The sequence below is a fragment of the Sphingomonas sp. UYP23 genome (genome assembly GCF_054059235.1).
On the sequence record NZ_JBSSBX010000001.1, the window covers coordinates 60,107 to 114,384 of the forward strand.

At 64.7% G+C, this 54,278-nt stretch carries 60 protein-coding genes, 1 tRNA gene, 1 pseudogene and 1 other annotated feature (2 of these 63 running past the window's edge); of the genes and pseudogenes, 34 read left to right on the forward strand and 28 right to left on the reverse strand.

What is annotated here, in order from left to right:
* The 18 genes from ACVWYO_RS00365 to ACVWYO_RS00450 all read left to right on the forward strand — a co-directional run.
* A protein-coding gene (locus tag ACVWYO_RS00365) for a phage baseplate assembly protein domain-containing protein (protein WP_457348169.1) crosses the window boundary here: on the forward strand, nucleotides 1-396 show its 3' portion. 183 nt of this gene lie to the left of the window's left edge; the window shows 396 of its 579 coding nt (coding positions 184-579); its start codon lies off the left edge, out of view; the stop codon is at nucleotides 394-396.
* A gap of 4 nt (nucleotides 397-400) precedes the next feature.
* Nucleotides 401-937: a phage GP46 family protein gene (locus ACVWYO_RS00370; protein ID WP_457348171.1), complete on the forward strand. Its 537-nt coding sequence runs from the start codon at nucleotides 401-403 to the stop codon at nucleotides 935-937.
* Nucleotides 937-2,106, forward strand: a complete 1,170-nt coding sequence (locus tag ACVWYO_RS00375; RefSeq protein WP_457348173.1) for a baseplate J/gp47 family protein — start codon at nucleotides 937-939, stop codon at nucleotides 2,104-2,106. Before ACVWYO_RS00370 ends, ACVWYO_RS00375 begins: the two co-directional genes overlap by 1 nt.
* Nucleotides 2,106-2,708 (forward strand): YmfQ family protein, encoded by a 603-nt coding sequence (locus tag ACVWYO_RS00380; protein ID WP_457348175.1) that lies wholly within the window; start codon nucleotides 2,106-2,108, stop codon nucleotides 2,706-2,708. Before ACVWYO_RS00375 ends, ACVWYO_RS00380 begins: the two co-directional genes overlap by 1 nt.
* A gap of 13 nt (nucleotides 2,709-2,721) precedes the next feature.
* A complete protein-coding gene (locus ACVWYO_RS00385; RefSeq protein WP_457348177.1) occupies nucleotides 2,722-3,279 on the forward strand; it encodes a gp53-like domain-containing protein in 558 nt (185 codons plus the stop codon).
* A gap of 148 nt (nucleotides 3,280-3,427) precedes the next feature.
* Nucleotides 3,428-3,895: a hypothetical protein gene (locus tag ACVWYO_RS00390; protein ID WP_457348179.1), complete on the forward strand. Its 468-nt coding sequence runs from the start codon at nucleotides 3,428-3,430 to the stop codon at nucleotides 3,893-3,895.
* 16 nt (nucleotides 3,896-3,911) lie between these two features.
* Nucleotides 3,912-6,281, forward strand: a complete 2,370-nt coding sequence (locus ACVWYO_RS00395) for a hypothetical protein (RefSeq protein WP_457348180.1) — start codon at nucleotides 3,912-3,914, stop codon at nucleotides 6,279-6,281.
* Between the two features lie 37 nt (nucleotides 6,282-6,318).
* Complete coding sequence (locus ACVWYO_RS00400; protein ID WP_457348181.1) at nucleotides 6,319-6,858, forward strand: hypothetical protein; 540 nt, start codon at nucleotides 6,319-6,321, stop codon at nucleotides 6,856-6,858.
* 17 nt (nucleotides 6,859-6,875) lie between these two features.
* On the forward strand, nucleotides 6,876-7,232 hold the full coding sequence (locus ACVWYO_RS00405; protein ID WP_457348183.1) for a hypothetical protein: 357 nt from the start codon (nucleotides 6,876-6,878) through the stop codon (nucleotides 7,230-7,232).
* Nucleotides 7,229-7,729, forward strand: coding sequence for a hypothetical protein (locus tag ACVWYO_RS00410; protein WP_457348184.1), 501 nt, complete (start codon nucleotides 7,229-7,231; stop codon nucleotides 7,727-7,729). Before ACVWYO_RS00405 ends, ACVWYO_RS00410 begins: the two co-directional genes overlap by 4 nt.
* A 19-nt stretch (nucleotides 7,730-7,748) precedes the next feature.
* Nucleotides 7,749-8,285: a lysozyme gene (locus ACVWYO_RS00415; protein WP_457348185.1), complete on the forward strand. Its 537-nt coding sequence runs from the start codon at nucleotides 7,749-7,751 to the stop codon at nucleotides 8,283-8,285.
* Nucleotides 8,282-8,596: a hypothetical protein gene (locus tag ACVWYO_RS00420; protein ID WP_457348186.1), complete on the forward strand. Its 315-nt coding sequence runs from the start codon at nucleotides 8,282-8,284 to the stop codon at nucleotides 8,594-8,596. Before ACVWYO_RS00415 ends, ACVWYO_RS00420 begins: the two co-directional genes overlap by 4 nt.
* 23 nt (nucleotides 8,597-8,619) lie before the next feature.
* Nucleotides 8,620-9,045: a hypothetical protein gene (locus tag ACVWYO_RS00425; RefSeq protein WP_457348188.1), complete on the forward strand. Its 426-nt coding sequence runs from the start codon at nucleotides 8,620-8,622 to the stop codon at nucleotides 9,043-9,045.
* The gene (locus tag ACVWYO_RS00430) at nucleotides 9,045-9,371 is read left to right on the forward strand and encodes a hypothetical protein (protein ID WP_457348189.1); all 327 of its coding nucleotides are present in this window, start codon (nucleotides 9,045-9,047) and stop codon (nucleotides 9,369-9,371) included. The genes ACVWYO_RS00425 and ACVWYO_RS00430 overlap by 1 nt, the downstream gene beginning before the upstream one ends.
* 43 nt (nucleotides 9,372-9,414) lie before the next feature.
* On the forward strand, nucleotides 9,415-11,004 hold the full coding sequence (locus ACVWYO_RS00435; RefSeq protein WP_457348191.1) for a hypothetical protein: 1,590 nt from the start codon (nucleotides 9,415-9,417) through the stop codon (nucleotides 11,002-11,004).
* Nucleotides 11,004-12,554, forward strand: coding sequence for a hypothetical protein (locus ACVWYO_RS00440; RefSeq protein WP_457348193.1), 1,551 nt, complete (start codon nucleotides 11,004-11,006; stop codon nucleotides 12,552-12,554). Before ACVWYO_RS00435 ends, ACVWYO_RS00440 begins: the two co-directional genes overlap by 1 nt.
* A 14-nt stretch (nucleotides 12,555-12,568) precedes the next feature.
* A complete protein-coding gene (locus ACVWYO_RS00445; RefSeq protein WP_457348194.1) occupies nucleotides 12,569-13,105 on the forward strand; it encodes a hypothetical protein in 537 nt (178 codons plus the stop codon).
* A gap of 121 nt (nucleotides 13,106-13,226) precedes the next feature.
* Nucleotides 13,227-13,523, forward strand: coding sequence for a hypothetical protein (locus ACVWYO_RS00450; protein WP_457348196.1), 297 nt, complete (start codon nucleotides 13,227-13,229; stop codon nucleotides 13,521-13,523).
* On the opposite strand, the gene ACVWYO_RS00455 is transcribed toward ACVWYO_RS00450, so the two are convergent.
* On the reverse strand, nucleotides 13,520-13,675 hold the full coding sequence (locus tag ACVWYO_RS00455) for a hypothetical protein (RefSeq protein ID WP_457348197.1): 156 nt from the start codon (nucleotides 13,673-13,675) through the stop codon (nucleotides 13,520-13,522). The two genes, ACVWYO_RS00450 and ACVWYO_RS00455, sit on opposite strands and share 4 nt — an antisense overlap.
* Nucleotides 13,676-13,725: 50 nt before the next feature.
* On the opposite strand from ACVWYO_RS00455, the gene ACVWYO_RS00460 reads away from it, so the two are divergent.
* The 3 genes from ACVWYO_RS00460 (at nucleotide 13,726) to ACVWYO_RS00470 (ending at nucleotide 15,600) form a co-directional block, all read left to right on the forward strand.
* Nucleotides 13,726-13,887: a hypothetical protein gene (locus ACVWYO_RS00460; protein ID WP_457348199.1), complete on the forward strand. Its 162-nt coding sequence runs from the start codon at nucleotides 13,726-13,728 to the stop codon at nucleotides 13,885-13,887.
* Between the two features lie 572 nt (nucleotides 13,888-14,459).
* Complete coding sequence (locus ACVWYO_RS00465) at nucleotides 14,460-14,786, forward strand: hypothetical protein (protein ID WP_457348201.1); 327 nt, start codon at nucleotides 14,460-14,462, stop codon at nucleotides 14,784-14,786.
* 4 nt (nucleotides 14,787-14,790) lie between these two features.
* Entirely contained in the window at nucleotides 14,791-15,600 is an 810-nt protein-coding gene (locus tag ACVWYO_RS00470; protein ID WP_457348203.1) for an Arm DNA-binding domain-containing protein, read from the forward strand.
* 228 nt (nucleotides 15,601-15,828) lie between these two features.
* On the opposite strand, the gene ACVWYO_RS00475 is transcribed toward ACVWYO_RS00470, so the two are convergent.
* Nucleotides 15,829-16,143, reverse strand: a complete 315-nt coding sequence (locus tag ACVWYO_RS00475; RefSeq protein ID WP_457348205.1) for a hypothetical protein — start codon at nucleotides 16,141-16,143, stop codon at nucleotides 15,829-15,831.
* Between the two features lie 38 nt (nucleotides 16,144-16,181).
* Here ACVWYO_RS00475 and ACVWYO_RS00480 point away from each other — a divergent pair, with 38 nt between their 5' ends.
* Nucleotides 16,182-17,387, forward strand: a complete 1,206-nt coding sequence (locus ACVWYO_RS00480) for a tyrosine-type recombinase/integrase (RefSeq protein ID WP_457348206.1) — start codon at nucleotides 16,182-16,184, stop codon at nucleotides 17,385-17,387.
* Here ACVWYO_RS00480 and ACVWYO_RS00485 read toward each other — a convergent pair.
* The 6 genes from ACVWYO_RS00485 to ACVWYO_RS00510 form a co-directional block, all read right to left on the reverse strand.
* Nucleotides 17,358-17,753 (reverse strand): hypothetical protein, encoded by a 396-nt coding sequence (locus ACVWYO_RS00485; protein WP_457348208.1) that lies wholly within the window; start codon nucleotides 17,751-17,753, stop codon nucleotides 17,358-17,360. The genes ACVWYO_RS00480 and ACVWYO_RS00485 overlap by 30 nt on opposite strands.
* Nucleotides 17,754-18,058: 305 nt before the next feature.
* Nucleotides 18,059-18,748, reverse strand: coding sequence for a hypothetical protein (locus ACVWYO_RS00490; RefSeq protein WP_457348210.1), 690 nt, complete (start codon nucleotides 18,746-18,748; stop codon nucleotides 18,059-18,061).
* A 13-nt stretch (nucleotides 18,749-18,761) separates the two neighbouring features.
* On the reverse strand, nucleotides 18,762-20,054 hold the full coding sequence (locus ACVWYO_RS00495; protein ID WP_457348212.1) for a tyrosine-type recombinase/integrase: 1,293 nt from the start codon (nucleotides 20,052-20,054) through the stop codon (nucleotides 18,762-18,764).
* Nucleotides 20,055-20,200: 146 nt separating this feature from the next.
* Nucleotides 20,201-20,275 (reverse strand) — tRNA-Asn (locus tag ACVWYO_RS00500).
* Between the two features lie 62 nt (nucleotides 20,276-20,337).
* Nucleotides 20,338-20,865, reverse strand: coding sequence for a DUF2141 domain-containing protein (locus ACVWYO_RS00505; protein WP_457348213.1), 528 nt, complete (start codon nucleotides 20,863-20,865; stop codon nucleotides 20,338-20,340).
* 32 nt (nucleotides 20,866-20,897) lie between these two features.
* The gene (locus ACVWYO_RS00510) at nucleotides 20,898-21,488 is read right to left on the reverse strand and encodes a hypothetical protein (protein ID WP_457348214.1); all 591 of its coding nucleotides are present in this window, start codon (nucleotides 21,486-21,488) and stop codon (nucleotides 20,898-20,900) included.
* Between the two features lie 295 nt (nucleotides 21,489-21,783).
* Here ACVWYO_RS00510 and ACVWYO_RS00515 point away from each other — a divergent pair, with 295 nt between their 5' ends.
* On the forward strand, nucleotides 21,784-22,413 hold the full coding sequence (locus tag ACVWYO_RS00515; protein WP_457348216.1) for a CC0125/CC1285 family lipoprotein: 630 nt from the start codon (nucleotides 21,784-21,786) through the stop codon (nucleotides 22,411-22,413).
* Nucleotides 22,414-22,536: 123 nt separating this feature from the next.
* Here the strand turns inward: ACVWYO_RS00515 and ACVWYO_RS00520 are convergent, their stop codons facing one another.
* The gene (locus tag ACVWYO_RS00520; RefSeq protein WP_457348217.1) at nucleotides 22,537-23,568 is read right to left on the reverse strand and encodes a TonB-dependent receptor domain-containing protein; all 1,032 of its coding nucleotides are present in this window, start codon (nucleotides 23,566-23,568) and stop codon (nucleotides 22,537-22,539) included.
* A gap of 50 nt (nucleotides 23,569-23,618) precedes the next feature.
* Between ACVWYO_RS00520 and ACVWYO_RS00525 the strand changes: the two genes are divergently transcribed.
* Nucleotides 23,619-24,551 carry an IS5 family transposase gene (locus ACVWYO_RS00525; RefSeq protein WP_457348219.1) on the forward strand — a complete coding sequence of 311 codons (933 nt, stop codon included), beginning with the start codon at nucleotides 23,619-23,621 and terminating at the stop codon, nucleotides 24,549-24,551.
* A gap of 5 nt (nucleotides 24,552-24,556) precedes the next feature.
* On the opposite strand, the gene ACVWYO_RS00530 is transcribed toward ACVWYO_RS00525, so the two are convergent.
* The 3 genes from ACVWYO_RS00530 to ACVWYO_RS00540 all read right to left on the reverse strand — a co-directional run bounded on the left by ACVWYO_RS00530 (nucleotide 24,557) and on the right by ACVWYO_RS00540 (nucleotide 29,102).
* Entirely contained in the window at nucleotides 24,557-26,788 is a 2,232-nt protein-coding gene (locus ACVWYO_RS00530; RefSeq protein WP_457348221.1) for a TonB-dependent receptor plug domain-containing protein, read from the reverse strand.
* A 202-nt stretch (nucleotides 26,789-26,990) separates the two neighbouring features.
* Entirely contained in the window at nucleotides 26,991-28,424 is a 1,434-nt protein-coding gene (ahcY, locus tag ACVWYO_RS00535; RefSeq protein WP_457348223.1) for an adenosylhomocysteinase, read from the reverse strand.
* Between the two features lie 105 nt (nucleotides 28,425-28,529).
* Complete coding sequence (locus tag ACVWYO_RS00540) at nucleotides 28,530-29,102, reverse strand: YqgE/AlgH family protein (protein WP_457354805.1); 573 nt, start codon at nucleotides 29,100-29,102, stop codon at nucleotides 28,530-28,532.
* A gap of 119 nt (nucleotides 29,103-29,221) precedes the next feature.
* On the opposite strand from ACVWYO_RS00540, the gene ACVWYO_RS00545 reads away from it, so the two are divergent.
* The 4 genes from ACVWYO_RS00545 (at nucleotide 29,222) to ACVWYO_RS00560 (ending at nucleotide 32,212) form a co-directional block, all read left to right on the forward strand.
* Complete coding sequence (locus tag ACVWYO_RS00545; RefSeq protein WP_457348224.1) at nucleotides 29,222-29,701, forward strand: redoxin family protein; 480 nt, start codon at nucleotides 29,222-29,224, stop codon at nucleotides 29,699-29,701.
* 109 nt (nucleotides 29,702-29,810) lie between these two features.
* Nucleotides 29,811-30,086, forward strand: coding sequence for a hypothetical protein (locus ACVWYO_RS00550; protein ID WP_457348226.1), 276 nt, complete (start codon nucleotides 29,811-29,813; stop codon nucleotides 30,084-30,086).
* Nucleotides 30,087-30,169: 83 nt separating this feature from the next.
* Nucleotides 30,170-31,624 carry an AMP nucleosidase gene (locus tag ACVWYO_RS00555; RefSeq protein ID WP_457348228.1) on the forward strand — a complete coding sequence of 485 codons (1,455 nt, stop codon included), beginning with the start codon at nucleotides 30,170-30,172 and terminating at the stop codon, nucleotides 31,622-31,624.
* Nucleotides 31,625-31,696: 72 nt separating this feature from the next.
* Nucleotides 31,697-32,212 carry a hypothetical protein gene (locus ACVWYO_RS00560; protein ID WP_457348230.1) on the forward strand — a complete coding sequence of 172 codons (516 nt, stop codon included), beginning with the start codon at nucleotides 31,697-31,699 and terminating at the stop codon, nucleotides 32,210-32,212.
* Between the two features lie 12 nt (nucleotides 32,213-32,224).
* On the opposite strand, the gene ACVWYO_RS00565 is transcribed toward ACVWYO_RS00560, so the two are convergent.
* From ACVWYO_RS00565 to ACVWYO_RS00605, 9 genes are all read right to left on the reverse strand, one after another.
* Nucleotides 32,225-32,941, reverse strand: coding sequence for an SIMPL domain-containing protein (locus tag ACVWYO_RS00565; RefSeq protein ID WP_457348232.1), 717 nt, complete (start codon nucleotides 32,939-32,941; stop codon nucleotides 32,225-32,227).
* The gene (locus ACVWYO_RS00570; protein WP_457348234.1) at nucleotides 32,935-34,773 is read right to left on the reverse strand and encodes a M2 family metallopeptidase; all 1,839 of its coding nucleotides are present in this window, start codon (nucleotides 34,771-34,773) and stop codon (nucleotides 32,935-32,937) included. Before ACVWYO_RS00570 ends, ACVWYO_RS00565 begins: the two co-directional genes overlap by 7 nt.
* A gap of 52 nt (nucleotides 34,774-34,825) precedes the next feature.
* Entirely contained in the window at nucleotides 34,826-35,587 is a 762-nt protein-coding gene (locus tag ACVWYO_RS00575; protein WP_457348235.1) for an alpha/beta fold hydrolase, read from the reverse strand.
* A complete protein-coding gene (locus ACVWYO_RS00580) occupies nucleotides 35,568-36,014 on the reverse strand; it encodes a GFA family protein (protein ID WP_457348237.1) in 447 nt (148 codons plus the stop codon). The genes ACVWYO_RS00575 and ACVWYO_RS00580 overlap by 20 nt, the downstream gene beginning before the upstream one ends.
* Complete coding sequence (locus ACVWYO_RS00585; RefSeq protein ID WP_457348239.1) at nucleotides 36,011-36,463, reverse strand: GFA family protein; 453 nt, start codon at nucleotides 36,461-36,463, stop codon at nucleotides 36,011-36,013. The genes ACVWYO_RS00580 and ACVWYO_RS00585 overlap by 4 nt, the downstream gene beginning before the upstream one ends.
* Nucleotides 36,464-36,681: 218 nt before the next feature.
* A complete protein-coding gene (locus ACVWYO_RS00590) occupies nucleotides 36,682-37,710 on the reverse strand; it encodes an aspartate-semialdehyde dehydrogenase (RefSeq protein WP_457348240.1) in 1,029 nt (342 codons plus the stop codon).
* Between the two features lie 61 nt (nucleotides 37,711-37,771).
* Nucleotides 37,772-38,488: an MgtC/SapB family protein gene (locus ACVWYO_RS00595; RefSeq protein ID WP_457348242.1), complete on the reverse strand. Its 717-nt coding sequence runs from the start codon at nucleotides 38,486-38,488 to the stop codon at nucleotides 37,772-37,774.
* Between the two features lie 173 nt (nucleotides 38,489-38,661).
* Nucleotides 38,662-40,890, reverse strand: a complete 2,229-nt coding sequence (locus ACVWYO_RS00600) for a DPP IV N-terminal domain-containing protein (RefSeq protein WP_457348244.1) — start codon at nucleotides 40,888-40,890, stop codon at nucleotides 38,662-38,664.
* A gap of 82 nt (nucleotides 40,891-40,972) precedes the next feature.
* The gene (locus ACVWYO_RS00605) at nucleotides 40,973-42,331 is read right to left on the reverse strand and encodes a DUF418 domain-containing protein (RefSeq protein ID WP_457348245.1); all 1,359 of its coding nucleotides are present in this window, start codon (nucleotides 42,329-42,331) and stop codon (nucleotides 40,973-40,975) included.
* A gap of 109 nt (nucleotides 42,332-42,440) precedes the next feature.
* Here ACVWYO_RS00605 and ACVWYO_RS00610 point away from each other — a divergent pair, with 109 nt between their 5' ends.
* The 3 genes from ACVWYO_RS00610 (at nucleotide 42,441) to ACVWYO_RS00620 (ending at nucleotide 45,682) form a co-directional block, all read left to right on the forward strand.
* Complete coding sequence (locus ACVWYO_RS00610; protein WP_457348247.1) at nucleotides 42,441-43,301, forward strand: alpha/beta hydrolase; 861 nt, start codon at nucleotides 42,441-42,443, stop codon at nucleotides 43,299-43,301.
* A gap of 34 nt (nucleotides 43,302-43,335) precedes the next feature.
* Complete coding sequence (locus ACVWYO_RS00615) at nucleotides 43,336-44,022, forward strand: pentapeptide repeat-containing protein (protein WP_457348248.1); 687 nt, start codon at nucleotides 43,336-43,338, stop codon at nucleotides 44,020-44,022.
* A 53-nt stretch (nucleotides 44,023-44,075) separates the two neighbouring features.
* Nucleotides 44,076-44,131: a sequence feature (sul1 is cis-regulatory element that is thought to sense ions involved in sulfur or methionine metabolism; They are found in Alphaproteobacteria), on the forward strand.
* A 72-nt stretch (nucleotides 44,132-44,203) separates the two neighbouring features.
* Entirely contained in the window at nucleotides 44,204-45,682 is a 1,479-nt protein-coding gene (locus tag ACVWYO_RS00620) for a SulP family inorganic anion transporter (protein ID WP_457348250.1), read from the forward strand.
* Nucleotides 45,683-45,754: 72 nt separating this feature from the next.
* On the opposite strand, the gene rplS is transcribed toward ACVWYO_RS00620, so the two are convergent.
* From rplS to ACVWYO_RS00640, 4 genes are read right to left on the reverse strand one after another with little or no spacing between them, the layout of a single operon-like run.
* Complete coding sequence (rplS, locus tag ACVWYO_RS00625) at nucleotides 45,755-46,147, reverse strand: 50S ribosomal protein L19 (RefSeq protein WP_457348252.1); 393 nt, start codon at nucleotides 46,145-46,147, stop codon at nucleotides 45,755-45,757.
* Between the two features lies 1 nt (nucleotide 46,148).
* Complete coding sequence (trmD, locus tag ACVWYO_RS00630) at nucleotides 46,149-46,880, reverse strand: tRNA (guanosine(37)-N1)-methyltransferase TrmD (protein ID WP_457348254.1); 732 nt, start codon at nucleotides 46,878-46,880, stop codon at nucleotides 46,149-46,151.
* Entirely contained in the window at nucleotides 46,877-47,269 is a 393-nt protein-coding gene (locus ACVWYO_RS00635; protein WP_457348255.1) for a PIN domain-containing protein, read from the reverse strand. The genes trmD and ACVWYO_RS00635 overlap by 4 nt, the downstream gene beginning before the upstream one ends.
* Nucleotides 47,248-47,535 carry an AbrB/MazE/SpoVT family DNA-binding domain-containing protein gene (locus ACVWYO_RS00640; protein WP_457348257.1) on the reverse strand — a complete coding sequence of 96 codons (288 nt, stop codon included), beginning with the start codon at nucleotides 47,533-47,535 and terminating at the stop codon, nucleotides 47,248-47,250. Before ACVWYO_RS00640 ends, ACVWYO_RS00635 begins: the two co-directional genes overlap by 22 nt.
* Nucleotides 47,536-47,622: 87 nt before the next feature.
* Here ACVWYO_RS00640 and ACVWYO_RS00645 point away from each other — a divergent pair, with 87 nt between their 5' ends.
* Complete coding sequence (locus ACVWYO_RS00645) at nucleotides 47,623-48,528, forward strand: NAD(P)/FAD-dependent oxidoreductase (protein WP_457348259.1); 906 nt, start codon at nucleotides 47,623-47,625, stop codon at nucleotides 48,526-48,528.
* Here ACVWYO_RS00645 and rimM read toward each other — a convergent pair.
* From rimM to ffh, 3 genes and pseudogenes are all read right to left on the reverse strand, one after another.
* Nucleotides 48,518-49,009 (reverse strand): ribosome maturation factor RimM, encoded by a 492-nt coding sequence (gene rimM, locus ACVWYO_RS00650; RefSeq protein ID WP_457348261.1) that lies wholly within the window; start codon nucleotides 49,007-49,009, stop codon nucleotides 48,518-48,520. The two genes, ACVWYO_RS00645 and rimM, sit on opposite strands and share 11 nt — an antisense overlap.
* 140 nt (nucleotides 49,010-49,149) lie before the next feature.
* Nucleotides 49,150-49,590: pseudogene (gene rpsP, locus ACVWYO_RS00655) on the reverse strand (30S ribosomal protein S16); the annotation flags it as partial.
* Nucleotides 49,591-49,632: 42 nt separating this feature from the next.
* The gene (gene ffh, locus ACVWYO_RS00660) at nucleotides 49,633-51,111 is read right to left on the reverse strand and encodes a signal recognition particle protein (protein ID WP_457348263.1); all 1,479 of its coding nucleotides are present in this window, start codon (nucleotides 51,109-51,111) and stop codon (nucleotides 49,633-49,635) included.
* A 227-nt stretch (nucleotides 51,112-51,338) separates the two neighbouring features.
* Between ffh and ACVWYO_RS00665 the strand changes: the two genes are divergently transcribed.
* On the forward strand, nucleotides 51,339-52,976 hold the full coding sequence (locus ACVWYO_RS00665) for a putative bifunctional diguanylate cyclase/phosphodiesterase (protein ID WP_457348265.1): 1,638 nt from the start codon (nucleotides 51,339-51,341) through the stop codon (nucleotides 52,974-52,976).
* 155 nt (nucleotides 52,977-53,131) lie between these two features.
* Nucleotides 53,132-54,278: the 5' portion of a tRNA (N(6)-L-threonylcarbamoyladenosine(37)-C(2))-methylthiotransferase MtaB gene (mtaB, locus tag ACVWYO_RS00670; RefSeq protein ID WP_457348267.1), read on the forward strand. The gene runs 146 nt beyond the window's last position; 1,147 of the gene's 1,293 nt are visible here — the first part of the coding sequence; it begins with the start codon at nucleotides 53,132-53,134; the stop codon falls past the right edge of the window.

Here is a 54,278-nt window from a genome sequence, read left to right on the forward strand (position 1 = left end):
ATGCTGACTGCGCTTGGTGGCGATCGCTCGCAGACGATCGCGATCGGCACCAACCACCAGAAGTCGCGGCCACTTGGCCTCGGTATGGGGGATTCGATGCTGTACCGCGCGCGCGCCGATGGCGCTTTGGGCGCCTCTGTCTCGATCAAGGACGGTGTGATCGAGATCGATGCCGATGGCGGCGCAGTCATGGTTCGGAACGCGACCACGGTGACTGTGGTCGCGAGCGAAAAGGTCCGCGTCGAGGCGCCAACGTTGGAATGCACGGGCGATATCGTCAGCCGCGCGGACGGTGCGCGCGTCAGTCTCAACACGCTGCGCGACAAATACGACGCCCACAAGCATCCCGTGACCGCGCTCGGAAGCCCGACCGGCACCAGCGATAGTCCGGCCTGATCGTATGGCCGACATTGCAACAATCTGGAGCCCCTCACTGGGGATCGGTGACTGGTATCTGCAGCTTGCCGAAGATGGCACAATTACGGACGATAACGGCCTCCCCCTGATCGACGGTGCGGGCCTCAGTCTGCACGACGGCCTGTTCAGCGGCGTCAACGATCTTGAGGCAGGCGATGACCTTTTTACGGCGGTCCTGATCAGCCTGTTCACCGACGCCCAGGCCGATATCGACGACGTCATTTCGGACGGCAGCAACGACCCGCGCGGCTGGTGGGGCGATCTTGGTGAAGACGTCCGGATCGGCAGCAAGATCTGGCTGCTTTCCCGGTCAAAGCAGACCGAAGAGGTTCGGGTTAAAGCCGAAACCTATCTCGCGGCAGCGCTTCAATGGCTGGTCGATGACCAGGTTGCCGCTTCGATCTCGGTTACCGCAACCTGGGAGCGCCCCAGTTTCCTAGGCGCGGTCATCAACATCACCAGAAACAGCGGGACGGTTCAGGCTGTGCGCGCTGACTGGGCATGGAAGGACGCGCGCTGATGCCCTTTTCGCGGCCTCCCCTCACCCAGCTTATCGACCAGGTGCTCGGCGACATCACCGTAGGGCTGAAGAGTTCTACCGGGTTGCTTCGCTTCTCCAACATGCGCGTGCTGGGCAAGGCGCTCGCGAAGGCCACCAGCGGCCTCTACGGCTATCTCGACTGGATCGCCAAGCAGGCGACGCCATTCACGGCGACCGGCGAGTTTCTGATCGCCTGGGGCGCGCTGAAAGGCCTTAGCATAAAGGCAGCCTCGTCGGCGGTAGGCACGATCAGCTTCTCCGGCACGAACGGCGCTACGATTCCGGCAGGGGCCGCTCTGACCCGGGCTGACGGCGTAGCCTTCATCACGAATGCTGCGGTCACGATCACGGCGGGTGCGGGCAACGTCGGTATCACGGCTGCCGTTGCTGGAAGTGCTGGGAACGCGGCCGCCGGCACAACGATGGCCCTCTCGCAAGCGATCTCCGGCGTGAACACGTCAGCCCCGACGTTGACTGGCACCTCGGGTGGGGCTGAGATCGAGGACATTGAGGCGTTTCGCACGCGCGTTCTGGCAAAGTACTCGTCTCCTCCTCAGGGTGGCGCGCAGCCGGACTATGTCGACTGGGCGACGTCAGTCAGTGCTGTCACGCGTGCGTGGGTACGTCGCAATGGCATGGGGCCCGGCACGGTCACCGTCTATTTCATGATGGACATCGCCGAGGCCGCGCATGGCGGGTTCCCGCAAGGCTCTGACGGCGTGGCTGCGCTCGAGACCCGCGATATCGCCGCAACCGGCGACCAACTGATCGTTGCCGATGCGCTCTATGCCGTTCAGCCCGTTACGGCTTTAGTTTATGCGGTCGCGCCTGGGCAGAATATCATCGGCCTGTCGATTTCGGGAATTGCGGGCGCTTCCACGGCGACGAAGGCCGCCGTGCGCGACGCGTTCGCAGCAGCGGTCAATCTGAACTCTAGCCCGGGTGGTGTTGTCTTGGCCGACGGCACCGCCGGCGGCATGACGCAGCTGTCAGTAATCGAGGCGGCGATCGCGGCTATCCCGGCAGCGGCCGGCTTCGTGATCACCACCGTGACGGCATCGAACGGCACAGTTACGCCAGGCGCGGCTGGAAATATCGCATCATCGCCCGGATACTTGGCGGTCGCCGGTTTGACGGTGTTCAGCTAATGGGCGCGCGCTTCTCGGCAGCGGACTATGCCGGAGCACTCACAAAACTGCTGCCGCGAGGAAGGGTTTGGCCCCGCGAAGCCGGTAGCACGCAGGCGCAGGTTGTCGCATGCTTTGCGCCGACGATGGAGCGTGTGGACGCTAGCGCCGTGCAGCTTCTCGCTGATGCGTTTCCGGGTACGACGATCAACCTGCTCGACGACTGGGAGGCTTCGTTGGGTCTGCCCGACCCTTGCCTCGGCAATAATCCAACGATGCTCCAGCGGCGGGCGCAAGTGGTGTCGCGCGTCTCCGATAGCGGCGGGCAGTCAGCCCAGCGCTTCATCGATCTTGCTGCCCAACTCGGATTCGTAATCGAGATCATCACGTTCGCGCCGTTCCGCACCGGCCGGTCGCGCGTCGGCGGACCGCTGAACAGCCCAGACTGGTCGTTCGCATGGCGGGTGAGGATAATTTCCGGCGAGACCGGGGCGTACAATGGCGCTTTCCGAGCCGGCCAGGGCCGGATGGGTGATCCTCTCGCTTCTACGGCGGCGGGTCTAAACACCCTCTTCTGCGAGCTGCGCAGGGTCGCGCCGGCACACACCATCCTTTTGCTCTGATCCGGAGATCCCGATGTACAGAATTGATGTGCCCTCGGCAGCGTCGACCCTCCCTATCCCGTCCGCTGCTGGAACTCCTGGATATTTCACGGATGGCGATGTGGTCTCCGGTCAGGAGGCGACGGTCCTGCCAGCCGATTTTATGAACATGCTCCAAGAAGAGTTTATGGCCGTCGTGATCGCGGCCGGGATTAATCCTTCAAAAGTAAATAATAGCCAAATTCTCGGTGCCCTGAGGGTGCTATTCTCAGCATCGTCGTCGTTCAGCAGCCTCCTGGCACCACGCGGTTATCAGCAGTTTCCCGGACCCGGTGCCGGCCAGCCCGGGTTGATCCTCCAGTGGGACCGCAACACCGCCTTCGCTGCGCAATCCCTCACCACGGTCACCTTCCCGATCGCGTTTCCCAATGCTGGTCTTGGCATGTTGACGTCGCTCGGCACCGCGCTTCCGTTGACCTCGAATGATGTCGGGTGTGGCGGCCAGATCTTGAGCTCCACGCAGGGCCAGATCGCCGTTCCGTCCAAAGCCGCAACCACGATCGGCGTCCAGTGGTGGGCGTTCGGGTGGTAGCCGATGCAGATCCCAGTGCAGCAGTCACCGTCTAGCCAAGGGGGGCATCATGCCAACGATCCCATCATATAGCACCCCCGACCGCCCTCTTCAGGCCGAGGATGTTCTGCTCGGCGATGTCGACGGAACTGTCAAAGTCCCGGTTCGCATGATCAGCGATGCGGTCCTCCTGACGATCACCCCATCGCTGCCGGGACTTGTCGGGTCGCTCCTGCCCGCCGCGTTGCTCGCAGCCGGCGTGCTTTTGAGTTCGGCGTTGCAGTCAGACGCCCAGGCGACCGAAGCGCTTCAGGCGGGCGCGTTCGTCAATATTTTCAGCAGCGGCGGATCGCTTCGTGTTCGCAACGCGATTGCGACAGATCCTTCGAAATCGGCCAACGGCTTCGTGCTCGCGCCATTTGCTTCCGGACAGGTCGCCGTCGTCAGCATGCTCGGTATCAATTCCGCCATCACGGTGGATGCAAGCGCGATCGCTGGGGTCTGGCTGAGTGAAACCGTCCCTGGCGGCTTCACGACGACCCAGCCAACGACCCCTGGCCATATCGTTCAATCGCTCGGCCAAGCGATGCCCGGCCTTGGCATCTTCTTCGGCATCAACCCCGCCTATGTGCAATAAACGCAAGGAAGCCGCCATGAAGCGTCTCGCCCGTCTCATCACATATGCGCCTGCTTTGGCTTTCTGGGCCATCACGCCCGCACTAGCCTCTGACCGCAGGCCGCTAACGATGGTCGGAGCTCAGCCGGGGCAGCTGCAGGCAGGCGACAAGGTCGTCGTCAATCCTTCGACCACAGCGGCGGCATCCATCAACCTCCCGCACGGCGTCGCGCCGACCGCGCCGGTGGACGGCGATTGCTGGACAACGATCTTTGGCATGTCGTGCCGCGTCAACGGCGTCACGATTGGCCCCTACGGGGGTACGGCAAATGCCAACACCTGGACCGGCAACGCGGATTTCCCGATCGCGTCGCCGAGCTTGGCGGCTGGTTCGTATCACATGTACCATTCGATGCTCATGGGCGGGATCGATCCGGCTGCGCTCTATGCCGCTGAACAGGGCGGGTTCGCATCGACGGATGCGCTGACCGTCGGGGTGAAAGCAGTCGGGGGCACAGTCCACCAGATCAATGCCATCGCGGCCTATGTAGACTCCTATCGCGGCACCAGAATTACGCCGGGCGGCGAAGTTGCCGTCTATGGTCATGCCAAGTGCCACGTCACCGGCTGCAACGTCTGGCCGATCAATACGCTGGGCGTCGACACGGCGGGGCAGACCGGGCAGGTTCTGACCAACGAATTCGATTTCAACATCAATGCGGCGGATACGACGGTCAACGGCATGGCCGTCACGCTGACTTCGTACATCGCGAACACGGCCGGCAAGAACGCCGTTACGGTCGGCGCAACCGGCCCTTCGAAGTGGGATAGCGCCTATATCACGAGCGATGGCGCCGCGAGCTATGCCCTTTATGCCGGCGCTAACGCGCTGACCAATAACTCCGGGTCGCAGACGATCGGCCTGAAAATGCGCAATAGCGCGGGCGTCCCTGGCGAGGCAGATATCCAGGCAGCTGCGAACGGCGACCTGCTGCTCAACCCTGGTGTGGCGAACGGTAACATCTCGCTGCGCAACAAGAGCGGGCCGGAATATGCCAGCTTCGCGTCAGGCGGGTCGATGCTGACCAACAGCTTGATCGTGAAGAACGCCGGCGGGACGTGGCTGCACCAGTTCGACGCCGGAACCACCGCTGCGAATGGGCTGATCTTTGCAGCGAATATCGCGGGCTTTGGTCCATCGATTTCCCCAATGGGCACCGATTCCAATATCGTGCTCAACCTTGCCGGCAAGGGCAACGGGCCCGTTGTGCTCGGCAGCACCTTGAACCTGACCGCCGCGAACTCGATGCGCGCGAGCTTCAACATTCCAGCGGGCGCGTCCCCGGCTGCGTCGGTCAATGGCGATGTCTGGGCGACATCCGCTGGCATTTTCACCAACCGGGCGGGCGTGGCGATCGGTCCCTTCGCGGGCACGGCGAATGCGAACACCTGGACGGCGCAACAATTCTTCGGTTCCGGCACGGCGTCGACCAACTGGCTGAAGACGTATGCCTATGGCGATAACGGCGCCGCTGTGGTCGGCCTCAACACGGGGTCTGGTGCCGGCGTTACGGGCGCCGCACGAACCTCGACGGCGGCACCTGGCGCGATTGGGCTTGGCGGCGTTTTCTTCGGCCTCGCCGATGGGACAAGCACCACGGCCAATAATGATGCCTGGGGCTCGTACCATGAATGCCGGGCTTACCCGAGTTCGACCGGGTTCTGCGAGGGCGCCGAGATCGATGCGACCAACTTCCGTGCGACGACGGCAGAGACGTTCCCCTACACGCCGTTCCAAGCCGGATCGGTCGGCGGGCTGCGCATTGCCAGCGGCGGCAACTGTGCTGCCTCCACGGGGCTGTGCTACAATCCCGCGACGGGTGCTTACGACCTTGAGGCGCGAGACTCCGACCATGCGCTCCTGGTCACGACCAATTCCAAGCGCTTCAAATATGCATTCGGGATCGGTTGCGGCGCGGTCGGCACGACGGATTGCGCCGGCAATGGTTCGGGCGATGCTTTCCGCCTCTATGGTGGCTTGAACTTCCGATGGTTCGCGCCGGGCAACACCTCGCTTTTCGCCCTTGGCGTAGCCCCAAGCACCTCCCTCGTCGGCGCGATGACCTGGTCGAACTCCGGTCTCGGCTTGCAGAACGCGGCGGGGGCGAACCTGCTGCAGTTCTACCCCGGCGCGACCGATGTGAACGGCATCACGATGCGTTCCGGCGCAGCCGGATCGTCGCCGACAATTGCGGCGCAGGGCACCGATACGAATGTCGGGCTTAACCTCGGGACCAAAGGTGCCGGCACGCTGACGGTCAACGGCGTAAGCGCTGTCTCCTGCGCCGCGGGGTCCGTCACTCTTGCCTCGCTGGTCGTAACCAACGGCCTCGTCACGCACTGCTGACCCCACACATTCCCGATCGGAACCTCAGGAGATCGATATGAAATTTTCCCCTGTCACCGGATGCTTTTATCCGGCAGATATCGCTTACCCCGAAGGCAAGATCCCGTCGGATGCGATCGAGACTACGCGCGAGCAGTTCCTGGCGTATTGCAACGCGCCAGCGGGATCGACGATCAGCGTCATCGACGGCACAATCGCAATCGCGCCGCCGGCGCCGCCGACGCTCGACGCGATCAAGGCCGCCAAGATCGCAGCGCTCACCGGAATCTATAACGACGCCGTCGCCAGCGACGTGACGCTCGAGACCGCCGACGGCGCGACCGCGAAGTTCTCGCGCGACGCCAAGGCCAAAGCGATGGTTGATCTCGCAGTCGAGCAAGGGGCCTTTGCTTGGACCGCAAACGTCTGGATCGACGCATCGAACGCCCCGGTGATGCCGTTCAGCTTCGGCGACATCCAGGCGCTGCAGGCCGCGCTCGCTGCGCCGACGTCGCCCAGTCTCGCAGATTTGATGGCGAAGGTCGCCGCGGTGCATGCAGCGGAGGATAGCGCCGCCGTCGATGACGCCACCTTCTGACACAGCGGGGTAGTGGCATGACCGACGCTCACCATCTCAATAACATCCTTCGGCTGCTTGTGCTGGTCGGCTGGTCATTCGTCGTCATGTGGACACCTGGCGCCAGCCGCGCGCTGTTCGGCGGCAAGCTAATCAAGGCCGGGCTGATGCTGACCGGCGTCGCAATCATCAGCTTTCAGCTGAACGTGATCTCGGGGTCGATCTCCCAGAGCATCGATTACTGGACTTCGATCAACCTCGCTGCCGTTGCAGTGGCGGCAGCGATCTTCATCGCCGTGCTGCTGCCTCGCGCGCCGCACCCCAACAATGGGGCGGTATCCCTAGCCTCTCTGGCGATCATCGCCGCATGCATCGTCGGAGGGAGCCTTGCGTGATCGACCCGAATCTTGCCGACGCACTCCGTTTTTGGAGCGTCATTGCCGTCGGCTCGCTGATCGGTCTGCTTGGCGCCTATTTCCGAGAACAGCACGAGGGCCGCTCGCCTGATCGGAAATGGGTCGACCAGCGGCTTGGGATCATGCCGTTCCTCATGTCGGCAGCATCAGCCGTCTCGGATTTGTTCAAGCTCTCCACGCAGATTGCCCTGTTCGTGTCGGCTTTGTTCTCGATGCTGGCGTACGACCTGGTACGCGTGATCGCGCTGCGAACGCTCAAGAAGGTCGCTGGCGAGGGTGAAGTCGATGGCATCAAGCTCCCGAGCGATGCCACGGTTGAAGTTCCGGCCAGCACCGGGAAGCCCGAGGTGCTGACAGTTCACGCAACGCCGCCGCCGCCCGTGCGCGCCGAACTGCGCAAGGCATTCCCAGCCAAGCCCGAGCACGATCGCGAGATCGACAGGCTGATCGACGAGCTCGGCGACACAGACGTCTAAATCACGATTGGAGCATGTTATGACGCAACCGCCTGATTGGGCGATCGCTGGCGCGCGCGCGTCGAAGAAGCCTGCCATTGGCGCACTCGCAGCATGCGTCAGTGTGGCATGCGCCGCGCTCTTGAGCCCGTTCGTATCTACCTGGGAGAGCGGCGGACAGCAGCACCTGACGCCGTATCGCGACATCGGTGGCGTGTGGACGCAGTGCGATGGCGAGACCCTTGGGGTGACTGCGACGTCGCCGACTGAAACGCCGGCAGGCTGTGCGGTCAAGCTGGATAAGCGCCTCGCGGGGTTCGCGCAGGCAGTCGCGATCCGGTCCCCTGCCCTGCGCGGCCACGACAACCAGTGGGCTGCGGTCACCAGCCTCACCTACAATATCGGGACGCAGGCATACGCCGGATCGACCGTCGCGAAGCGCCTCGACGCGCGCCAGTGGGCCGCCGCCTGCGACGCCATCCTGATGTGGGACAAGGTCGGCGGCAAGCGTGTCGCAGGGCTCGCCAACCGTCGCCGCGCCGAGCGCGCCCTTTGCATGAAGGATCTGCCGAAATGACCGAACAGAACACCTCGCCGCCGATCGTCGCCGAGCGCAGCCCCGCGCGCGACCAGGTTGAATCTGCAGTGCGCTCCGTGCTGCTCGTGATCAGCGTCGTCACGGCCATCGCTGGATTCGTGTCGAAGCACGATCTGACAGGCTTCGTCGTTTTCATGCAATCGAGCGACTTCCTCGCCGCACTCGCCGCACTCACGGGCGCTGCCACATTTGTGTGGGGCCAATGGAAGGCGCGTCATCGCTCGAAACAGCTCGCAGCGATCGCCGCAGATCCGCGCGTCCCCGACGCGGTCGCCACCATCAAATCGTGAGTTCAACCCAGAAGGAGAATACCATGTCGAAGCTCTTCATCGGCTTCCTGTCGGCCGCGCAGATGACCGCCCTGCACGCCGCGGGCCACACCCTCGAAACCGGGCCCGTCTCGGCCGGCCAGCACGCGGTTGCCATCATCAAGGCCAACCCGATCGGCGCGCTGATCTCGGCCGACATCGCCACGCTGCAGGATTCGACGCTGAGCGGCGCCGAAAAGGCGGCGAAGGTCGTCGCAAGCGCGGGTTCGCTGATCGAGACCCTCGTCACCGGTGGCACGGTCACCTTGGTCGCCTCGGTCGAAGATACCGCGCGCGAGGTTGTCCAAAGCCTTTATAATGACGGCTTGGGCGCGGTGGTTGCCGCTTTGTCCGCGCCGGGCGTCACGACGACGACGCTCATCTCGAACGGAGTGGTGGTCGGCACCGAAACTAACGCCGTCGCTGCCTAATGTCGGTTCGCAAGGGGAAGGCCTGGTCGGTCTTCCCCACGCAACAGCGCGACAGCACGCGCGCGGTGACACAGGTGATCGTGCGCCCGACCGACCCTGACACGCTGCGCTACACCAACGACCTGATCGCGCAGTCCGCGGCGATCGTCCCAGCATTCGCGCCCGACCCCGAGGTGGCGTTCTATCTTCCCGCTGATGGTCCACAGCCCGCACCCGACACCGGTCTCGAATGGGATGGCGGGCACGTCTGGTGGATGCAGAACGGCGCGCCGTGCCGGGTTCGCAAGATCGGCACCGATTTCTGGCCCGACGCGCCGCTCTGCTGAGCGACTGACCAAAAAACTAACTCTTCCCTCGAGGAATCCACGCATGAAGAAATTGCTTCTGGTCGTCGCGCTGGCAACCACCTGCCTTACGGCGCGCACCGTCAGCGCTCAGAGCACTGTGGTTTTGCCGCAGGTGAAGAATGCAGGTGGCGCCAACGTTCCATCTCAGGCTTCGGTCATCACCGGCTCCGATGGGCTTGAGAAGGGAACGCCAACCAACCCAATCTTCGTAACGGGTGGCGGCGGAGGAGGTGGTGGCGGCGGTGATGCCAGCGCATATTATCAGCAGCAGCAGATTACGCAGGAGACGCTGTACAACACCCGCCTTGGCGATATCACGGCGCCGGCGGCGGGCACGGTCAATGCTCGGCTCGGGCAGGTCGTCACGGCGCTGGGTTCGCCGTTCCAGGTAGGCGGATCGATCGGCAACACCTTCTTCGGTGCGCGCCTGCAGGATGCGACCGGCGCGGCATTCGGTACTGCTGGCAACCCGATCTACATCTCGGGAGGCGGTGGCGGCGGTGGCTCGACCGTCACTGCACCGGCGGGCGCGAGCAGCACGACCGCCGTCCCGGTCCAGAGCGTCACCGGCGGCGCGCTCGCGCTCGACGCGACGGCCAACGCGCTGTTCAAGGCCGGGCAGTCGATCGGCAACACCGCGTTCGGCATCAGCGGCACGTTGCCAGCGTTCGCCGCCGCGCCGACCGTCAATCTGGGAACGCTCGGCACCAAGACGTCCGCGAACAGCCTTTCGATCGTCATCGCGAGCGATGGCCCGGGGAGCTCGGCGGGAACGCCCCTCTATACGACGGCAACCGGCGGAAGCTCAGGCACCGTTGCACAGAGCTCGGCGACTTCCGGCCAGGCGGGCATGCTCGGTCAAGGTGCGGTCACGAGCGCGGCGCCGTCCTATACGACGGGCAATACGAACCCGTTCAGCCTGACGACCGCAGGAGCGCTGCGCGTTGACGGGTCCGGCACGACACAGCCGGTCAGCGGCACCGTCTCGATCAGCAATCTGCCCACGACGCAGGCGGTATCCAACGCCGGCACTTTCGCCGTGCAGGCATCGCAAGCGACCGCCGCGAACCTAAATGCAACGGTCGTCGGCACCGGGACCTTTGCGGCCCAGGTGACGTCTTCGGCGCTGCCGACCGGCGGCGCGACGAGCGCGCTGCAGACGACGGGCAACACTTCGCTCGGCACGATCGCCGGTGTGGTAGCGACGAGCGGCGCGACAGCACCCACGACGGCGCAGCAGATCAGCGGTGTCACGCCGAGCGGCACGGTCAAGCCGCTCGCGACTGGCGCGCTGGGTGGGCTTCTGCCGGGCCAGGGCGTGCCAACCTCGACCCGCACGACGCTGACCGCCAGCACGATCACCACGATCGATACCGCGCGCACCGGGCGCCTTGCGCTGACCGTCACCGTGGAAGCCGCGCTGACGGCCAACCTATTCCTCTGCGCTGGCGGCCAGTCCACGACCTGCAGCGCGACGGTCTATGACGGGCTGGTACCCTCCGGCGCGACCGCGGGCTCGGTCTATACCTTCGTCTTCGCGCCCAACACCGCGATCTACGCCTTCTCGACCGGCACGCCGATCGTCAACACGACCAGCTGGATCGGCCAGTGATGCTGCGCCGCCTCTTTCTCTGGCTCGCGCTATTCAGCGCATTCGCGTCAACCGGCGACGCACAGGTCTATCGTGTCGGGCGGGCGCCCGGCATGGGGCCGACGCTGCAACAGTTTGCTGCGGCATTGCCCGCGGTTGCGCGCAACTTCGTATCCAGCGTTTCGATCCCCGGACACCGGCAGTCGCCCCTCTCCAGCGATATCACGCAGAACAGCTGGACCGGTCATACCAACTATTCGGGCAAGAGCATATGCTCCTTTGAAATCGGCTGGATCGGTTCGGGGATCAACGGATCCAATGAATACGACCTGCCGAACAGCTTCACCGCCCAAGCTGTGGTCGAATATCCGATCGGCTCGGGCACGACCTATCTCGCGACGAGCAACGGCACGGACGGCGTAACGGTCAACCCCGGCGCGATCGCGACCGAGAAGGTCACCGTTGCGGGTTGTATCCCGAACGGCGCGGCCTTCCGGGTCAAAGCCTATTACGTTGCGCCATCGGGCGGGAAGCTGCCGACCAGCTTGCAGTTCTTCGGTTCCGCGGCCCCGGTGCCGATGAACACCGAGAGCGGCGCGGCTGTCACCGACAAGCGTTATACGACCGGCACGCCTTTCGACGGCACGTACTCCTACGGCCTGACGCCCGCGTTCATCCGCTCGACCGAAGCCAGCGGCATAAAGTCGTTCGGCCTGTTCGGCATGTCGCTGGTCGCCGGCCAAAACGACGATCAGCAGTACACCGCGCAGGATGGCTATTCGGGCGGGTACGCGCGGGGCATGGCGGGCTATCCGCTCGTCCAAGGCGCCTACCCGGGTACGCGCGTCGGCCTACAGGCGGGCAACTTCTCGCGGCGTGCCGCGCTGATCGCTGCCGCCGGCCTCACGCATGTCGTCGAGACCTACGACATCAACGACATCGTGCAGACGGCGGACTCGGCCGCGACCATCATCGCGAATGAGGATAGCGTCACTGCGCAGATCGCGGCGGCGGGCGCGAAGCCTATTGCCGCAACGATCTCGCCCTACGTGAACACGACGACCGACTATTTCCTGACCGTCGGTTCGACCCCGTCGTCCTCGGACTGGTCCGGCGCGGGTAACCGCCGCGGGCTCGTCAATGCCGCAATCCGCGCGAAGCATGGCTCGATCGCCGACTATATTGAGATCAATACACAGATCGAGGTCGCGCAAGATGATGGGCGGTTCGCCGACTATAGCTACAACCGCACGAACGGGCCGACGCCGCCCGCCGCAACGGTGGGTACCGGCTCGAGCACGACCGTGGTCGTTGGTAACTATTCGGGCGGGTCTGATGCGATCGTGTTTACCAGCGGTGCGCTCAACGGCACCTATGCACGCGTCTCGTCATACAGCGGCAGCAACATCACGCTGCAGACTGCCCTGCCCAGTGCGCCGGCATCTGGGGACACGTTCCGCGCGCTCCGCGGATACTATGACAAGACTTCCGGCGATGGCCTGCACTGGTCGCGGACTTATCACGCGATGGTCGCTGGAACGGTTGCGCTCAAGATGCCGCTGCTGAACTGACGGGAGGCCAACCGATGATCCGCATCCTGACTGCCGCTCTTGCCTTGTGCGCCCATGCTACCGCTCACGCGCAGGGGCTCTATATCCCCCCGAACGTCGTCGCCACCAATGCAGCGATCGCGGCGGCACAGGCCAAGGCAGACGCGGCGACCGCCGCGATTCCGCCGGTCTGCTCAAGCGCGCCGGCTGCCGACACGGTCGGCGGCACCGCGGGCGTTGGTCCACCCTGCACGCCGAAGGCGGACGCGGCCCGGTCGACACAGGTCATGCCCTCGCAGGCGACAACGGCCGCCGACGGCACGTTCTCGGGGTCGTGGCCGGGCACATTCCCCGCCGCACCGACCACCGCGTTCGCCAGCGCGAAAACGACGGCCGACCCGTACACCTGTCAGGTCGGCACATTCACCACGACGACCTATAGCGGGAAGTGCTGGAAGCAGACGCAGACGCTCACCCTGCCCGCGACTGCTACGGCGCTGCTCGCGCTACAGCTGACCACGGCGGCAGTTGCGCCGGCGGGGATCACGGTGATGGTGGTCGGCCGGCAATAGCGTGACCGATCCGAAATCAGATAGGCGCTCGGGGCTTCGTGCCTTGGGCGCCTTTTTCTGCGTTCCGAGTGTTCGTAGTTTGTTCTAGCCGAATCGCGCCCGCCTGTGCTTCACCGCGCGGATGGGCACGAAGGTACCGAAGCAGATCAGCGACTATCCCTCGTTCGGGCTGGACTTCGGCATCAGCTGCCAGGCGTGTGGGCGGATCGCGGTCTATAGGCCGGTCGACGTCGATGCGTTCTTCTCCGTGCGGTCGATCAGCACCAAGCTGCCGGTCGCGGTAGATGTGTTCACCTGCAAGTGCGGGTCGCGGGATGTGAAGCCAGTTGGAGTTGCGGTCGCGCGCCGCCCATCACCTCAAGACAGCTATGGGCGCATGCTGCACCCGATGTATATTCTGCGTCCGCCTAAGCCTTAGATGTCGAGCCCGCGCCGTTCGATCTCGCGGACGATAGCCTCGACGTCGGGGTTGCCCGGCTCCCCGTCCGTCTTCTGATACTCCGCAAGAAGCTCGGCGTCAGACACCTCTACGGGGTCGTCGTTTAATTCGGGCGGGTCGGGTTGGTTCATGGCGCGATCTTGCGCGGCTGGTGCGATTTGAGCAAGATCAGATGAGGGTGGTGTCGTACACGATCTCGGGCGGCACCACGCCGGCGCTTAATCATCTGATCAAGGTGAGCTGCCAGACAAGCAGCGGTGAGCTGATCGAGGTCATGATCACCGTCCCTGTTTCCAGCGGGCTTCGACCTTTTGAACGAGTGGCGCTGACGTTTAGTGTCTGAACCGCGTTTCCCGCGTTCAGCGATGATCATTGGACCTCTCGACGCATCACGGCGGTCATGACATAAACCGTCCGCTGCTCTGAGCTTAGCCGTTAGGAGTGGCCCGCGCGCGCGCGGTTAGGTCGCAGGCTCCGGTTCGCCGGGTGGCCTGCAGAATAGAAGACCCTTCGGGGAAACATGCAGGGCGCAGTTCCCTGTGATCCTGCGCGGCTAACCACCCGGTCCGGACCGGGACTGGCCGCGCAGGATCCCTTCACTCAGCTTGGTGAGCCGCGAAGCGCTGCTCCAAGACTTCGCGGACGAAGTTCGAACGTGAGCGGTCACCGCGCTCGCCGTCGATTTGATCGAGAACGGCCTGCGGCACTCGCACGCTAATGGCGGGATCGCGACCTGTCGCCGGCCTGCCTCTTTTTCGGTTTACCGTAATTGACGTCGTCATAATTACGGTTTACCCAAATCGCAACCCGGCGCAAGGCGCCAACCTCACGCCGGGTCTAACTCGAACCTCGGAGACACCCGTGGCCCAAGCTGACTCCGCGCGTAGCATACGCGCCACCCCGCCGCACGTCTGGTTGATCGACCGCGAGACCCGCCAGAAGGTCGACTGGTCGCGCTTTGTCATTCTCGATCTGGCCGAACGCTTTCGTGATCTCTCGCCCGACGAACTCGGCGGGGCGCTCGATCGCGCTGCCGACTATCTTTGCGCGGTGACGCGTGGGCTTCCGACCGGCACGCGAGAGAAGGAATGGACATTTGAGGCGTTCATTATCCTCCACCTCCTGCGCCGTTTTCACCGCCTCGCCTATCGCCAAATTGTGGAGGTGAAGCTTTTCGAGGCCGCGACGCTCCTCGCCACGGGTACAGAGTATTGCTTAGGGCTAATTCCACGGGGATACTGATGTCGTGATCACTGCCGGAAGCCGATACAATCGACTTGTCGCAATCGCGCCGGCGGTGATCGGCCGTGGTGTTCGCTGGCGCTTTCAATGCGATTGCGGGACAATCTGGGTCGGCTCATCAAACCGTGTAGCTTCTGGCGCGGTGACGAGCTGCGGCTGCAGACGCACCGCCGGTATCGGTGTGGCGGTTCCGACGCATGGTGATACCGGTACACGCCTTCACAGAATTTGGAAGGGGATGCGGCGGCGGTGCGAGACGCCAACCAGCTCGGGTTACGATCAATACGGGGCACGCGGCATTTTTGTTTGCGACGCCTGGAAAGAATACGTGGCTTTTGCGGCCTGGTCTCAAGCCAACGGATATCTGCCGACGCGGCAGATCGACCGCATTGACTCGTCCGGTCCATATAATCCCGAGAATTGTCGCTGGGTGGCAGCGAAGATCAACGCGTCCCGAAACAAACTCGGATCTGACGGCGCGTACCTGAAGCACCTCACTGGCATGTTGACCGAGCAGGTCGTCAAGGAAGCGACCGTTCGAACAAGCAGCTATAGGCTGCCTGACGGGGCTGGGCTGTACCTTTGGGTCAGCCGGGCTGGCGCCAAGGTGTGGCGGTATCGCTATCGCTTCAAAGACAGCGAGAAGCTGCTCGTCATCGGAAAGACATCTGAAATTACGTTGTCCGAAGCTCGCGAGTTGCACGCCATCGCGCGGAAAGCGCTCTTGGAGGGCAGTGATCCGGCGCAAATCAAACAAGCGTCCGCTTCTCGGCGGAGACGCGCTTCTAACGGCTGGCCCGCCAAGGGCGGGTAAGTACCCGCACCTGTGCGGGAACTTTCACGTTATAACCGCGCAAATCTGTCAGAGGGGCGGAGGGTGCCTCCGCCACCTTTGTGCTAAGCGAAGGCTCCCTCGGGCATACACAAAACAGCTTGTGTGATGTTGATGATCATTAACAGCGCACGATGGCAGCGGTTGCCTGCCCCTAACAGCTGCACCGACTGCCATCATGAAGAATGGCGTTTCTTATTTGCGAGTGGATCACTCGCCGTAAGGGTGAAGCGTCGCCCCTTTATAAGAGTCCGGCGAAGCTGACAGATCATCATGCAGGTCGCCGAGATTTGGCGGAGTCGCAGCAGATGCTCGAACGACCGCCCCGATGATTGCGCCTGTTTGCAGATGATAGGTCAAGTTGTGCGACACCATTTCAACGGTGAGATTGTTAGCCGTCGCCTTCGTCACCCTTATCGCGTCGTTCAATCCCGAGACGATCACATCCACACGTAGGTTCTCATCGAGCGCATCCATCACTTTTTGGATCACGCGCCGACCAGCCGCGGTAGCTTCTTCATTCATAATCTTTCTCCGCGAAAATCAAACTCGAGGTGCATTATATGCTTACAAACGCAGCGGTGAAAGCCGCGCGGCCAAAGCCGTGCGCATATAAAATCGCGGATGGCCAAGGTCTGTATCTGCACGTCGCGCCCACCGGCACAAAGTCTTTCCGCTTGCGGTTCCGTGACCAGGCCGGCCGCGAGCAGACGCTCACTTTCGGGGCAGTCTCGCTTATCGACGCCCGGGCCCAGCGCGACGCGGCGCTCGAGCGCCGCGCGCGCGGCGAGGATCCGCGGCCACGCCTGGTCTGCGCGACAAGTTTCGAGGAAGCGGCGCGCGCATGGCACGCGCATCGTACAGATGGCTGGTCGACCGTGCATGCCGGCGACGTCATCGATGCGCTCGAGCGCAATGTCTTCCCGGCGATCGGCGCGGTCGCGCTCGACTCGATCACGCGCCCGGTCGTGTTGCAGCTGCTCGAGCGCGTCGAGGCGCGCGGCGCGATTGAGACCGCGCGCCGCCTGCGCCAGCGCATCGAGGCGGTGTTCGAATTTGCTCGAGCGAAAGGCTGGACGTCCATCGCTAATCCTGCCGACGTGCGCGAAGCGCTCGCGGCCGCGCCTGCCGGTGGGCGCCAGGCGGCACTGGTCGACGTCGCCGAGCTGCGCGAGCTCGTCAGCACGGTCGCCGCGCTTAACGCCGCGCCGCTCCTCCGGCTCGCGTCCTTCTTTCTCGCGCTGACCGCAGTGCGCCTGGCCGCGCTCCGGGGCATGCGGTGGTGCGAGGTCGAGGATCTAGACGGCCGCGCGCCGATGTGGCGAATTCCAGCCGAGCGCATGAAGCTCGGCGCCGCGCGCAAGCTCGATTCCGCGAACGATCATCTCGTACCGTTGTCGCCGCGCGCGGCTGGCGTGCTGCGCGCGGCGCGCGCGATCGCTGGCGGCGCGGCCGATCCAGCGGCGCTGGTATTCCCCGGCCGCGGCAAGGGCGCGCCAATCGGCGCCGGCGCGATCGGAGATCTGTATGTTCGCGCCGGCTTCGGCGGCCGACACGTGCCGCACGGCTGGCGCGCGAGCTTCTCGACCGTGATGAATGAGCATCGACCGGCCGATCGCGCCGATATCGACCGTACGCTTGGCCATGTCCCCAAGGGAATGACCAAGGTTGAGCGCGCATATAATCGGGCGGAGCACCTCGCTGCGCGACGCGCGCTCCTTGAAGATTGGGGTGAGCTGCTAGCCGGCCCAGGTCAGCTCGTCGCTTGATCTCATCGCCACTGATGCCGCATGGCTTAGAAGCGCAGGATCGATTGATATCGAAGTGCTATCGGTCGCCGTTAGAAAATCGCCGCGCCGCTGCATGAACATCGCTAAACGGTCAGCTCTCATTTCCAAAGACTCGACATCAAGTCCGTACTGCTCAGCGACCGCATCTACGATGGAACGGTCCTCACTATCACGAAGTTGATCATCCGCGATGAATTCGGACGCGATGTATTCCAGCATCGCATCGGCTAAAGCAGCGGCCGGCACGGGATCGAGCGGGAAGTCCACTAGCTGCGGCGTGCGGCTCAATCTGACGGTTTCAACGTTGCCGTCGTTCCGACGCCATTTTTTGCCGCGCGCACCCATCATAATCTCCCCAGTTGCGCGACGTCCGCCGCGATTGGACACCATCTAAGCGATCGCCGCCATCATCAAAATACCGGGTCCGCTATTTGCGATGCAGCGCGCTGCCCGATCAGCTCGGATAACGCCCGTGGCAAAGTGGCACAGAAAATGCTGGATGCCCCTCGGCAGCCCCCGATCGGCCAAAGCCGATCGGTCTACCGCGGCGTCTAGATGATGCCGCAGGTTTTCGAGGAGGTCTATCTGCCGGAAGGGACTTCAAATTAACGTGTCGCGCAGCGACTCCTTATAGAATTATACTCGCAGGGCTATTTCTGACCGCCCGGCGGATTTGCACTCTCTACACCTGTGCGGATGCGATGGAGCAGCTCACGCATCTCCGGATCCTGCACCTCGTCGGCCGTCTGCTCGAGCGTCATGCCTGCAAGGCGCTCATCCCGATCGCGCTTCATAGCCTCGTTCCGCATAGTGTCGGACGCTTTGCGTCTTATCCGCCGGATGAGCTTTTCGGCCTGCCCAGGCAGCGTCAAAATGAACGCGTTGGGGATCTGCTCGACGAATTGGTTTGGCCGCTCTGGATCGTCGACCCGCTGGGTGCGGCGGACCCAGTCGAGGAAGCCCGCCGCGCGCAGGCGCGCCAAAGCGTCTCCAACGGCGCTCCGGGCGATATGCGCTTTTTGGGCCAGCCACTTATACGATGGGTCCAAACGCCCATCTGCACGGCCGCGTAAACGCAGCAGCACGCGAAGTACCTTAAGGCCTATGTCGCCGAGCACACCATTCCGCTTGCCCGGGGCTTTGGTATCATGCTCGAGCTTCTCTGCAGCCGTCATTCGTGCATTATTTTCCGAACGGCAGAACATGTTGTGCTGCTTCCAAAGGCGTTGCTCGCGCACACCTGCATGCCGGCTGTCTCGCCGCACTGGCTGGAATGTTCGGGACGCGCGGGCGCCGCGCGTCAGGGCTGCCGCAAGCGCGCCGATCGGGCCCGCGCTCACCGTGCACCGCCTATCAGGCCGTGCGAATGCGCCGCTGCTGGCGAGGCGACGTGCCTCGGTCGTTCTCGAGAAGCGCCTCGGCCGGCGGCGCATTCTTCAAGAGCAGGTCCGCCCACTCCTGCGCGAGCTCGCGCCGGCGCGGCATGTACGCGTAGCGATTGTAGATCGGCTCTACGCCGCCCTGGATGTGCGCGAGCATCAGGTCGATGACCTCCCTGTCCCCCATCCGCGTTTCGATCGCTGCCAGCGCGTTCATCACCGTCGAGAATGTCGCGCGCCAACCATGCGGGACATGCCGCCCCGCATAACCAGCTTCCCGGTACAAAGCGCTGAGCGTCGAATCGCTGAGCGGCGCCTTCGCCTTTGAGATGCTGGGAAAGAGCAGTTCGCAATTGCCATGTGCAGCCATCGCGACCTTCACGACGTCGACCGCCTGACGCGACAGTGGGATAACGAACTCGAGCCTCACGTCGCGCTTCTGGGCGGCCGTGAGCTTCATTTTCTCCGCCGGTATGCGCCAGATCGGCTCGGGTCCGTCGAGCTGCTCGAATTCGGCAGGGGCCGCTAGCCGCACGACGCTCGGCCTGGCTGCCGTCAGCGCTAGCAGGCGCGATGCCAGCTTGGTTACCGAATAGGCCGATTGTGCCTCGATCTTGCTGACGAGCACCCGCGCGGCGGGGACCTCGAGCAATGCCGGCCGCTTGCCGTAGCTCACCTTCTCGAGCGCCTTGCGTACGCCGAGCGCCGGATCGGCTGTGGCGACCCCATCGGCGATCGCCGTCTGGAAGATGTCCGAAAGGTGCTGTCGCACCCGATGTGCCGTCTCCACTGCTCCCCGCGCCTGGATTGCCTTCAGTGCCCCCAGAATGAGGGGCACCGTGATCGACTTCACTGGCAAAGCGCCCAGCGTCGGGAACACGTCGTTCTCGAAGCGATCCAGCACCTGCTGCGCATAGCGCTTGCCCCAGTGCGCGGCCTGCTGCTTGTGCCAGCGGCGAGCGACGATCTCGAGCGTGTTCAGCGAATCGCCGTGGCGCTCGGCTTTCCGCTGCTTCTGGTACACGTCCGGATCGATCCCCTCGCGCAGCAGGCGACGCGCCTCGTCGCGCCGATCGCGCGCCTCCGCCAGTGACACCTCGGGATAGAGCCCGAACGTCAGGCGCTTTTCCTTCTCGCCAAAGCGATACTTCATGCGCCAGGATCGCGAACCGCTGGTCAGCACGTAAAGGTAAAGGCCGCGGTCGTCCGCCAGCTTGTAAGGCTTGTCGGCCTTCTTCGCCGATCGACAGCGCAGATCCGTCAGCACAGCGCGAAATCCAGGTGCCCCCACGGTGCCCCCATATTCCAGCGCTTGGGTGTTCTGCAGTGATCCGCCATGATCCAGTAAGTCCCTCGCTTTCCTTGCCGAAGCAAGGAGGAAGAGGCGTCCTGATCAGCGCTGATCCAACAAATTGGCTCCCCGAGTTGGATTCGAACCAACGACCAAGTGATTAACAGTCACCTACTCTACCGCTGAGCTATCGGGGAACACTGCAGTGGCGTGCCTATAGCAGCGGGTTTCGCAAACGCGCAAGAGCCGTATTGCGCTTTTATCGCAAGGGGCTGAATCCGCCGAGTCCGCGCAGATATTGCGTCTCGATCTCGAGTACCGACACGCCGCTGCCGACTTCGACGGTCGCGTTGGCAAGCGGCGGCCGCGCGCGGCCGATCCGCGTGTTACTGCGCAAGCCGACGCCGTCCTGCCAGAAATCGAACTTGTCCTGTGCACGTCGGGAATGGAGGAACAGCAGCGCATAGCGCCCCGGATGCGGCACGCGGATGCACATCGCGACCTGCCCCGCCACCGGCGCATCGACCGTCACGCGGCGGAACACCTTGCCCTCGGCGAGCAGATCGGTGTCGGAGCGCATGAAATCGGCCTCGGTCGCCGGATAGAGCTCGAGCTTGAGCTGACCGCGGCGATCCTTGAGGTGCTGCACATTGACCTGGATCGCCGGCCCCCTGCCCGATGTGCAGAGCGCCGCATCGGTGCCCATCACACCGCCCGCGTGGACAGCTGTCGGGAGTGCAAGGATCGCGCCACAGGCGGAAAGAGCGAGGCTCAGGATCGTCTTCATCGTCAGGTCCACAGCTTGGCCGATGGCGGCCGTCAGAAACGCAGGCCGACCACCACATTGGCGATCGGGTTCATCCCCCCGCGTGCGCGATTGCTCAGCCGGTCCATCGCGCGCGGCAGATTGGCATTGGCATTGCCGATCAGGCTGCCGACCTCGAAACCGACCAGCGCGTTCTTGTAGCTGCTGGTATAGCCAACCGTCGCGGCTGGCGTGTGCCGGTTGAAGCCGGTCCGCACCGCATTGCCGCTGCCGGGCAGCCGTGGATTGTAGAGCAGCCCCGCCGTGGCCTTTTCGGCATCCTTGAGAAAATTGGCGACCTGGAAGAAGCGCATCCCGGCGGACAACCGCAGGCCGCTGCCGCCGAGCGGATAATAATCGATCATCGAACTGGCGAAGCGATGCTGCATCGGACCAGCCGGATCGCCGATCGGGTTGATGCTGGCCGAGGTAGTGAGCAGATCGGTCCGCACGCGAAAATCGGGCGCAAGTCTCGTCTCGACCGGCAACAGCCGACCAACGACCGCGGGTGACGAGGGATCGACCGGATCGGCCGGCGCCGCGGTCGCTGCAACCGATATCGACGCCGCGGCCAGTCCCAACGCAACCCCAAGCACAATCCGCATGGCATATCCCCCGAGCCGACCGCACGGCGCCCCCGCCCTGCTCTCGTCCTTGCCTACATGACGGTGCCGGATGGATAGAACCGCCACGGACCTTCTCACCCTGCGACAAAACGGTTCGACCCATCGACGAAAGGATTCGACGGTCTTCATCGCCGCGTCAGATTGCGTTCATGTGCGATGCCCTATCGCACATGCGACCAGAAGATTGGCCGGAGCCTTGCGCCACCTCGATCGTTCTGCGCTTCATGGCCCGCATGGCACGGTTCGCCGCACTGGACCGCCTCTGGAGATCGAAATGCCGATAGCTTCCCCAACCTTCAAGAAATCCCTGGCGGTTGCGCTTGGCGCCGTCACCTTGCTGACGTCCGCCTGCGCCACCGAATCGACCTATCGGCCAGCGGTCGGCCGCGGGTTCGAACGCTCGGGCTATAGCGATCGCCAGATCGAGGCGAACCGCTTCATGGTCAGCTTCTCGGGCAACAGCTACACCGCGCGCGATACGGTCGAGAAATACCTGCTGTATCGCGCCGCCGAGTTGACGGTGCAAAATGGCGGCGATTACTTCGTCTTCGCCGATCGCGACGTGGACAAGAAGACGCACACCTATACTTCGCCGGGTATCGGCGGTTTTGGCGGCGGCTTCGGTGGCGGCTATGGTGGGTTCGGCTACGGTGGCGGCTTAGGCGGCGGCTATTGGGGTCCGAGCTGGCGCTATCGCGGCCGCGGCTTCGGCTGGCGCAATTGGGACCCGTATTTCGGCGACCCCTTCTTCGACCGCGGAATCGATGTCACCACGATCGACAAATACGAGGCCAATGCCGAGATCGTGATCGGCAAGGGTCCAAAGCCCGCCAACAACATCCGCGCATTCGACGCGCATGAAGTGATCGCGCATCTCGGGCCGAGCATCGTCACACCGAAGTGACCGTAATCCCGGCCGCGTCAGCGCGGCCGGGGCCGGATCCCGGACAGACAAAAGCCGCATCCGCGCGACGCGGATGCGGCTTTTTCTTCGTCCGCGCTCGAGGCGCGGACACGGTCGCATTGCCTAGAAGCGCAGTTGCACGCTCGCAACGAAACGACGCCCGAGCAGGTCGCTATAGCTTGCCGGAATCACGTAATCGCCAAACTTCTGGCCACGTCGATCGAGCAGGTTCGTCACCGAGAAGGTGAAGCGATAGGCCTTATCGACAAGGAAGTAGAACGATGGATTGATCGTGATCGACGAATCGAGCTTGTCGAACTCGCGCAGGTCCGGGCCACGTGCAGCGCGCGTGAACAAAATCTCGCCGGTATAATTGAACGACCAATTCGTCCCGAACCTGTCGCCACGATATCCGACGTTCAACTGCCCCGCGAAGGTCGGATCGGAGAGGTTTCCGCCAGTCAAAGTCCCGTCGGTGCGCACGGGCGCAACGCCGGTGTTATCGACCACGCGCTTGGCGGTGTAGAGCATGTTCCCGTCGATTTCGAACCGGCCCGGCAGATGCAGCCCGGTCAGTGCAGTCGAATAGCCGATGGTGCCCTGGATCCCCTGGAACAGGTTGCGTGCGCCGTTGACATACCCGGCAGAGACGCCGGGATTGGCGGGATCGTTCAACACCTGGCCACCAATGTCGTTGCCGCGCGCGTCCTTCGTACCCGCCGGATAGCGCTTGATGAACGAGCAATAGGCATTGCCGTTGGCCGGGTCAGCCGCGTTGAAGGACGCATTGTCGAAGCAGGCCGAAGCGATCTCATCGACCGAGAGCTGGACGATCGGATCCTTGATGTTGATCCGGACGTAGTCCGCGCTGATCGACAGGCCGCGGATCCAATGCGGCTGGAAGACGGCTCCGACGGTGAAGCTGTTTGCGACCTCGTTGCGCAGGTTGGGGTTGCCGCCAGACAGCGACGGCACCGTAGCGCCTTCGGCCTGGAGCGGCGTCGCGTTCGGGTAGACGGCGAGAAACGCCTTGCAGTTGGCCGTCCGGGTCGCGGGCGCCGCACCCTGCAACTGCGCCGCTGCGGTGCAGAGATCGGGAACCGCACTGAAGGCCGGCGAGATGGGAAGGAACAGTTCGGTAAGGCTTTGTTGCAAAACTGATGGCGGGGATTCACGCAGGGAATCGAGCGGTATAGATAGGCGTAATGCCCAAACCTGCCGCACCTGTGTATCGTACGACGAACTGGCCTGAGTATAATGCGGCGCTGAAGCGGCGTGGGTCGCTGGAAATATGGTTTGATCCGGAGATGCACTGGCTTTCGAAGCCGTGTGGTCGCCCTGGTCGCCCGATGCGGTTTTCAGACAGCGCGATAGAGCTGTGCCTGACGCTGAAGACGCTGTTCAACCTGCCTTTGCGGCAAGTGACGGGGTTGGTTTCGAGCCTGATCAAAATGGCGGGGCTGGATTGGTCGGTGCCGGATTATACGACGCTGTGCCGACGGCAGAAGACGTTGAAGGTCAACCTCGGCGGGCGGATCAGCTCGGGCGGACTGCACCTGCTGGTCGACAGCACCGGGATCAAAATGACGGGAGAAGGCGAGTGGAAGACGCGCAAACACGGACCGTCCTACCGTCGCCAGTGGCGCAAGGTGCATCTCGGGATTGATGCTGGGACGCTGGATATCCGGGCCATTGAGGTCACGACGAATGCCATTGGTGACGCACCGACGCTGCCCGTTCTCCTGGCGCAAATTCCCGGAGACGAGCGGATACTCAGCGTCGGCGGAGATGGCGCTTATGATACCAGGGACTGCCATGCCGCTATTGCCGGGCGCGGTGCCGATGCGGTCATCCCGGTCCGCCGCAACGGGCAACCATGGGCAGAAGGCGGTCCCGGCGTCGATGCACGCAATGGAGCGCTACGCGCGACAAAGCGGCTTGGTCGCGCAATCTGGAAAAAGTGGAGCGGCTATCATCGCCGCAGTCTGGTCGAGACCAAAATGCACTGCTTCAAACTCCTGGGCCAGCGCGTTGTCGCCCGCACCTTCGATCGTCAGATTACCGAGCTCAAAGTCCGTGCTGCAATTCTCAATCGGTTCTCCGAAATAGGAACGCCGGTGACCGTCCGCATCCAATAACATCTTCAAGTAAAACGTCGGTCATGCTCTCGCGTAATTATGCAACAAAGCCGATCGGTAATCGCAGGCGCGCGGAACGACTTGGTGAAGTTCCCGCGGAACTGGATGTCGCGAACCGGCGAGATCGTCCCGCCCGCGGTCCAGGAGAAGAACCCGCCATTGGTCGAATTGTCGACATAACGACCGCGAGCAAACACTTCTGCCCGGTTGAGGAACGACAACCCGTTCTCGGGGGTCACCAGCGGGACGTTGATTTCGCCGAAGACCTCGTTGGTATGATATCCGCCCGAAACCGGCGAAACCGCCGAACCGCGGCCCAGCCCCTGCTGCTCGAACTGACTCGGGATGAAGTCGCCACGCTCGTCACGATGTTCGTAGCCGACGTTGAAGCCGACATCGTTGCCGAACAAGGAGAAGGGGCTGCCGCCGACATTGGCGTTGATCACCCATTGCGTCAGGTTGGTGCGCGACCGGTTGGTCGCGATGACATAGTCCTTCGCCGCCTGGCTGGCGCGCCCTTCGCCGCGCAGGTTGAGCGGAACGCACGCTGCATCGGCGACCGGCGCGATGCCCGATTGATCGCTGAAGCCATACGCATTGGTCGGATTGGTCGTGCAGACGACCTGCCCCGAACCGTTGGTCGTGTAGTTGACCGCGTTGATGAAGCGCTGAGCGTTGATGTCCTGGTGGACGTCAGTGATCTCGGAACGACCGTAATTGCCGCTCACCTCATAGGTGAAAGACCGCGACCCGACGTTGAACGCGCCGCGCAGGCCCGCCACGCCACGATACAGGTTGGTCGTGTTATACCCTGCCGTATCCGCCAGATCGGCCGAGGCGCGTGAGACTTCGAACGTCGTCACGCCCGCGGCCGTCAGCGTCGCACGCGCTTGCGGGGTCAGGAAGGGATTGGAGATATCGTACAGCAACGCGCCGCTCGTCCCGCCGAACAGGCTCGAATTGAAGGTCGGCTGTGTCACCAGCTGATTGGTCCGCGCGTGATAATATTCGCCCTCGGCGAAGAATTTGAGCGCGGGCGAGAAATCGTAATTCAGGAAGCCGTTGAACGTGTCGCGGGTCACGTTGCCGGTGATCTGCGAATAGTCGTTGAAGCGGAACCCGTCCCCGCCGCTTGCGTAGATCGAGGGGAAGCGGATGCCGGTGTTATACGAACTGAGGTTGCCATCGGGGCCAAATTTGAGACCGCCCTGGGTCGTGCTGAGCAACTGCGTGCCCGCCGCATTCTCGGCATAATCGATCAGGCCACCGCGGTTGAGCTGGAAAATGCTGATGTCGCGAACGACGACGGTGCCCGGGAAGCCGTCGGTCGTGCTGTTGTTATAGCCGATCGACGGGTCGATCCGGCCGTCATTTGCGGCTGCGAAACCGGGGCCGCGCAACGCGGCGGCCGCGGCCGACGTCGGGTTTGTGGCGTTGCCGAGATTGTCGCGGAGGAAGGCGCGATCGTTATAGGCGACCCCCCGCACGTCATCACGCGAGTAGGACATCGTGATGTTGCCGCGCCCGCCGCTGAAATCGGCCCCGCCCAGGATTGCGGCGTTATAGCGGAAATTGTCGCTTTCCCCCGTGATGCCCGAATTGGCCTGGACCAGCAGACCCTTGTAGCGGTTCTTGAGGATGACGTTGACCGTGCCGGCAATCGCGTCCGAGCCGTAAACCGGCGCGCCACCGACCGACACGGTATCGATATGGTCGATCAAGATTGTCGGAATGACGTTGAGATCGACCTGCGTGCCCGCAGCCGAGCTGCCGAACAGGCTCGGCGTATTCGAACTGACGAACCGCCGCCCGTTGACGAGCGTCAGTGTGCGATTTGACCCGATCCCGAACCCGTTGACGAAATTGACGCCCTGCCCATAGCTGCCCTGCGCGCCATCCGGCGTCGTGCTGCCGCGGAAGCCGGGCTGCTCGTTGAGCGCATTGGCGACGTTGGTGATGCCGCGATTTTCGACATAGTCGCGCGTGACCGTAACGGTCGGCTCGAGCGATGTCAGGTTGCGGCGCGGAATGCGCGATCCGGTGACGACGATCTCGCCGCCATCGGAGCGGCCCTCGGCATCGACGGTGTTCGACGGCGTGATCGCCGCAGGATCCGGCGCCTGCCCCGCGACCGGTTTTTCCGATTGCGCGAAAGCGGGCGACACGCCGACGGCGCACAGCGCCAGCAACGACGACGATACGATGAAAGCTGTACGACGCGCGGCAGTGATATGCATTAAGAGCCCCTCTCAATGATCTATTCTAAGATCTTGAGTTAGGATCGCGAGCTTGCCGCGTTTTGGCAACAAATCGTTCACAAATGAAACTAATTGGCGCGCGCCCTGTGATCCACGTGCCACAAAAAAGCCGCATCGGACCTAAGTCCGATACGGCCTTTGTTACGGTAGCGTACCGTTAAAACGGTACGGATCGATCGCTTTAGTAGCGGTAGTGATCCGGCTTGAACGGGCCCTCGACCGGCACGCCGATATAACCCGCCTGCTTCGAGGTCAGCTGCGAAAGCTTCACGCCGAGCTTCTCGAGATGCAGCGCGGCGACCTTCTCGTCGAGATGCTTCGGCAGGACGTACACTTCGTTCTTGTAGTTCTCGCCCTTGGTCCACAGCTCGATCTGCGCGAGCGTCTGGTTGGTGAACGATGCCGACATCACGAACGAGGGATGGCCCGTCGCGCAGCCGAGGTTCACCAGACGGCCCTTGGCGAGGATGATGATCTGCTTGCCATCGGGGAACTTCACCAGGTCGGTGCCCGGCTTCACTTCGTCCCACTCATAGTTCGACAAAGCGGCGATCTGGATCTCCGAATCGAAGTGGCCGATGTTGCAGACGATCGACATCGGCTTCATCGCCTTCATGTGATCGGCGGTGATGACGTCGGCATTGCCGGTCGCGGTGCAGAAGATGTCGGCGCGGGTCACGGCCTCTTCCATCGTGACGACTTCGAAGCCCTCCATCGCCGCCTGCAGCGCGCAGATCGGATCGACTTCGGTGACCATCACGCGCGCGCCGCCGTTGCGGAGCGACTGCGCCGACCCCTTGCCGACGTCACCGAAGCCGGCGACGCAGGCGACCTTGCCGGCGAGCATCACGTCGGTGGCGCGACGGATCGCGTCGACCAGCGATTCCTTGCAGCCATAGAGGTTGTCGAACTTCGACTTCGTCACCGAGTCGTTGACGTTGATCGCCGGGAACGGCAGCTCGCCCTTCTTGGCGATCTCGTACAGGCGGTGGACGCCCGTCGTGGTCTCTTCCGAGACGCCCTTCAGGTTCTTGACGGTCTCGGTCAGGTAACCCGGATACTTCGCGACGAACGCCTTGAGCGCGCGCTGGAACTCGACTTCCTCGTCATTCTCGGGCTCGCCCAGCGTGTGGCCGGCTTCAAGCTTGGCGCCCCACAGCGCGAACATCGTCGCGTCGCCGCCATCGTCGAGGATGATGTTGGCGGTCGTCGCGCCGTCAGCGCCGCCTTCGACCGCGCCCCAGTTGAAGATGTCGCCGACATAGTCCCAATAATCGGCCAGGCTCTCGCCCTTGATCGCGAACACGGGAACGCCCGTCGCGGCGATCGCGGCGGCGGCATGGTCCTGCGTCGAGAAGATGTTGCACGTCGCCCAGCGGACGTCGGCGCCGAGCGCGGTCAGCGTCTCGATCAGCACCGCGGTCTGGATCGTCATGTGGAGCGAGCCGGTGATGCGCGCGCCCTTCAAAGGCTGCGAGGCGGCGAATTCCTCGCGCAGCGCCATCAGGCCGGGCATCTCGGTCTCGGCGATGTTGATTTCCTTGCGACCGAAATCGGCAAGCGTGATGTCGGCGACGACATAGTCCGTCGCAGGGCGGTCGAGAACGGTGGCCACGGGGGATTCTCCGGTTGTTTGATGCCGCCGCCCCTACCCGCAAAACGCCCCAGGATCAAATATAAAGATATCTTTATGTCTTGCCCGGAAATCGCGAAAACCGTCTCAGGCCCGCCCGGCTTCGCTCACCAGCAGGCGTGGATCGATCCCGGCGGCGGCGAAGCCCGCCTCCCACCGCGCATCGGTCGCGACGTCGTACAGCAGGTCCGGAGTCGCCTCGACGTTGAACCAGCCGTGGCGCGTCATCTCGCCGTCGAGCTGGCCCTCGCCCCAGCCAGCATAGCCGAGCGCGACGAGCCAGCGCGACGGGCCACGTCCCTCGGCGATCGCTTTCAGCACGTCGATCGTCCCCGAAAGGCCCCACAATGCACCCGCGCCGCCGACCACATCGATCGTATCCTGTCCGGCCCAGTCGAGCGTGTGGAGCACGAAGCCGCGCCGCGGCTCGACCGGCCCGCCGAGATGAACCGGCGCATCGGGCGCGACGCCCGGATCGATCTCGAGCTGCTCGATCACCGCGTGCAGCCCCAGCCCCTCGATCGTCGTGCCGATGCCGATGCCGAGCGCGCCCTCGGCATCGTGCGCGCACATCGCGATGACCGCATGATCGAAGCGGGTATCGCCGATTCCCGGCATCGCCAACAGGAACTGTCCGGTGAGGAAGGTTGCGTGGTCCATGTAGCGAACATAGGCCGCCTCCGCGCGGCTCGCCACGCTTGAAATCCGCCGGCGCCTATACGACGTACGGCACGCCGCGCGCACCCTTCTTGCCGGGCGGCCCAACAGGAGAGATTCCCATGACGATCAGCGTCGGCGACCGTATCCCGAGCGTAACCCTCACCAAGGCCACGGCCGATGGCCCCGATCAAATCAGCTCGGACGAGTTCTTCAAGGGCCGCAAGATCGCGCTGGTCGCCGTTCCCGGCGCCTTCACCCCGACCTGCTCGGCGCGCCATCTCCCCGGCTTCGTCGACAAGGCTGCCGAGCTCAAGGCCAAGGGCGTCGACGAGATCGCGTTCACCTCGGTCAACGATGCGTTCGTGATGGGCGCATGGGGCAAGGCGAGCGACGCCGGCGACATCGTGATGCTCGCCGACGGCAATGCCGATTTCGCCAAGGCGGTCGGTCTCACCTTCGACGGGTCGAAATTCGGCATGGGCGAGCGCAGCCAGCGCTATTCGATGCTGGTCAATGACGGCGTCGTCGAGCAGCTCAACGTCGAAGCGCCAGGCGCATTCGAAGTGTCGTCGGCCGAGCATTTGCTGAGCGAGATCTGAGCGCGCCACGGCCAGCCGAGCGATCCCCGCGCCGCGCCGTCGCGACGCGGGGAACTTGGCCGGTTCCAAGACGTTGCTTGAGTTGGGTTTATTGGAAAAGGGCAGTGCCATGAGCGACACCACAAGCGGTTCGACCAAGTCCGCCGACACCAGCACGACCGAAACGATCATCGAACAGGCCGAAGGGCTGTTCGAGCAGGCGAAGGATGCCGTGTCCGAGGCATTCGCGGCGACGGTCGATGCGGTAAAGGCCAACCCGCTCGCCGCCGCTGGCATTGCGGCGGGCGCCGCTGCGGCGGTTGCCGGTGCGGCGTTCGGCGCAAGCAAGCTGCTCGCCAAGGACGACGAGCCTGCAACGGGCAAGGCCAAGACCGACAAGGCTTGAGCCAGGCCGATACGCGCCATCGCGACGGTGTTCGGGATGGCGCCGACTTGCCAGCGTAACGTTCCCGGTTTAGCCCCTTCGGGATGACGCAAGCATCCGATATCGTCGCCGAACTCGATCGGCTATACCGCGCCTCGGTGGCGCGGCTTCAGGCGGCATTGACCGCCTATCTCGCCACCGGCGAACGCCCGGCGGCCGAAAGCCGCCACGATGGCAGCTTCGCCTATCCCGAGATCCACCTCCACTATCGCGGCGGAAGCGATCGGCCCACGCCGATGCGCTCCTTCGGTCGTCTCGTCACCGAAGGCGATTACGCGATCAGCGTCACCAAGCCCGCAATCTTCGCAGATTATCTCACCGAACAGCTGACGCTGCTGATCGAGGATTACGACGTCACCGTGGAAGCCGTGCCGGGGCGTCAGGAAATCCCGTTCCCGTACGTCATCGATCCCGGCCACGCGCTGAGCCTCGATCAAGTCTCCGCGGTCGAGCTGGCGCGATACTTCCCGGCGACCGAGCTCGCGCATATCGGCGACGAGATCGCCGATGGCCTGTACGAAGTCAGCGACGGGGCGCGGCCGCTCGCGCTGTTCGACGGGTTGCGCACCGACTTCTCGCTCGCGCGGCTGCGGCATTATACTGGGACGCCGCCCGAGCATGTCCAGCGCTATGTGCTGTTCACCAACTATCACCGCTATGTCGACGAGTTCGTCCGCTGGGCGTTCAGCCAGCTCGCGCCCGACGCCGAGGGGAAGCCCTCGCGCTACACCGGCGTGTCGGGCGCCGGCGGCGTACTGCTGCATGCGGGCGACGATGTCGAAGCGGCGCTCGCCGATACCAGCGCATGGCGGCGGCATCAGATGCCGGCCTATCATCTGATGGCGGCGGACGGCACCGGGATCACGCTCGTCAATATCGGCGTCGGCCCGGCGAACGCCAAGACGATCTGCGATCACCTGGCGGTGCTGCGGCCCGAGGCGTGGCTGATGATCGGCCATTGCGGCGGCCTGCGCCCGAGCCAGCGGATCGGCGACTATGTCCTCGCGCACGCCTATCTGCGCGATGATCACGTGCTCGACGACGTCCTGCCGCCCGCGATTCCGGTTCCCGCCATCGCCGAAGTCCAGCTCGCGCTCGCGCGGGCTGCCGAGACGATCTCGGGCCAGTCGGGCGACGAGCTCAAGCGGCGGCTGCGTACCGGCACGATCGTCACGACCGACGACCGCAATTGGGAGCTGCAATATTCGCGCAGCGCCTTGCGCTTCTCGCTCAGTCGCGCGGTCGGCATCGACATGGAATCGGCGACGATCGCGGCGCAGGGCTATCGCTTCCGCGTGCCGTACGGAACGCTGCTCTGCGTGTCGGACAAGCCGCTGCATGGCGAATTGAAGCTGCCCGGCCAGGCCAACCGCTTCTACGAACGCGCAATCAGCGAGCATATGCGGATCGGCATCGAAGCATGCGAGGAATTGCGCCGCGAGGGGCAGAAACTCCACAGCCGCAAGCTGCGCGCGTTCAACGAGCCGCCGTTCCGCTGATCCCTTCGCGGGGGTCGCGGAAACCCTGGCGGCTTCGTGCGTTACGCAAGCTCAACGAACAAGGAATGTGTCATGGCAACGCCGCCGAAAAAGCCGACCGACAGCGAGTCCAAGCGCCCGGCGGCGGACGCATCCGTGACGCCGGCGAAGCCGACTCCGCCGGCCAAAGCCAAGCCCGCCACCCCACGCAAAACGGCGACGACCGCTAAGACGCCGACGGACACCCCGGTAAAGGCCACCCCCGCCAAGGCCCCCGCCCCCCGCAAACCCGCCAAGCCGCGCCCGACGACCTCGACCCGCGCGACGGCGAGCAAGCCAGTCCCTGCGCGCAAGGCGCCAGCCAAGACGACCGCCGCCGCCGCCGCCACGCCGCGCGCCAAGTCCGGCAGCCGCTGGGGCAAAGCGACCGTCGTCGGCGGGATCGCCGCGATCGGCGCCGCCGCCACCGCAGCGCTCTTCGCCCTGCGCTCGAGCACGCCGCGCGACGAAAAGCTCAACCCCGGGGCGCACGCGCATCAGGCCGACGGCACCGATTCGAGCGCGTCGTTCGAAGCCGGGATCGCCGATGAAGGCACGATCCCGAACTGAGGGCTCCCTGCCCTATTTGGGCATCAGCGCATAATCGATCCACACCGTCGCCCGCTGGCGGATTTCGCCACTGGCGAGCGGCGGCGCCGGGCTCGAGACGCGGTACAGCATGCCAGTGCCGTAAACCTCGGGCGATGCAACGTTGCCGCGCTCGCTGACACGGATCACCCTGCCGAGCTTGAGGCCTAGCCCGCCAGCGTAGGCCTCGGCTTCAGCCCGCGCCTTGGCGATGGCGTCACGCCGCGCTGCGGCGACCGCCGCCGTGTCGTCGCGTAGCGTTAGGTTAGGACCGTTGACCGAATTGGCGCCGGCCGCAAAGGCCGCCGCGATCACATCCGGTGCGATGCCGAGCCGGTTGAGCGTGACCCCGACACTGTTGCGCGCGACATAACCCGTGATCTGCGCCTGCCCCTCATAATCGCTCGGGCCACTGCGCGCGAAGCGCGGCTGCACGTTGATCTGCTGTGTCCGGATGAAGCGCGGCTCGACCCCGGACGACCGCAGCGCGGCGACGACCGCCGCCATTTGCGTGGCGTTGGCGTCAGTCGCAGTGCGCGCGGTGGCGCCAGTGCTGATGACGCCGATCGACATCGTCGCCTGGTCGGGCTGCGCCGAAGCCTCACCGACGGCCTGAATCTGCAGGAGTGTCTCGCCCGGGAGTAGCGTCGTCTGCGCCGCCACAGGCGCGGCGAGAACCAAGGCTGCTGATGCGACCCAATATCTTACCATCCGCTTGTCTTCCCCTGGTTCTGCTTGTCCAACCACGCCTTGAGCGGTGCGAAATACGCGACCATCGCCTGCCCCGAAAGCTCGCGGCTGCCGGTGAACGCCTGCAGCGCCTCGGGCCACGGCTTCGACTGGCCCATCGCGAGCATCGCGTCGAGCTTCGCGCCGACCTCCTTATTGCCGTAGAACGAGCAGCGATGCAGCGGCCCGGTCCAGCCCGACTGCTTGCACGCCGCCTGGTAGAATTGGAACTGGTAGAGCCGCGCGAGGAAGTAGCGCGCATAGGGGACGCTCGCCGCGACATGGTATTTCGCGCCCGGATCGAAGCGCGTCTCGTCGCGCGCGACCGGGGGGACGATCCCCTGATACTTCAGCCGCAGGTCGTTCCAGCTCTTCTCATACTGGCCTTCCGGCGTCGCGCCCGAGAAGACGCCCCAGCGCCATTTGTCGACCAGCAGGCCGAACGGCAGGAAGGCGACCTTGTCCATCGCCTGCTTGAGCAGCAGCCCGATATCCTTGTCGGGACTCGGCACCTTGGCGGGATCGAGCAGGCCGATCTTTACCAGATAATCGGGCGTGATCGACAGCGCGACGAAATCGCCGATCGCCTCGTGGAAGCCGTCGTTCGCGCCGTTGCGGTAAAGGAAGGGCTGCGTGTTGTAGGCGCGCTGATAATAGTTGTGTCCCATCTCGTGATGGATGGTGACGAAGTCGTCGCCATTGACCTTGGTGCACATCTTGATGCGCACGTCGGCCACGCTGTCGACGTCCCACGCCGAGGCATGGCAGACGACCTCGCGATCGGCCGGCTTCACGATCTGCGAGCGCGCCCAGAACGTATCGGGCAGCGGCTTGAAGCCGAGCGAGGAGTAGAAGCCCTCGCCGGTCTTGAACATCTTGATCGGGTCGTAGCACTTGGCCTTGAGCAGATCGCCGACGTCATAGCCAACATCGCCCGCGCCCGCAGGCGCTACGACATCATAGATGTTGCCCCATTCCTGTGCCCACATGTTGCCGAGCAGATCGGCGCGGATCGCGCCGGTCTTGGGCTGCACCGCATCGCCATATTTGGCGTTGAGCTTCCAGCGGACATAGGTGTGGAGCGCCTTGTAGAGCGGTTCGACCTGCTTCCACAGCGTGTCGGTGGTCGTGGCGAACTGCTCGGGCGTCATGTCGTAGCCCGAGCGCCACAGCGCACCGACATCGGCATAGCCAAGGCCCTTCGCGCCCTGGTTGGCAATCACCACTTCGCGTGCGAAATCCTTCCGCATCGGCGCGCCGACCTGGTCGTGCCAGCTGACCCACATCTCCTTCGACTTGGCGGGATCGCGCACCTCGCCCATCGCCGCCTCGATGTCGCTGCCGTTGATCGGCTTGCCGTCGAGCGTGCCCTTGCCCTTGCCATAGTCGGAGCCGAGCCTGGTCACGATCGTCGACAGCTCGGATGCGGCGCCCGGCGTGGTCGGCGCGGGCAGCGTCAGGCCGTTGCGGAGCAGGTCGATCTTGCGCTTGGTGTCGAACGACAGGCCGGACACCCCAGCATATTTCGCCGCCTCGAGCGCGAGGCGGACCTGCATCTCGGTCCCCTCGGCGCCGAACTTGGCGGCGATCGCATCGGTGTCGTCGGTGATGTAGGTCGCGTTGATCCACGCCGCCTGCTGCGCGGGGGTGGAGAAATCGGCGAGCTCCTTCTCGGCGCGCGCGACGAAGGCGTCGGCCTCGGCGGTGGTCGGCGCGGCCGCAGTGGCGGCAGGCGCCGGTGCGGGCGCGGCGTAAGCCGGTGTGGTCGCCAGCGCCAGAACGAGCGCGAGCGAAGAAATTCCAGTGCGGATCATGAAAGGCCCCGTTTTGCGTGATGCGGCAATCTGTGCCGCGCCACGCGCCCGGTCAAGCCGCTAGAAACTCTGCAATTGCCGCGCCGAGCTCGGGCTTGAGCACTGCGCTCATATGGTTGCCCGGTACCGACCGGAAAGTCGCATGCGGCATGGCTTGGGCCAGCGCTTCGCCCGAGCCGTTGTCGTCGTCATCCACCCCGGTGAGCACCAAGGTCGGCGTCCCGACCGCCGCGATCGCTTCGGCGGGAGTATCGACGAAAGTGTCTAGGATCCGCAGCAACGCGACCGGATCGCCGCCGGTGGTCTTGAGGAACGCCTCGGTCAGCCACTCGCTGCTGCCGCGCGCGAAGCTGCCGAGATTGGTCAGCACGTTATGGAAATACTGCCCGCGCCCCGCAGTATGGAGGATACCCTCGAGCCCCATCCCCGACAGCACCGCACGCCGCGGCATCGCGCCATTGGCGAGCATCCGCATCGTCGTGCGCCCACCGAGCGAATAGCCGGCGAGATCGTAATCGGTGAGCCCTAGGTGTTCGATCAGCGCGAACCCGTCGCGCATCAACACGTCTGGCGGATAGGAAGCGGCATCATGCGGCTTGGCGCTGTCGCCATGCGCGCGCAGGTCGGGCATGATGACGCGGAAACCGGCCCCGGCGATCTTCGCCGCATGGCCGTATTTGATCCAGTTGATCGTGGCGTTGGAAAAATAGCCGTGGATCAGCACGACCGGCCGCCCCTCGCCCATCTCGCGCCACGCCAGGCGGGTGCCGTCGAAGCTTTCGAAAAACTGCGGTTCAGTCGGGGAGTTTGCCAAGCGCTTTCATCCATCGATCGGCCGTGGAGGGATTATCCGCCACGCGCGTCGTCGGAAGGTCCTTAGTGTCGAGCCATGCCGCGTGCCAAGTCTCGGGCGAGAAATGATGCGTCGGACAGAAGCGCGCCGGATCGTCGAAGCTGCCGACGGTGAGATCCATAGTCTCGCCCGGCTCGAGAAATTCGAACGTCAGCGGCGTGCCGCACGCATTGCAGAACCCACGCTGGGCGATCGGCGACGATTGATAGCGATCGGGTTCGCGCTCCCAGGTCAGGTTGGCGATCCTGACGCTCTTGAACGCGATCGACACGCCACCGGTGGCGCGCTGGCACATCCGGCAATGGCAGAGATACGCGTCGTCATTCGCGATTTCGACGCGGTAGCGGATGCGGCCGCATTGGCAGCCGCCGGTGACGGTTTCGGTCATGCGCGGGCTCGCATCATGATGGCGATGAACTCGGCCGGAGGCGCGTTCTCGGCAAAGGTCGGAACGTCGTCGGCGATCGTCACCCACGGCTGCTTGCGCTTCACCCAGATGTGCGTGCGCGGGGTCAGCGTGTCGCTCGCATCGAGCGTACCCGCCCGCACGACCGCGACCCCGGGGTGCGCGCTGTTGGTGTTGTAGATGCGGGCATGGCACACGCCGCACAGCCGCTGGTGTGATTCCGCTCCGCTGGCATTGGTGATTCGATAGTCGATCACCGGCCCCGTTACCGTAATGGCGTCCTCGCGGATGAGCGCCTGCTCGCTGAACGCGCTGCCCGACCAGCTCTGGCAATCCAGGCAATGGCAGCAATAGACCGGCGGCATCGCCTCGAGCGCGAGCGTGTAGCGCGTCGCGCCGCAGCGGCAGCCGCCGGTCAGGGTCTTAGGCAAAGCTTGGCTCCCCGCGTAGACTGGGCGGAGTATCGCGCGGGTTCGTGGTTGGCGCAACGGGAACCATCGATCCGGAGTATCCGCCCTCCCCATCCGTCATTCCCGCGAAGGCGGGAACCCATTAGCGTTGACGCCCGATGGTTCAGCGGCCAGCCAGTATGGATCCCCGCCTTCGCGGGGATGCCGGTTGGGGGGGTAGGTGCCCGAACGAGGTGCCGTCAGTCGCCCTTGTTCAGATACCGCCGCCCGAGCAGCTCCGCGATCTGCACTGCATTGAGCGCCGCGCCCTTGCGAAGGTTGTCCGACACGCACCACAAGGACAGCCCGTTCTCGAGGGTCGAGTCCTCGCGCACGCGGCTGATGAAGGTCGCATACTCGCCGACACATTCCACCGGCGTGACGTATCCGCCGTCCTCGCGCTTATCGACCAGCATCACGCCGGGCGCCTCGCGGAGGATCTTCTGCGCCTGTGCGGCCGAAATCTCGTTCTCGAACTCGATGTTGATCGACTCCGAATGCCCGACGAACACCGGCACGCGCACGCAGGTCGCGGTGACCTTGATCTTGGGATCGAGGATCTTCTTGGTCTCGACCACCATCTTCCACTCTTCCTTGGTCGACCCGTCGTCGAGGAAGCTGTCGATGTGCGGGATCACGTTGAACGCGATCTGCTTGGTGAACTTCTTGGCCTCGGCCGAATCGCCGACGAAGATGTTGCGCGACTGCTCGAACAGCTCATCCATCCCCGCCTTGCCCGCGCCCGATACCGACTGATAGGTCGAGACGACGACGCGCTTGATCTTGGCGAAATCATGCAAGGGCTTCAGCGCCACGACCATCTGCGCGGTCGAGCAGTTCGGGTTCGCGATGATATTGCGCTTGGTATAGCCAGCGATCGCTTCGGGGTTCACCTCGGGCACGATCAGCGGCACGTCGGGGTCCATGCGGTACAGCGACGAATTGTCGATCACCGTGCAGCCCGCCGCGGCAAAGCGCGGCGCGTGGATCGCGGTTGCTTCCGAGCCGATCGCGAACAGCGCCATGTCCCAGCCGGTCGGATCGAAATGGTCGATATTCTGGATCTTGAGCTTGCGCCCGGTCTCGCCGAAATCGACTTCGTCGCCCTGGCTGCGCGACGAGGCGACGACGGCAATATCCGCCAGCGGGAATTCGCGCTCCGCCAGAATATTGAGCATCTCGCGCCCGACATTGCCCGTCGCACCCGCGACCACGATCCGATAACCCATAACTTCCTCCAATTCGGATCGCGCCCGTAGCGTCATTACGCCGGCACGTCCAATCGCTTTGCTAATCGTGCGTGCGCGCCTGCCAGGTGGCATGGGAAATTCCATGCACCGTCGCGAGATGATCGGTCAGCGCGTCGAGCTCGCTCACCGCTATATTGGTACTGACGAGCTTGGCGACAATCTCCACCCGGTCCTCGCCCCGCGAGATGATGTCGAGCTCGGCGACCGGCAGCTGCGCGGTCTCGAGATGCTCGGTCAGCAGGTCGCCCATTGGTCCTGCTTCCTCGGCATCGGTGGTGATCGTCACGCTATACGTCGCCTCGACGCTGCGCCCTTCGAGCGGGATGCGGTTGATCGCGTCGACCAGTGGGCGGAGCATCGTGTTGGCGAGGATGACGAAGCCGGTGAGCAGCACCGCTTCGGCGATCATGTCGCTCCCTGAGATCGCGCCGACCGCGGCGGAGCACCAGAGCGTCGCCGCGGTGTTGAGCCCGCGGACGTTCATCCCCTCCTTCATGATCACGCCCGCGCCGAGGAAGCCGATCCCCGACACGACATAGGCGATGATCCGGATCGACTCGACGTCCCCGCCCAGCCGCTGCCCGAGATCGACGAACGCCGCCGATCCGAGCGCGACCAGCGCGTTGGTGCGCAGGCCCGCGGTGCGCTGGCGATACTGCCGCTCGGCACCGATCAAAGTGCCGAGCACGAACGCCACGAGATAGCTGACGACCGTGTCGAGGAACGGCCACAAATGGAAGGTGGTCAGGAAGCGCATGATAGAGCCGCCTTATGGGAACGGTGTGCTGAGGACTAAGGGCGAGCCGTAGAGTTGCCTCCTCCTCCGTCATTCCCGCGTAGGCGGGAATCCATTCTGGCTGGTCTCGCCGGCGGAGAGCACCCGTAACAATGGATCCCCGCCTGCGCGGGGATGACGGATGAGGGTTTGGCCTATTTCTTGTCCTTCACGTTGCGATCGAGGAACGTCAGGATCGTCCCCCACAGATGCTCGCTGATCCCCGGCCCGCCGACGCGGTGCGTGTAGCCCGGGTAGAACATCATCTCGAACGGCGTCGCGGTCGCCTGCATCCGTGCCGCAAACGCGGTCGAGTTGGTGAAGACGACATTGTCGTCGGCCATGCCGTGGATCAGCAGCAGCGGATCCTTGATGTCGGGCGCCTTGCCGAGCGCGTCGGACGCGAGATAGGCCTGCTTGTCTGCCACTGGCGAGCCCATGTAGCGCTCGGTATAATGGGTGTCGTATTGCTCCCATTGCGTGACCGGCGCGCCCGATACGCCCGCCGCATAGACGCCCTGGTTCGCCTCGAGCATCTTGAGCGTCATATAGCCGCCATACGACCAGCCATAGATCGCGACCTTGGCGGGATCGACGAACGGCTGGCTCTTGATGAACTTCGCGCCCGCAAGCTGGTCGGCGACCTCGACCGTCCCCATCGCGCGGTAGATGTGATCCTCGAACGCCTTGCCGCGATTGTACGAGCCGCGATTGTCGATCTGGAAATAGATATAGCCGTGCTGCACCAGATACTGCGGCAACGCCCCGCCCCAGCCGCGCGTGACCTGCTGCCCGGTGCCGGGGCCGCCATAATGCTGGAAGAAGACGGGGTATTTCTTGCCGGGCTCGAGCGGCGGGGTGATCATCTCGTAATAGAGCTCGGTGCCGTCATCGGCCTTGATCGTGCCGAACTTGGTCTGCTGGTGGCTCGCGAGATACGGGTAATAGGGATGCCCCGGCTTGACCGCATTCTCGTTGATCCACGACAGCCGCTTGCCGTCCACGTCCGCCAGATAGACCTGCGTCGGCTGGGTTGGGCTCGAGCGCGAGACGATCATCCGCGTCGCGGCGTCGTCCATCGTGCCATTGTTCCACCAGCCGGCTTCGGTGAGGCGGGTGATCTGGTTCGGGCGCGCGATGTCGACCGAATAGAGGTGCTGCTCGAGCACACCATCCTTGTTGCCGGTGAAGAACAGCCGGCCCTTGGCCTCGTCGACGCCGAGCAGCGCCTGGACGACCCAGTCGCCCTTGGTCAGCGCAGTCCACTTGCCCGCGGCAAAGCGATAGAGGTGGCCGAAACCCGTCCGCTCCGAACGCCAGATGAGACTCCCGTCCTTCATCGGGCGATAGGCGTCGGACAAATTGAGCCAGCTGCGCTCGCCAGATTTTTCGGTGAACAGCACCGTGGCTTTGCCCGTCGCGGGATCGACCTTGAGCATGTCGAGCGTCTTCTGGTCGCGGCTCTCGCGCTGGACGAGCAAAGCGCTGCCATCGGGCGTCCAGTCGACGCGCGCGAGATAGATGTCGGGGTCCTGACCGAGGTCGACCTTCACCTTCCCCGACCCGTCCGCCTTCATCACGTAGAGCGCGACCGCGACGTTGGGCGTGCCGGCGGCGGGATAGCGCTGGTCGTAGACCTTGGTCCCGTTCGCGCCGATCGCCGCACGCGTGACGATCCCGACGGGTGCCTCGTCAAACCGCTCGACCGCGATGTGGCTGTCCTGCGGCGACCACCAATAGCCCGTGCGCCGGTCCATTTCTTCCTGCGCGACGAACTCGGCCTCGCCCCAATGCACCGTCCCGCCGCCATCGCTGCTGACCGCGCGCGCATCGCCGCCGCCGAGCGGCTGGACGAAGAGGTTCTGCCCGCGCACGAAGCTGACGAACCCGCCCTTGGGGCTGATCACCGGGTTGAGCGCGCCATCGCCCGGCGCATTGGTCAGCCGCCGCGTCGTGCCGTCGAGCCCGGCGAGATACAGGTCGCCATCGATCGGCACGAGAATCGTTTTTCCATCAGGCGCCCAGTCATAGGTCACGATCCCCTTCGAGCCGGCGATGCGCGCGCGCTCGCGCTGCATCTTCTCGGCTTCGGAGAGTTCGGCGCCCGATCCGACCTTCTTCGAATCGACCAGCATCCGCTCCGCGCCGGTGCGCGTATCGCGCGCCCACAGATCGAAGCGCTCCTTCTCCTCGGCGCGCGGGCGCAGCGAGGTGAGCAAGGTGCCATCGGGCGAGAGCTTGACGCCGCGCGGCTGGACGCCCGAAAGATCGGGGCTGCCGAACACCGCTTTCAGCGTCAGCGGGGTGACCACGGAATCAGCAGCCATCGCCGGCACCGCCGCACAGGCGAGCATCACGCCCGCAAAAGCCCAACTCGCCCGCATCCCGCATCTCCAGTCCCTATCGCGCCCCAGACGGGCGGTGGAGCGCGCTTATCGCGGGCCCCGCGCGTCAGGTAAAGGGACGTTAGGCGAGCGCGGGCGCACCCTTGCCACGCGGCACGCGCGGACGCTTGCGCCATGGCAGCACGCGCTGCTCGACCAGCGAACGCCACGCCCATTCTACCGGCGCAATATCGTACTGCCGCACCCACAGGTTCGCGCCGACCAGCAGCACCGCGTCGATCACGAATGAGGTCACCATCAGCGGGCCCCAGCTCATCTTGCCGTACAGGCCAAGCACAAAGGGCGGATACAGCACCCACAGGCAGATCAGCGTCTGCGCGATATAGATCGACAGCGCGGTGCGCCCCGCCGCGACGAACGGCCGCAACAGCCGCGCGCCGAACGCGGTCTGGACGAGCAGGTTGATCAGCGCGACATGCCCGAGCGTCATCGCCTGCCGCGCGATCTCATAGCTCGCCCAGAAGGTATAGGGGCCGGTGCCGAACTGCATCTGCTCCTGCGCGCCGATCACACGCAGCGGGATCGCCACGCCGTATGCAATCACCGCCGTCCAGGCGTAGAACCGGCGCGAGCGGCGCCCCTGCAGGATGCCGAGCTTATAGAGCGCGGCGCCGAGCAGCATCACGCTCGCCGCCTCCCAGACGAACAGCACTTCGAGAAACTGCGATTCCATATCGAGGAAGCTGTGCCATTGCGCCGCCGCCCAGGTCGCGAAGCTGCCGCTTCGCGCGCGGTCCTCGGCGGCGATGTCGCTGCGCGACTTCGCCTTGCTCTCGGCGCGCTTCTTGGCTTTCTCGGCTTTGGCCTTGAGCAGCTTGCGCTCTTCGACCGTCGGCTTGGCACCCGCGGCGACCTTGGCCTCGATCGCTGCGACCTGCGCACGCGTGTCCAGCGTCCGATAATAACCGAAATACCCGCCGCCGACGAGCTGGAACAGCGCGAGCGTCAGCCCGATCATGATGAGCAACCGCGGCCGCAGCCGCCGGAACAGGAACGCCACCAACGCCGCGAGGCCATAGGTGTGCAGGATGTCGCCGGGCCACAGCAGGATGAAGACATGGACCAGCCCGAAGCCGAACAGGATCAGGTTCCGCACGTAATAACGCCGCAGCACGACCCACTCGCCCGCCCGTTCGGCGACACGGTCGGTCAGGATCACCATCCCCGCGCCGAACAGCATCTCGAGCATGCAGCGCGCCGTGCCATTGGCGAACACCTCGCGCAGCCACCACGCCACCTGATCGCTCGCCGACCAGCCGAGATGGCGGATGTCGTCGAACGACGCGTAGAGCGACTGCCCCATGTCGTTGATGTTCATGAACAGGATGCCGAGGATCGCCACCCCGCGAAGGATATCGAGCACCGCGATGCGCGGCGCGCCATCGGGTTCGGCGGCAGTGGTCATTGCGACGTCGGACATGATCCCCCCCATGGCCTCAAATCGCGAAAAGTATAGCGCGATGACGTGTGTTATGCAACCATAACACGATCGCGCTTGTGGGGAGCGCAGGCGCCGCCAAAGGGGACTTATGAAACCGCGTAAAATCCGCCTGCTCGCACAGGTGGCGCTCGGCGCCGCGCTCCTCGCCGCGACGGCAAGTCCGGTGTCGAGTCAATTGATCCATGACCGAATCTACCCCGCGCCGACCGCCCCGATCGCCGCCGCGCCGCTCCCAGCGGGCGCGCAGCGGGTGACGCTGACGACGAGCGACGGCCTCGCCATCACCGGTGCCGAGATCGCGGCTCGGCCGGGCAAGCCGACGTTGCTCGTCTTCCACGGCAATGCGTCGAGCGCGATGGACTCGCTCGACTGGTTCGCCCCGTTCGTCGCCGCCGGCTACGGCGTCGTCGCCGCCGAATATCGCGGCTATTCGGGCAATCCCGGGCGCGCCGACGAGGCCGGCCTCGGGCGCGATGCCGATGCGTTCTACGGCGAAGCCCGACGGCTCGCTGCCGGGAACCGCGTGATCGTCGTCGGGCACAGCATCGGCGGCGGCGTCGCGTTCGGCCTCGCCATGCGGCAGAAGCTCGACGCGCTGGTGACGATCGGCACCTTCACCGGCCTGCGCGCGATGGCGCCCAAGATTGCGCGCGCCTTCATTGCCGATCGCTACGACAATCTCGCCGCGGTGCCCAAGCTCGACGAGCCCTATTTCCTGATCCACGGCCTTGCCGACGACACCGTCCCCGCCGCGATGGGCCAGGAGCTCCACAAGGCCGCCTTCCTGGCGAAACGCGACGGCTTCAGCGCGGTGATCCGCGGTGCCGGGCACCATCCCGACGGCGCGGTCATCGCCCCGATCATGGAAGCGATCGCCGCGCGGCTCGACCATCCCGACGCCGCCACCCCGCCGCTGCCCGAGAACGTCAAGCTGATCGCGTTCCGATAGTCGCGCTGCGGAGCGCATCGGGCTAGGAAGAGCGATGACCGCCCCCCTCCCCATCGTGTCGAGCGTCGAACCGCTACAGCGCGCCAACATCGAACGCCTCACCCCGACCGGGCCGCAGCATCTTATCGACTGCGACCTCGACGACAGCGATCTGTCGGGGCTCGATCTGTCGCACTGGCACTTCGAGCGCTGCAGCCTGCGCCGCGCCGACCTGTCGGGCGCGCGGCTCGAGGCGACGGCGTGGGTCTCGTGCCGCGCCGCCTTCGCGCAGTTCACCCGCGCCGATCTCGCCGACGCGCGCTTCGAGGCGAGCGACCTCAACAATGCGAGCCTGCGGGCTGCAACGCTGACCGCCGCCAGCTTCGAACGCTGCAAGCTCACTGGCGCCGACCTGTCCGACGCCAAGGCGTTCGATCTGCGCTTCAACGAAGTCCTGCTGATCAACGCCAAGCTGCCGAGCTTCTCGTTCCGCAAGCAGACGCTGCGCAAGCTCGACTTCGGCCAGGCCGATCTGCGCAAGAGCGATTTCCGGGCGGCGGTGTTCGAAGACTGCAGCCTGCGCGACGCGGGTGTCGCCGGTTGCCGCTTCGACGGCGCCGACCTACGCGGCTGCGATCTCGGCGGGATCGCCCTGGTCGACGCGCGCCAGTTCCGCGGCGCGACGATCTCCCGCGAGCAAGCCGGGCAGTTGCTGGGAGAATTGGGTATGCGCGTCCTTTAACGCCCGCTGCGTGTTGCGCCGCAGCACAAACCGCATTACGTAGAGCGCACTCGCATGGACCCGGTGCAAATCCGGGTGGCTATTCCGGCCGCCGATCCGCCGGACAACGCACATCGCAATCCAAATTTTGACGCCGCTCTCGAGAGACGGCGCAGCTGCGATTTCTGCGGACACTCCTTTTATGAATGCTACTCCCCTGAAACGCTATGCCGCTGAATGGTTCGGCGGCGTCGGTGGCGCCCGCCGCGATGTACTCGCGGGTCTGGTCGGCACCTTTGCCTTGATCCCCGAAGTCATCGCCTTTTCGTTCGTCGCCGGGATCGACCCCGAGGTTGGCCTGTTCGCCTCGTTCGTCATCGGCATCGTCCTCGCCTTTGTCGGCGGGCGCCCGGCGATGATCTCGGGCGCCGCCGGCTCGGTCGCGCTCGTCGCGGCCGCGCTGGTGCACGGCCACGGCCTGCAATTCCTGCTCTACGCGACGGTGCTCGCCGGCCTGCTCCAGATCGTGTTCGGGCTGCTCAAGCTCGACGTGCTGCTGCGCTTCGTCTCGCGCTCGGTGCGAACGGGCTTCGTCAACGCGCTCGCGATGCTGATCTTCTCGGCACAGGTGCCGCAGATGCTCGGCGTCACCTGGCACACCTATGCGATGATCGCAGGCGGCCTGGCGATCATCTACCTCCTCCCGCGCATCACGACCGCGATTCCCTCGCCGCTGATCTGCATCGTCGTGCTGACCGCGATCAGCATCGCCTTCCCGATGCCGATCCACACCGTCGCCGATCTCGGTCGGCTCCCCACGTCGTTGCCGGCGTTCGCCTTGCCGAACGTCCCGCTCGACTGGGCGACGCTGCGCATCGTCGCGCCCTATGCCTTCGCGATGGCGGCGGTCGGCCTGCTCGAATCGATGATGACGGCGAGCGTCGTGGATGATCTCACCGACACCACCAGCTCCAAGGCGCGCGAATGCAGCGGGCTCGGGCTGGCAAACGTCGCGGCGGGCCTGTTCGGCGGGATCGCGGGTTGCGGGATGATCGGCCAGACCGTCGGCAATGTCCGCTATGGCGGCCGCGGGCGGCTGTCGACGCTGGCGGCTGGCGTGTTCCTGCTCGTCATCATGGTGCCGCTCCGCCCCTGGGTCGCGCAGGTGCCCGTCGCGGCGCTCGTCGCGATCATGATCATGGTGTCGATCAGCACTTTCTCGTGGAGCTCGCTCGCCGATCTGGCGCGGCATCCCAAGGTCTCGGGCGTCGTCATGCTCGCCACCGTCGTGGTGACGGTGGTGACGCATGATCTCTCCGCCGGGGTCGGCGTCGGCGTTCTGCTCAGCGGCGTGTTCTTCGCCTTCAAGGTGACCAAGCTGCTGCGCGTCGAGACCACGTTCGATCCGGCGACCGACACGCGCAGCTACAGCGTGTCGGGGCAGGTGTTCTTCGCCAGCGCCGATATCTTCGCCGATCAGTTCGATCTGCGCGACACGGCGCGCACCGTCCGGATCGACCTGACGCGCGCGCATCTGTGGGACGTCACCGCGGTCGGCACACTCGAGGACGTCGTTACCAAGATGCGGCGCCACGGCACGATCGTCGAGCTGATCGGGCTGAACGCGGCCAGCGCGATCCTGGTCGACCGGCACGCGCCCCTGGTCCGCGCCGAGGCCTAAGCACAAACAAAAAGGGCGCGGGGATCGAAATCCCCGCGCCCTTTCCTGTGCCTCGCGGCGCTAGCGATCCGATTACTCGGCAGCAGCGACCGTCTTGGCCGGACGCGTGTCGCGACGCTCGGCGATACGCGCCGACTTGCCGGTGCGGCCCCGCAGGTAATACAGCTTCGCACGACGCACCGCGCCCTTGCGGACGACTTCGATGCTGTCGACGTTCGGCGAATACAGCGGGAAAACGCGCTCGACGCCTTCACCGAACGAAATCTTCCGTACGGTGAAGTTCGAACCCATGCCCTTGTTCGAACGCGCGATGCACACGCCTTCGTAGTTCTGGACGCGGGTGCGCTCGCCTTCGACCACCTTCACGCCGACCTTCAGCGTATCGCCGGGGCGGAATTCGGGGATCTTCTTGTTCTCGAGAAACTTCGCGATGTTCTCGGCTTCGATCGTCTGGATGAGATTCATCTCATGCGTCCTTCTTCGTTCGTCGCGCGCCAGAGGGCGACTGGACCCGAGCACCCTCATGGCGCTCCCATAGATCCGGCCGCCTTAGCCGTGTTTCGGTCTCGGCCATGTGCTTGCGCCATGCCGAAATCCTCGCATGATCCCCCGATCGCAACACTTCGGGGATCGTGCGCCCTTCCCATTCATAAGGTCGGGTGTACTGCGGGTATTCGAGCAGCCCCGTTTCGAAGCTCTCGTCCACACCGCTGTGAGCCGCGCCCATTACGCCGGGGAGCAGCCGAATGCAAGCATCGAGCAGGACCAGCGCGCCCATCTCGCCACCCGACAGGATATAGTCGCCGATCGACACTTCCTCGATCTCGCGCGCGCCGAAGATGCGTTCGTCGAAGCCCTCGAAGCGGCCGCACAGGATGGTGACGCCGGGACCTTCGGCGAGGCTGCGCACGCGTGCCTGGGTGAGCGGCGCGCCGCGTGGCGTCATCGCAAGCAGCGGGCACCCGGCGGGCACGCTGTCGATCGCCGCGGCGAGGATATCGGGGCGCAGCACCATCCCTGCCCCGCCACCCGCCGGGGTGCCGTCGACGGTGCTGTGCTTGTCGGTCGCGAAGGCGCGAATGTTGCGCGCGTCGAGGCTCCATCGGCCCTCGCCGAGCGCACGCCCGGCGAGCGAGAGGCCGAGCGGGCCGGGGAACATCTCGGGATAGAGCGTCAGGATCGTCGCGGCGAAGGTCATTGTGTCCAATTCTCGACGCGCAGGCCGGGAATGTCGGCGAAGTCGCGCTCGTTGTTTGTGACAAGCGTCAGGTCAAGCGCGAGCGCATGCGCGGCGATCAACCGATCGAAGCTGCCCCGCTTGAATGGCAGAACGGCATACCGAAGCGCGCAGCGTCCGTCGAAATCAACCAGCGCGACCTGCTGCAAGAATGTATCGAGCACCGACATAGGCGGTGGTTTCCCACCCGCCGAACCGTGCGCCACCTCGCCAAAGCTGATCGCCGACACCGCCAGGTCGCCCGCATCGCAGGCAGTGACGCGGGCGAACAGGCATGGCTTGGTGCCGATCAGCAGATCGATGACCGTATTGGAGTCGAGCAAAAACTTCATTTTGGGTCGGTTGGCCAACCGGGCCAATCCGGATCGTCCCACACGCGCGGCGACGGATCGAAAATGCGATCCTCAGGCGTGAGCGGCTGCAGATCCGGGCACGATCCCCAGATCCCAGTCAGATCGATCTTGCGCTTGGGTGCGTCGAGCGGTTCGACCCGAAATGTCATCGCCGCCTCCTGCACGATCCGCACGTCCTCGCCCTCGACCATGCCGAGCCCCTTGGGCAGGCGCAGCGCGAGCGAGTTACCCGACTTGAATGTCTTCCCGATATATTCGGTCATGATGCACCTGTGTGTATACGCTGAGTATATACGGCATTCGCCCAGCATTTGCAAGGAACGTTGCAGGATGCCACGCGTATCGCAGCTATGGACGATTGCATCATCATCGGCGCCGGTCCCGCCGGCCTTACCGCCGCGATCTATCTCGCGCGATTTCACTTGAAGATCAGACTCTTCGATTGCGGCAGCAGCCGGGCGGCGCTGATCCCGCGGACGCACAACCATGCCGGCTATCCCGGCGGAATAAAGGGCACCGAACTGCTCCGCTTGATGCGCGAACAAGCGGCCGAATTCGGCGCACTGCGCGAAGAGGCCGAGGTCACCGCCATCGTTCCGCGGGGCGATGATTTCGAGGTGCACGTCGAAGGCCGCAGCTTCGCGACCCGCTCGGTGTTGCTTGCAACAGGGGTGGTCAACCGCCGCCCCAAGATGGACGTCGCCGTGCACGACGCAGCGCTCGAGCGCGGCCTGATCCGCTATTGCCCGATCTGCGATGGCTATGAGGTCACCGACAAGCACGTCGGCATCGTCGGCACCGGCACGCACGGCATGAAGGAAGCGCTCTTCCTGCGCGGCTATACCAAGGACGTGACGTTGATTGCGCCCGGCGGCGCGCACGAGCTCGACGACAGCTGCCGCGCCAAGCTCGACGACGCGGGCATCGTCCACCGCGACGGGCCTTGCACCCCGATTCACGTCGAGGGCGACCAGATCGTCGTGACCACACCAGACGGCGCGCTCAGCTTCGACAGCATCTACCCCGCGCTCGGATCGACGATCCGATCAAAGCTGGCGGTGGCGGCGGGCGCAAACGCGACCGACGAGGGCTGCCTGGAGGTCGATGACCACCAGCGCACCTCGATCCCCGGCCTGTTCGCCGCGGGTGATGTCGTGAAAGGGCTCGACCAGATCAGCCACGCAATGGGCGAAGCGGGCGTCGCCGCGACGACGATCCGCAATTTGCTCGACGAGCGTCAGCCGCTCAGACGATAAAGCCGACCTCGACGACGAGCTTTTCGGCATCCCACGCGGGCACCGCGTCGGCGTTCATCGGAATCATGAAGCGCTTGCCCGGCTTGCCGTCCTCGGACGGTCGTTCGATCTCGATCACGTCGCCCGCGCCGAAATCATCGATCGCGACGACATGGCCGAGCGCCTCACCCGTGGTCGAAACGGCAGGCAAGCCCAGCAGATCGGCATGATAATATTCGCCGTCCTCGAGCGGCGGCAGCGCCGAGCGCGGCACGGTCAGTTCGGTCCCGCGCAAGGCCTCGGCCTTGTTGCGGTCGGTCACTTCGGCGATCCGCGCGATCATGCCGTTGCTACCATGGCGCACCGACTTCAACGACAGCGTACCGCCGTTGAAGTCGGTATACGCGCCAAGATCCTCGGTGAAGACCTTGAGACGGACCTCCCCCGTCACGCCATGCGCGCCGATGATGACGGCGAGCGTGACGGGGTTGTCCTTTTGCATCAGCCGTTCGCCGGAGTTTCTTCCGAGGTCGCTTCAGCAACGGCTTCGGCTTCCGGCGTCGGGGTTTCGGTCGCAGCTTCTACTTCGGTCGCGACAACAGCTTCGGTCTCGGCCTGGCTGGCAGCGGCAGCGGCTTCAGCAGCCTCGGCAGCGGCAGTGGCCTTGGCCTCTTCCGCAGCGGCAGCGGCTGCGACCTTGGCTTCTTCCTCGGCAGCTGCTGCTGCGACCTTGGCGGCCTCGGCATCGTCGAGCTTCTTCTGGCGCTCTTCGACGCGCTCGACGGCCTTCTCGCCGGGCTTGCCCTTGTTCGGGTTGTTGCGGGCAGCGCGCTCGCGCACACCCTTCACGTCGAGGAAGCGGGCGACGCGGTCGGTCGGCTGTGCGCCGACGCCCAACCAGTAGGTCGCACGCTCGGTGTCGAGCACTATGCGCTTCTCGTCATCCTTGGCGAGGAGCGGGTTGTAGGTGCCGATCTTCTCGATGAACTGGCCATCGCGCGGTGCGCGCGCATCGGCGACGACGATGCGGTAATACGGGCGCTTCTTGGAACCGCCGCGCGAAAGACGAATGCTGACTGCCATGATAGAGTACCTTCTTGCTTTAATATGATGATTTGGTTGAACTTATTTCTTCTTGAGCAAATTCTCGAAGCCGGGCGGAAGCTTGGTCTGGCCGCCGCCGAGGCCGGGAAGACCGCCCCCGCCGCCGCTCAGCATCTTGGCCGGGTCGATCCCGCCCATTCCGCCGAGCGCGCCCATTCCACCACCGCCGCCGCCGAACATCTTGGCCATGCCGGCGAGGCCGCCCATCTTCTTGATCTTCTTCATGGCGTTGGCCATTTCCTGGTGCATCTTCAGGAGCTTGTTGACGTCCTGCACGGTCGTCCCCGAGCCCTTGGCGACGCGGATCTTGCGCTTGGCGTTGAGCAGTTCGGGTTTCCGCCGCTCCTTGGCGGTCATCGAGGTGATGATCGCGTCCATCCGCACCAGCACCTTCTCGCCGCCGACCTGATCGACCATGCCCTTGGCCTTGCCCATGCCGGGGATCATGCCGGCGAGCGCACCGATGCCGCCCATCCGCTGCATCTGCTTGAGCTGGCCGCGCAGATCGTCGAGATCGAACTGCCCCTTGGCCATCTTGGCGGCCATCTTCTCGGCGTCTTCGACCTGAATCGCTTCCGCCGCGCGCTCGACCAGACCGACCACGTCGCCCATGCCGAGGATGCGGCCGGCGACACGCTTTGGATCGAACGCCTCGAGCGCGTCGAGCTTTTCGCCCATGCCGGCGAACTTGATCGGCTTGCCGGTGACCGCGCGCATCGACAGCGCCGCACCGCCGCGTGCGTCGCCGTCCATGCGGGTCAGCACGATGCCGGTGAGCGGCACCTGCTCCGAGAAGTTCTGCGCGACGTTGACGGCGTCCTGGCCGGTCAGCGAGTCGACGACGAGCAGGATCTCGGTCGGCTTGGTCACCTCGGCGACCGCGCGCATCTCGTCCATCAGCGCCTGATCGACGTGGAGACGCCCCGCGGTGTCGAGCATCAGGACGTCATAACCCTGCAGCTTGGCCGCCTGCACCGCGCGCCGCGCGATATCGACCGGTTGCTGGCCGGCGACGATCGGCAGCGTCGAGACCTCGGCCTGCGTGCCGAGCACCGCGAGCTGTTCCTGCGCGTTCGGGCGATTGACGTCGAGCGACGCCATCAGAACCTTCTTGCCCTGCCGCTTGGCGAGCCGCAGCGCGATCTTCGCGGTGCTCGTCGTCTTGCCCGAGCCCTGCAGGCCGACCATCATGATGATCGCCGGCGGCGCAACGCCGAGCTCGAGCTCGGCCGCCTCGGCGCCGAGCATCTCGGTCAGCGCATCGCTGACGATCTTGACGACCTGCTGCCCCGGCGTGACCGAGCGCAGCACGTTCTGGCCGACCGCCTGCTCGGTAACCTTGTCGACGAAATCGCGGGCCACCGGCAGCGCGACGTCGGCCTCGAGCAGTGCGACTCGCACTTCGCGCATTGCTGCGCGCACGTCTGCCTCGGTAAGCGCACCGCGCCCCCGCAACCGATCGAACACACCGCCAAGACGGTCGCTCAGGCTCTCGAACATCCGAAAAAACCCTTCCAAAACATCGCGACCGCACCGTAACGCAAAGAACGCCGGCGGACGAAACCTCGTCGGCCGGCGTAGCTCCATGGAGCAGCCTTCACGGTCCTGTACAGGAACGATCGGTGCGCCCTACGCCGTTTCAGTGCGCTGCGCAACCATCGGGCTTAACCCCATCTACACAGCTGTCGTGGAAAGACACTCGCTCACTACGGGGCGGACAGCTTTCTATGACGGTCGAGACACGTGGCGATTCCAGCGACCCGGGCAGTGCTGCCCCGGCCAAACGCCGCGAGATCCTCAACGGCGCGATCACGGTCGCCTCGATCCTGTTGTTTGTCGGGACCGGAAGCTCGGTGCTATCGACCACCATCCGGCACTATGTCGATGGCGGGAACGGTCCCGACCAGACGCTGGTGATCGCTCTCCTGCTCAACGTCGCGCTGATCCTGTTCGGCTGGCGCCGCCACCGTGAGCTCGCCAACGAAGTGACGATCCGCACCGCGGCCGAGGAGCGCGCGCAGATGCTCGCTGCCAAGGACCCGCTGACGGGCTTCCTCAACCGCCGCAGCCTGGCCGAGGAAGGCGCGGCGATGTTCGTGCGCGCGCAAACCCGTAACAAGGCGATGGCGCTGCTGATGCTCGACCTCGACCATTTCAAGATGGTCAACGACATGCATGGCCATGCAATCGGCGACGCGCTGCTCCAGCAGGTCGCCTTGCAGATCGCCGATGCGATACCCGGGGTCGCGCTGACCGCGCGCTTCGGCGGCGACGAATTTGCCTGCGCCTTCCTGTTCGATTCGGCACACCCCGCGACCGTCGAGCGGATTGCCGAGAAACTCGTCAGCCAGCTCGCCCAGCCCTTCTATATCGAGGGGCTGCAGCTGCATATTTCGGTTTCGGTCGGCATCGCGCGCTCGGACTTCGATTGCCCGAGCATCGATGCGCTGATGCGCTCGGCCGACATCGCGATGTATGCCGCCAAGAATTCGGGACGCAACCGTTTCGCCTGGTTCGACCTGTCGATGGAGCGCGAACTGCAGGCGCGCAACGAACTCGAAGTGGGGCTTCGCAACGCGATCCCGCGCCAGGAGATCGTCCCCTATTTCGAGCAGCAGATCGATCTGACGACCGGACGGCTGAGCGGGTTCGAGGTGCTGGCGCGGTGGGATCACCCGACCCGCGGGCTGATCGTGCCTGACGCCTTCATCCCGATCGCCGAGGAGACCGGGATGATCGCCGATCTGTCGCTGTCGCTGATGCGTCAGGCGTTCCTCGCGGCGAAGGATTGGGACGCAGGGCTGTCGCTGTCGGTCAACATCTCGCCGAGCCAGCTGCGCGACGCATGGCTCGCGCAGAAAATCATCAAGGTGCTGACCGAGACGGGCTTCCCGCCGAGCCGGCTCGAGATCGAGATCACCGAGACCGCCTTGTTCGACAATCTGCCGCTCGCCCAATCGATCGTCGGCAGCCTCAAGAACCAGGGCATCCGCCTCGCCCTCGACGATTTCGGGACGGGCTATTCCTCGCTCGCGCATCTGCGCGCTCTGCCGTTCGACCGGATCAAGATCGACAAGAGCTTCATCATGTCGATGAGCGACAATACCGAAAGCGCCGCGATCGTCACCGCGATCACGCGGCTCGGCGACAGCCTCAATTTGCCGATTACCGCCGAGGGGATCGAGGAGCTCGCCGTCGAGGAGCGGTTGCGCGGGCTCGGCTGCGGCAAGGGCCAGGGCTATCTCTATGGGCGACCGACCAGCATCGCGAACACGCGGCGGATGCTCGCCGAGCGGCGGTTGCTGCAGGTGGCAGCGAGCGAGACGGTCGAGTCGGACAGCTCGGACACGCGGCGCGCGGGCTGAACCTCCTCCTCCCCTCCCTGGAAGGGAGGGGTCGGGGGTGGGTCGGCCTAATGCAAGCGTCGACCTCTCCCCGGGCCGACCCACCCCCAGCCCCTGCCTTCCAGGGAGGGGAGGAGCATGGACTTACCGCCCCACGCCCCCTAGATCGCGACGCAATGCCCGATCCGCAGATCATTTCCCTTGGTTGCCGCCTCAACATCGCCGAAAGCGAGGCGATCCGCGCGCTTCTCGGCGGGCGCGACCTGATCGTCGTCAACAGCTGTGCGGTCACCAACGGCGCGGTCGCCGAGACGCGCAAGGCGATCCGCCGCGCGCGCGCCGAACGCCCATCCGCGCAACTGGTGGTGACGGGGTGCGCCGCACAGATCGATCCGGCGAGCTTCGCGGCCATGCCCGAGGTCGACCGGGTGCTCGGCAACGGCGAAAAGCTGTCGCCCGACGCCTGGACCGCTGCCGATCCCGTCATCGTCGGCGACATCCTGCGCGTCCGCGAAACCGCGCCGCATCTTTCCCCCGCTTTCGCGGCGCACGCACGCGCCTTTGTCGAGGTCCAGAACGGCTGCGATCATCGTTGCACCTTTTGCGTGATCCCCTACGGACGCGGCAACAGCCGCTCGGTCCCGGCCGGCGCGGTGATCGACCGGATCGCCGGGCTCGTCGATGCCGGCCACCGCGAGATCGTGCTGACCGGGGTCGATCTCACCAGCTATGGCCCCGATCTGCCCGGGGCGCCCAGCCTCGGCCTGCTGGTCGAGCGGATCCTACGCCACGTTCCCGCGCTCGAACGGTTGCGGCTGTCGTCGCTCGACGGGATCGAGATCGACGACCGACTGTTCGCGCTGCTGACCCAGGAGCCGCGGGTGATGCCGCACGTCCATCTTTCGCTTCAGGCGGGCAACGACATGATCCTCAAGCGCATGAAGCGCCGCCATTCGCGGGGCCAGAGCGTTGCGTTGGTCGAACGCCTCAAAGCGGCGCGCTCGGACATCGCGATCGGCGCCGACCTGATCGCCGGCTTCCCGACCGAGGATGACGCGATGTTCGCCGAAACGCGCGCGCTGATCGACGATTGCGACATCGTCCACGCGCACATCTTCCCCTATTCGGAGCGCGACGGCACGCCTGCCGCGCGCATGCCCGCGGTGCCCGTACCCGTCCGCAAGGCCCGCGCGGCATTGCTGCGCGAGGCTGGCGCACGCCGGAAAGCGGCATGGCTGAGCGGGCTCGTCGGCACGACGCACGACGTGCTGGTCGAGCGGCCGGGCGATCGCGGCCATACGCCGGGCTTCGCCGAAGTGCGCT

What these genes read in the sequence shown, in the direction of transcription:
- ACVWYO_RS00405 (WP_457348183.1), top strand. Translation starts at nt 6,876, where the DNA reads ATGACCGACGCTCACCATCTCAATAACATCCTTCGGCTGCTTGTGCTG.
- ACVWYO_RS00590 (WP_457348240.1), bottom strand. Translation starts at nt 37,710, where the DNA reads ATGGGTTATCGGATCGTGGTCGCGGGTGCGACGGGCAATGTCGGGCGC.
- ACVWYO_RS00665 (WP_457348265.1), top strand. Translation starts at nt 51,339, where the DNA reads ATGACGGTCGAGACACGTGGCGATTCCAGCGACCCGGGCAGTGCTGCC.
- ACVWYO_RS00545 (WP_457348224.1), top strand. Translation starts at nt 29,222, where the DNA reads ATGACGATCAGCGTCGGCGACCGTATCCCGAGCGTAACCCTCACCAAG.
- ACVWYO_RS00525 (WP_457348219.1), top strand. Translation starts at nt 23,619, where the DNA reads ATGCCCAAACCTGCCGCACCTGTGTATCGTACGACGAACTGGCCTGAG.
- ACVWYO_RS00475 (WP_457348205.1), bottom strand. Translation starts at nt 16,143, where the DNA reads ATGAATGAAGAAGCTACCGCGGCTGGTCGGCGCGTGATCCAAAAAGTG.
- ACVWYO_RS00610 (WP_457348247.1), top strand. Translation starts at nt 42,441, where the DNA reads ATGAAACCGCGTAAAATCCGCCTGCTCGCACAGGTGGCGCTCGGCGCC.
- ACVWYO_RS00390 (WP_457348179.1), top strand. Translation starts at nt 3,428, where the DNA reads ATGATCAGCGATGCGGTCCTCCTGACGATCACCCCATCGCTGCCGGGA.
- ACVWYO_RS00485 (WP_457348208.1), bottom strand. Translation starts at nt 17,753, where the DNA reads ATGGGTGCGCGCGGCAAAAAATGGCGTCGGAACGACGGCAACGTTGAA.
- ACVWYO_RS00445 (WP_457348194.1), top strand. Translation starts at nt 12,569, where the DNA reads ATGATCCGCATCCTGACTGCCGCTCTTGCCTTGTGCGCCCATGCTACC.
- ACVWYO_RS00595 (WP_457348242.1), bottom strand. Translation starts at nt 38,488, where the DNA reads ATGCGCTTCCTGACCACCTTCCATTTGTGGCCGTTCCTCGACACGGTC.
- ACVWYO_RS00645 (WP_457348259.1), top strand. Translation starts at nt 47,623, where the DNA reads ATGGACGATTGCATCATCATCGGCGCCGGTCCCGCCGGCCTTACCGCC.
- ACVWYO_RS00580 (WP_457348237.1), bottom strand. Translation starts at nt 36,014, where the DNA reads ATGACCGAAACCGTCACCGGCGGCTGCCAATGCGGCCGCATCCGCTAC.
- ACVWYO_RS00395 (WP_457348180.1), top strand. Translation starts at nt 3,912, where the DNA reads ATGAAGCGTCTCGCCCGTCTCATCACATATGCGCCTGCTTTGGCTTTC.
- ACVWYO_RS00600 (WP_457348244.1), bottom strand. Translation starts at nt 40,890, where the DNA reads ATGCGGGCGAGTTGGGCTTTTGCGGGCGTGATGCTCGCCTGTGCGGCG.
- rplS (WP_457348252.1), bottom strand. Translation starts at nt 46,147, where the DNA reads ATGAATCTCATCCAGACGATCGAAGCCGAGAACATCGCGAAGTTTCTC.
- ACVWYO_RS00560 (WP_457348230.1), top strand. Translation starts at nt 31,697, where the DNA reads ATGGCAACGCCGCCGAAAAAGCCGACCGACAGCGAGTCCAAGCGCCCG.
- ACVWYO_RS00605 (WP_457348245.1), bottom strand. Translation starts at nt 42,331, where the DNA reads ATGTCCGACGTCGCAATGACCACTGCCGCCGAACCCGATGGCGCGCCG.
- ACVWYO_RS00370 (WP_457348171.1), top strand. Translation starts at nt 401, where the DNA reads ATGGCCGACATTGCAACAATCTGGAGCCCCTCACTGGGGATCGGTGAC.
- ACVWYO_RS00480 (WP_457348206.1), top strand. Translation starts at nt 16,182, where the DNA reads ATGCTTACAAACGCAGCGGTGAAAGCCGCGCGGCCAAAGCCGTGCGCA.
- ACVWYO_RS00375 (WP_457348173.1), top strand. Translation starts at nt 937, where the DNA reads ATGCCCTTTTCGCGGCCTCCCCTCACCCAGCTTATCGACCAGGTGCTC.
- ACVWYO_RS00400 (WP_457348181.1), top strand. Translation starts at nt 6,319, where the DNA reads ATGAAATTTTCCCCTGTCACCGGATGCTTTTATCCGGCAGATATCGCT.
- ffh (WP_457348263.1), bottom strand. Translation starts at nt 51,111, where the DNA reads ATGTTCGAGAGCCTGAGCGACCGTCTTGGCGGTGTGTTCGATCGGTTG.
- ACVWYO_RS00540 (WP_457354805.1), bottom strand. Translation starts at nt 29,102, where the DNA reads ATGGACCACGCAACCTTCCTCACCGGACAGTTCCTGTTGGCGATGCCG.
- ACVWYO_RS00435 (WP_457348191.1), top strand. Translation starts at nt 9,415, where the DNA reads ATGAAGAAATTGCTTCTGGTCGTCGCGCTGGCAACCACCTGCCTTACG.
- ACVWYO_RS00380 (WP_457348175.1), top strand. Translation starts at nt 2,106, where the DNA reads ATGGGCGCGCGCTTCTCGGCAGCGGACTATGCCGGAGCACTCACAAAA.
- ACVWYO_RS00440 (WP_457348193.1), top strand. Translation starts at nt 11,004, where the DNA reads ATGCTGCGCCGCCTCTTTCTCTGGCTCGCGCTATTCAGCGCATTCGCG.
- ACVWYO_RS00640 (WP_457348257.1), bottom strand. Translation starts at nt 47,535, where the DNA reads ATGACCGAATATATCGGGAAGACATTCAAGTCGGGTAACTCGCTCGCG.
- ACVWYO_RS00510 (WP_457348214.1), bottom strand. Translation starts at nt 21,488, where the DNA reads ATGCGGATTGTGCTTGGGGTTGCGTTGGGACTGGCCGCGGCGTCGATA.
- ACVWYO_RS00455 (WP_457348197.1), bottom strand. Translation starts at nt 13,675, where the DNA reads ATGAACCAACCCGACCCGCCCGAATTAAACGACGACCCCGTAGAGGTG.
- ACVWYO_RS00530 (WP_457348221.1), bottom strand. Translation starts at nt 26,788, where the DNA reads ATGCATATCACTGCCGCGCGTCGTACAGCTTTCATCGTATCGTCGTCG.
- ACVWYO_RS00515 (WP_457348216.1), top strand. Translation starts at nt 21,784, where the DNA reads ATGCCGATAGCTTCCCCAACCTTCAAGAAATCCCTGGCGGTTGCGCTT.
- ACVWYO_RS00385 (WP_457348177.1), top strand. Translation starts at nt 2,722, where the DNA reads ATGTACAGAATTGATGTGCCCTCGGCAGCGTCGACCCTCCCTATCCCG.
- ACVWYO_RS00555 (WP_457348228.1), top strand. Translation starts at nt 30,170, where the DNA reads ATGACGCAAGCATCCGATATCGTCGCCGAACTCGATCGGCTATACCGC.
- ACVWYO_RS00420 (WP_457348186.1), top strand. Translation starts at nt 8,282, where the DNA reads ATGACCGAACAGAACACCTCGCCGCCGATCGTCGCCGAGCGCAGCCCC.
- ACVWYO_RS00415 (WP_457348185.1), top strand. Translation starts at nt 7,749, where the DNA reads ATGACGCAACCGCCTGATTGGGCGATCGCTGGCGCGCGCGCGTCGAAG.
- ACVWYO_RS00565 (WP_457348232.1), bottom strand. Translation starts at nt 32,941, where the DNA reads ATGGTAAGATATTGGGTCGCATCAGCAGCCTTGGTTCTCGCCGCGCCT.
- ACVWYO_RS00425 (WP_457348188.1), top strand. Translation starts at nt 8,620, where the DNA reads ATGTCGAAGCTCTTCATCGGCTTCCTGTCGGCCGCGCAGATGACCGCC.
- ACVWYO_RS00505 (WP_457348213.1), bottom strand. Translation starts at nt 20,865, where the DNA reads ATGAAGACGATCCTGAGCCTCGCTCTTTCCGCCTGTGGCGCGATCCTT.
- ACVWYO_RS00620 (WP_457348250.1), top strand. Translation starts at nt 44,204, where the DNA reads ATGAATGCTACTCCCCTGAAACGCTATGCCGCTGAATGGTTCGGCGGC.
- ACVWYO_RS00570 (WP_457348234.1), bottom strand. Translation starts at nt 34,773, where the DNA reads ATGATCCGCACTGGAATTTCTTCGCTCGCGCTCGTTCTGGCGCTGGCG.
- ACVWYO_RS00430 (WP_457348189.1), top strand. Translation starts at nt 9,045, where the DNA reads ATGTCGGTTCGCAAGGGGAAGGCCTGGTCGGTCTTCCCCACGCAACAG.
- trmD (WP_457348254.1), bottom strand. Translation starts at nt 46,880, where the DNA reads ATGACCTTCGCCGCGACGATCCTGACGCTCTATCCCGAGATGTTCCCC.
- rimM (WP_457348261.1), bottom strand. Translation starts at nt 49,009, where the DNA reads ATGCAAAAGGACAACCCCGTCACGCTCGCCGTCATCATCGGCGCGCAT.
- ACVWYO_RS00615 (WP_457348248.1), top strand. Translation starts at nt 43,336, where the DNA reads ATGACCGCCCCCCTCCCCATCGTGTCGAGCGTCGAACCGCTACAGCGC.
- ACVWYO_RS00450 (WP_457348196.1), top strand. Translation starts at nt 13,227, where the DNA reads ATGGGCACGAAGGTACCGAAGCAGATCAGCGACTATCCCTCGTTCGGG.
- ACVWYO_RS00550 (WP_457348226.1), top strand. Translation starts at nt 29,811, where the DNA reads ATGAGCGACACCACAAGCGGTTCGACCAAGTCCGCCGACACCAGCACG.